Below are 57,671 nucleotides of genomic sequence, written 5' to 3'. Positions count from 1 at the left end.
CGATGATACGGTGAAGGAAGAAAAAGTGATGGAAAAACGTCCAATAGTATTGATTGATACGATTCAAGATATACGTTCTACTAACGTTACAATCGGTTCAGAGGTTGGTAATACCTGTCCTGTCTGCCGTAAAGGAACTGTAGAGGAAATGGGCGGATGCAACACTTGTACCAATTGTAATGCCCAGTTGAAATGTGGACTGTAAATTATAGAGAGCATTTGATATAGATTTGAATTAAGATTGTAAAATTTTAAATAAAATTACACCCCTTTGGATTATTTTATCCAAAGGGGTTTTAATATTTCCAAAAAACCTAAATAATTGGAAACCGGAAGATAGCATATAGAGGGCAGTTCATTGAGTATATTATCCACATCTTAGGCTTTCTTAACCAGCGACACTATATTTCTTATAACTAATCTCCGAGATGTTTTTTTGGACGAGAGCCTTCTACCCGTTTCCTTTTTTTCAATCGATGACGCGCTTTCATGACGTTTAATTTTATGTAACCTCTTTTGAAGAAATGTTCTAGCTATTTGTTTAGTAAAACAAGAAAAGGTACAAACTGTCTTTAAAAGGAGGAGAGCAGAAATGAAAAGCTTATCGGTATTGACCAGTTTGGCTGCGGCTATTGGAATTACTGCGTTACTTAAATTTTTACACTTATTCAGTTTTGTTAAATGGAATCCAGTAGGTTTTTCAAAATCCTTTGAGATGTTTGAAGATACGAATGTATACTTACGCTGGCTGGTTTTATTTTTAGTTATTTGGGTTATTAGTATAGTGATTTATTATATAAGTCTTTTAACTTCCAAAGTACCCGTTGCTATATCTAGCCTTATTTTTGGGATACTTCTCGCATTTGTTGTAGAGTGGTTAATTAGCGATGCTGGAACAATGCTTAAAACGATGAAGAAACTGTCCATACCATTTATTTGTATTGTAGTTATTGGAATGCGTTTTCTAATGGAGTCAGCTATTTTTCATTCAAAGGATCAGCCCATCGCAAAATGAAAATTTACCACCCCTCTTTACTATGATAAAATAGACTATAGTGTTTATTTTGAAAATGGGGAGAGGGAAATTGATGAAATTAGAAAAGCTGCGTTTAGCATTAGAAGAAAGAGGCGTTGACGCATTATTGATAACAAATGATTACAGCCGTCGATATATCACCGGATTCACTGGGACAGCGGGTGTAGCAATAGTTTCTAAAAATGATGCAGTTTTTATTACAGACTTCAGATATACAGAACAAGCTGCTAGTCAAATAAAGGATTTCCGTATAGTTCAACATGCTAAAACGTTGATCGAGGAAATTTCCCACCAAGTAAACGAAATGGGTATTAAATCACTTGGGTTTGAAAAAGATGACGTAACATACGGTGTATATGAATTATATAAGCAAGCTGTTTCAGCAGATTTAGTACCTCTATCAGGTGTAGTAGAAAAAATTCGCTTGATAAAGACGGACGAAGAGATTAGTATAATAAAGGCAGCTTGTCGTATTGCAGATGAGGCATATGAGCATATCGTGACTTACATAAAACCCGGCATGACAGAACTTCAAGTCTCGAACGAACTAGAATTCTTTATGCGTAAACGTGGCGCTACCTCCTCTTCTTTTGATACAATAGTAGCTTCAGGTACGCGTTCTGCATTGCCGCATGGTGTAGCAACAGATAAAGTAATTGAAGTTGGCGATTTTGTAACATTAGATTTCGGAGCACTTTACAACGGGTATATTTCTGATACTACTCGTACACTTGCAGTAGGAGAGCCGAGTGAAAAACTAAAAGAAATTTATCAAGTAGTTTTAGATGCTCAATTATTAGCTCTTGAAAAGGTTCAACCAGGAATGACAGGTAAAGAAGCGGATGCCATTGCACGAGACTATATTGCGTCAAAAGGATATGGTGAGGCATTTGGTCATTCACTTGGTCATGGTATTGGTCTTGAAGTACATGAAGGACCTGGTTTATCTTTCCGATCCGACATTGTTTTAGAGCCAGGAATGGTTATAACAATTGAACCGGGAATTTATCTGCCGAACATCGGTGGGGTGCGTATAGAGGACGATGCACTAGTTACGGAGAATGGATTAGAGAAGTTAACACATTCGACGAAAGAGCTACTTATATTATCGTAATTTGGAGGGAAATAAATGATTTCAGTAAATGATTTTAAAACAGGTTTAACAATTTTAGTAGATGGCGTTCTTTACCGTGTTCTTGATTTTCAACACGTAAAGCCTGGTAAAGGAGCAGCGTTTGTTCGTTCAAAACTTAGAAACTTACGTAACGGCTCTGTAAACGAAAAAACATTCCGTGCTGGTGAAAAAGTAGAAAAAGCACAAATTGATAACAAAAAAATGCAATATCTTTATGCGAGTGGAGATCAACATGTATTTATGGATACAGATTCATACGAGCAATTAGAGCTTAATGAAAACCAAATCGAATATGAGTTGAAATTCCTTCGTGAAAACATGGAATTACAAGTAATTCAATACCAAGGAGAAACACTTGGAGTAGAATTACCTAAATCGGTAGAGCTAGAAGTTATTGAAACGGAGCCAGGGATCAAAGGAGATACTTCTGGTGGTGGATCTAAAACTGCTAAATTAGAAACTGGTTTAGTTGTAACAGTACCTCTATTTATTAATGTTGGTGACAAACTAATTATTAATACAGACGAAGGTTCATACGTTTCAAGAGCTTAAGAGACTTTTTAAAAGACATCAAGAGGGGAAACCTCTTGATGTCTTTTTTTCATGGGCATACAAGGAAAAATCGAAAATGGCACAAGATAGCAGCAAAACTAAATAACTACAGTAATCATTAACCTGCACAAATGTGTTGAAACTCACTAAACACCTCTGTTTAATGATTTAGATCAGTCTAGTGAAAATAGCCGGTCAAGGACTTGTAAATTTCAAACAGTATGTTCATATTCTCCACCTGTCCAACATATAGTACGTAATAGGGAAGGGGGAGGCATTGTGGAACTTCACGATGTACTTCGAGTTGCGGGTATAGGCTTATTGATAGCAATTCTTCACTTATTTTTTGAATCGACTGGAAAAAAAGAGTTTGCATTCTTCTTGTTTTTTGTGGGTTATATTTACATGACTATTGAATTACTACGTTTGCTTAGGCTGTTCTTTTATGAAATTTCCTCATTTTTAGAATGGCTTGTTATGACGAGTTAACAAATGATTGTCTATATTACTATCATTGTTGCATTTTGCTTGTTGCAGTTAGTTAAAGAAACCTACCCCAAATTTCATTCCCTAATTTATACTATTTATATTTTCCTTTTTTTAACTTACCTCTCCACTTCGGTCATTATTCCTTTTATAAACCAGTATATTTCAAACGTACCGGTCGCCATTCTACCTATTGTGAAATTGCTATTATTTTCAGTAATCCTTTTATTTATCTCACAAATAATAGAAGAGCTGCTTGAAGACTATGAATACACTAGTTTAGCCTCACTAATAACAATTACGACCAAGGCAATATTACTTGTTGTATGGATTCAGCATATGGAACCATTTTATCAAAAATTTTTTTCATTTATGGGACTACTCTCTTGAAGGAATGAGCAGTAATGGAAGAATTAATTGCAACAATCTTGCAACCCGCGAAAGAAGTACTGCAAACGTTTGTTTATATTCTCCTGTTCGGTTTTGTATTTATGTGTTTAGAATGGCTTATTCCCAGTAGCAAGCGATTATTTAAGTTATTGTTTATTCTTATTATTTGTTTTTATTGCTTAGAGCCAGCTTTTCGCTCAGTAAAGATGATTCAAGTAGTAACAGGTGAACTCGTTAATGTGTTTATAGGAGTATATCCAGTATTAACTGCTGGAATAGCACTGTCGGGTGGCGCTTTTCTTATTACTTTATGGAATCCAGTTGTAATGCTCTTTGCCTCTTTTACTAGTATTGTGGCAGACAAGATTATGATTCCAGCCTTATTGTCAGCCTTTATATTCGATCTTATGACTAGAATTCAACCTTCTATATCTTTTTCTCGAATGTCTGACCTAATACGAATGACTTTAGTTGGGGCTACCTCGATTATTCTCGTATTATATAGTCTGTTTATAACCGTAAACGGTGTAGTAACCTGGTCAGTAAGTGGTGCTGTAAACGAAACTGTAAAGAGATTAATCTCCAATAATATTCCCTTTGTCGGTTCCTTGCTTACAGAGAGTATTAGTACGATGAAAAGCTACTCATCTACTGCTGCTGCTGTCACTGGGAATTCTGTTTTGATATCAATTCTAGTTCTTATTTCTATTCCAACTATTCAAACGATCCTGATTGCTTTTCTCTATCGATTTCTAAGTGCTATTCTTGAGCCTTTTGTAGATGGACAAATTAGTGGACTATTAGACGATATTGGAAAAACGCTATTTGTACTTTCTATCATTTCCGTATTAATAGCCTTTGCCTTTTTCTTTACAGTGATATTAATCATGCTTTTCGCCAAATTATTGATAGGTGTGAAGGGATAATGTTTAACTTCTCTACATTGCTATATGGGATTTTAATGATTGTCATAATCGGAGAGATTCTATCTATTCTAATTGAGCATTTGGACAAGGAGAAGACGGGCTTTCTTATAAAACTTTCTATAATCTCATGGATTATCTCCTTTTTCTTCATATAAATAGATTGTCCTGCATAAAGTATGTTATCCAATATGAAAAGAAGGGTGAACACTATCTCATTAAAAAAAAAACCCACTTTTCGTTTTGTAGTAATAAGTTTAGCGGTTTTGGTTATTAGTCTCTTATTTTCAGAGATTTTCGGACTGACGGATGATGTAAATAAAAACACTAGCCCACCAGAGGTTCACACAAAAGATGAGCTTTCCGCTATATTGGAAAAAATCCATGGGGTTGGAAAAGTATCTATTTACTTTCATTACGCAGAACGAGCTGAAAATAAAACGGAAAGTGATTTATCATTTTTCCAATGGACAAGTGACAGCAAGATGGAAAAAGAAGAACTGATTGGAATACTGGTAGTTGCGGAAGGAGCGAGCGATAAACGTATAAAAAATAATCTTATTAAAACCCTTTCATCTGTATTGCAAATATCTCCACATCGAATAGTAATAGAAGAAATGGAATTGGAGGATAAATGATATGAACATTAAAAAAAGATCCGTATGGTTTTTAACTTTACTAAGCTTAGTGGCAGTAGTGACGGTGTATTATGCAACAGAAAAGCCATCCCCTTTTGATGGAATAGCCCTATTTTCTAATGACTCAGTTGATGATGTGAAATTGGTAGAAACATCCTCAACGAATGAAGAATCATTTGTTTCTCACAGTAATCAATATGAAGAATTACGTATGGAAGTGCAGGAAAAACGTTCACAGTTACATGAGCAATTAGAATCTAAGGTCGCTTCAAATGATTTCTCTCCAGAAGAAAAAAATGAAGCATACAACGAAATTGAACAATTAGTAAAGATAAACTCTACAGAAGCGATGTTGGAGCTAATTATAAAATCATTAGGATATGACGATGCACTTGTTCGTATTGACCAAAACAAAGTGCTAATCGATGTAGTTTCAAATGAACAATCTTCAAAAAAGGCTGATGCTATTATATACGCAGTTAAGCGAGAATACCCTCAAGCATACAATGTTGAAGTGAAATTTGACGGACTATAACAAAAGTGCCTTTAAAGGGCACTTTTTCTTTTGTTTTCAATTAGTTATAACGCGGAATTGTTGTATGTGAATAGTATTTTTTAATGCAAAGAAATCCTAAATCAGAGAGTAGAATTGATTTCCGCACCAGCCGGACGCTTTCCTCGGGGTGAGCGATAAGCCACCACCCATCGCTTACGCGCGTGGTTGTGATGTCTTATTTGTCTCACTCATCCCGTAGGAGTCGCCGTCTGGCGCTCCAATCAATAAATGGGAACAGCTTTAGGATCGATAAAGCGCTAATCAATTTACTCGCATAAATAAAGCTGAAAAACTGTAACCAACTTAAATTTCATCATCTATTTATGTTCTAAATAGCCACTTGAATATTCTTTTTTTATGTTTACAGTCACAATAAAAAGAATTGTTAGTCAAAATCAACCATTCACTTTAACAAAGCTTATTTTAAAATAAAATAGTAAAAGAATGGTACATTTTACTATCTTAAAGCTACTGTATAAAATACAATTAATGGATGATCTAAGCTTTTTATTCCCTAAAAGTTAAGAACATTTGCACGTTTCTATTTTCAATTACCTTAAAAACGACTAAAATGAATAAGGAAGTATTAAAATGCAACTAAAAGGAGATGGGATAATTGAAAATCCAAGAAATCAGAGAAATTATTAAACTGATCGATCAATCTACACTAGATGAATTTTCATACGAAACAGAGGGTACAAAAATTAAAATTAAAAGAGGGGATAAAAACTCTCATAAATCTACTGTTCAAACGATAGAAAGCTCTTCGGTTGGAGAACTTCCTAAAGTACAAGAAGTTCAGACACCAGCTGTACAGGAATCTCCAAAAGCAGCGGCTGTAGAAAGCTCTGTAACAAACCAAGCTCCAGTTGAAGAGGAAAATAGCTCTTTACATAAAATTACTTCTCCAATGGTTGGGACATTCTATCAATCTTCATCACCAGATTCTCCTGCATACGTTGAGGTCGGCAGCAAGGTTACTGCAGATTCAATTGTTTGTATAGTAGAAGCGATGAAACTATTCAATGAAATTGAAGCAGAAGTAACTGGAGAAATCGTTGAAATTCTAGTTAAAGACGGTCAATTAGTAGAATACGGTCAACCTCTATTCTTAGTTAAAGCTTAAAAATATGAATTAAATAAGGAAAGGGGTAAGCATCATGAAAAAAGTGTTAATTGCCAATCGTGGTGAAATAGCTGTTCGTATTATTAGAGCATGCAAGGAGCTAAATATTGAAACTGTTGCTGTATATTCTGAAGCGGATCGAGAGGCTTTACATGTGCAACTGGCAGATGAAGCTTATTGTATAGGGCCTAGGTTATCGAAAGATTCCTATTTAAACTTTTCAAATATTATCAGCGTTGCCAAGCTAACGGGCTGTGAAGGCATACATCCTGGCTATGGTTTTCTAGCGGAAAATGCTGAATTCGCTGAGCTATGTGAGGAATGTGATATTAAGTTTATCGGTCCTACATCACAGGCGATCAAAAGCATGGGTATAAAGGATGTAGCAAAGGAAACTATGCAAAAAGCTGGAGTTCCTACAGTTCCTGGTTCAAAGGGTATCGTTAAAACGGAAGAGGATGCACTTAAGGTAGCAAATGAAATAGGATATCCGGTTATCATCAAAGCAACTGCTGGCGGTGGTGGTAAAGGTATCCGCGTAGCAAAAGACGAAGCTGATTTAATCAAAGGGATAAAAGTTACCCAAAAAGAAGCTGCTGCAGCATTTGGTAATCCTGGCGTTTATCTCGAAAAATATATTGAAGTATTTCGTCATGTAGAAATTCAAGTATTAGCTGACTCTCATGGTAATGCAGTACATTTGGGTGAAAGAGATTGCTCCATCCAAAGACGTATGCAAAAGCTAGTGGAAGAAGCTCCATCACCAGCTTTATCAGAAGCTATGCGTGCCGAAATGGGCGCCGCGGCAGTAAAGGCAGCATTAGCTGTAGGTTATGAAAGTGCTGGAACAGTAGAGTTTATTTTTGATCATATTAACCAAAAGTTCTACTTTATGGAGATGAATACTCGTATTCAAGTGGAGCATCCAGTGACAGAAATGATTACTGGTATTGACTTAATTAAACAAATGTTGAAAGTCGCAGCCGGAGAAAAATTGCCATTTGAGCAAAAAGATATTAAACTTAATGGATGGGCAATAGAATGTCGTATTAATGCGGAAAACCCAGATAAAAACTTCATGCCTTCTCCGGGACTTGTTGAATTCTATTTACCACCAGGCGGACTAGGAGTTCGAGTAGATTCAGCAGTATATCCTGGTTATACAATTCCTCCATTTTATGATTCTATGGTTGCTAAACTTATTACTTTTGGTGAGACAAGAGAAGAGGCGATTGCTAAGATGAAGCGTGCACTTAGTGAATTCGCCATTGAAGGTGTCGATACCACTATTGGCTTCCATGAAAAACTCATGAATCATGAGGTATTTGTCTCTGGAGATTTCGATACTAAGTTTTTAGAGAGATACGACGTGATGAATTCATAAAAGGAGTGAACCATATGACAGAAACAACCGAACAAAAATTTGTTCAAATGACTCCTGATGGCAAAGAAAACCTAGGGACAATTGAAATTGCCCCAGAGGTTATAACGGTAATTGCTGGAATTGCTACAACTGAAGTAGAAGGTATTGCGGGTACACGTGGTAACTTTGCAGCAGGCGTAGTAGAGCGATTAGGAAAAAAAGTGCATGGTAAGGGCATTAAGACTGAAATCACAAATGACGGTCTGTATATTGATGTATATTGCCTTGTGAAATACGGTATATCCGTTCCTAATGTAGCAAGAGAAGTGCAGTCTCAAATTCGCCAGGCTATTGAAAATATGACTAGCTTAGTTCCAACCGAAGTAAACGTTCATATTACAGGCGTACAATTTGAAACGGTTGAATCATGAGAAAAGAGCTCCATTTGGGGCTCTTTTTCTTATTTTCTACTTTCTAATAAGCACTCTACAAAAAAATATGATATTATGGGTAAGATAGCTACATTTAAAGGAGAACTAATAATGAAACGTAGACAAGCAAGAGAGCTAGCATTACAAGCACTATTTCAGCTAGACAATCATGAGATAACAATACAAGAAGCGATAGGGCATGTTACAGAAGAAAATGACCCTTTTTTAACTGATTTAGTGAAAGGGACAATTGAGCATAAAGATGAAATTGATACCTCTTTGACAGACAAGCTAGAAAACTGGTCTCTTTCCAGATTACCTAAAATCGAAAGAACAGTTCTTCGAATCGCAGTTTATGAACTACTATATGCAAACGAAGCACCAGCAAAAGTAGTTATAAATGAAGCATTGGAAATATGTAAAATCTATGGCGATGAAAAATCTAGCCGATTTGTAAATGGAGTTTTATCTAAATATACAGATCAATAAATTTCGACATTAAGGGGCGTTTATAGTGGCAGATAATCTTATTAATGGGAAAGAAATAGCTGGAAAAGTAACTGAAAAAGTGAAAGAACGTGTGGAACATCTAAAATCAAAAGGTATTACACCAGGATTAGCGGTTGTATTAGTTGGAAGTGATCCAGCTTCTCAAACCTATGTGAATAGTAAAACACGAACGTGCGAAAGACTTGGTATGTATTCTGTTATGATAGAACTAGAAGAAAACATATCCGAAGAAGAACTATTAACTCACGTTAACAAGCTAAACGACGATGATCAGATACACGGTATTCTAGTTCAATTACCACTACCAAAGCAAATAAATGAGGATAGAGTAATTGCAGCTATATCTCCATTAAAAGATGTAGATGGTTTTCATCCAGTAAATGTCGGTAAGATGCTCATTGGGCAACCTACTTTCTTATCCTGTACGCCCTTTGGTGTAATGAAACTTTTAGAATATAGCGATATAGCATTAGAAGGGAAGCACGCTGTAGTTATTGGGAGAAGTAACATCGTTGGCAAACCAATGGGTCAGCTCCTTTTACAAAAGAACGCTACAGTAACCTACTGCCACTCGAAAACAAAAGACTTACATAACTTTACAAAACAAGCAGATATTTTAGTAGTAGCAACTGGTCAGCCGAAAATGATCAATGCTAGTCACTTAAAAGAAGGTGCGGTTGTAATAGATGTTGGGATTCACCGTAATGAAGACAATAAACTATGCGGCGACGTAGACTTTGCTTCTGCTAAAGAAATTGCTTCTAAAATCACCCCTGTTCCTGGTGGTGTAGGTCCAATGACTATTGCAATGTTAATGGAAAATACATGCCTTGCAGCAGAGAATACACTAGATAAATAAGCTGAAAGCTGTTCTACAAGAGAACAGCTTTTACCTTGTCAACAGTCTTGGGAGTTGATTGGATGTCTCAAACATATTTAACTGTAAAAGCCTTAACTAAATACATAAAAAGAAAATTTGATGCGGATACTCATTTGCGAGATGTTTACGTAAAAGGAGAACTTTCAAATGTAAAGGTTCACTCTAGTGGTCACATTTATTTCACTTTAAAAGACGAATCTGCTCGTCTGACCTCAGTTATGTTTGCTATGAACGCTCGTAGCCTTAAATTCAGACCTGAGAGTGGTATGAATGTGCTAGTTCGAGGGGACATTAATGTATTTGAGGCAGCAGGACAATATCAGTTGTATGCCTCTTCTATACAGCCAGATGGTATTGGCGAGCTTTTTTTAGCCTTCGAACAGCTAAAGAAAAAGCTAGAACAAGAAGGACTTTTTCATCCAAATAGGAAAAAACGACTGCCTGCATTTCCTAAAAAAATTGGAGTCGTCACATCGAAGACAGGTGCAGCGATTCGAGATATTTTGACTACGCTCGAAAGACGTTACCCAATTAGTGAGGTTATCGTTTTCCCTAGTATCGTCCAAGGCCCTCAAGCAGCCCCTTCTATCGTAAAATCCATTAAACAAGCTAATACCCTAGGAAGTATTGATGTATTAATCGTTGGTAGAGGTGGAGGATCCATAGAGGACTTATGGGCATTTAACGAGGAAATTGTTGCTCGGGCAATAGCAGAAAGCAGTGTTCCTATCATTAGTGCGGTGGGACATGAAACAGATACAACTATTGCTGACTTTGTATCTGATTTAAGGGCACCAACACCGACAGCAGCTGCAGAAATGGCTGTCCCAAGCAAAGAAAATCTTATGAAGAACATTCTATCTTACCAGTCTGCAAGTCTTCACTTTATTACTAAAAGACTGACGGATGAAAAAAACAGATACGAAAGAGCAATCACCTCACCAGTCATGGCAACTCCTGGAAAATTATATCGTCCCTTTATAGAGAGATATATTCGAACGGAACAGCAACTGCATCGAGAGGTTAATCGATTATTTGGTGACAAAGTGCGCAATTTTTCTCAGTTAGACAATCGGTTCAAACAGCTTTCACCGCAAAGATTGATTACATTACAATCTAAACAATTGGTAACTAGTACAAATCAACTGAACCAAGCAATGATTGCGGCTTTTGAAAAAAATCGTCAACAATTTACTGGGTCGTTAAGAACCTTGGAGGCTCTAAATCCTCTAAAAATCATGGACCGCGGCTATAGCATTACTTATAAGAATGGCCAAGTAATCAAGTCGATAGATGAAGTTCAAAAAGGTGATACAATCGCTGTCACTTTACCTGATGGTCAAATAGATGCCATAGTTCAACAAGCAGTGAGTAAAGAGGGGGTAAAATAACATGGCAAAAAAAGAGATTCCATTTGATGAAGCAATGCTCCAATTAGAACAAATTGTTCGTCAGCTAGAACAAGGGGATGTCCCGCTTGAAAATGCAATCGAGCTCTACCAAAAAGGGATGGAGCTATCAAAACTTTGCAGTGATAAATTACAAAGCGCTGAAAAACAGTTAGTTACCTTTATGGGGGAAAATAAAGAAGAGGTAGGGCAAAATGATGAGTAACTTACAAACATTTATTGAAACCAACCTTCCACATATTGAACTCCAGCTTGAGGCGATTATAAATGATATTACAGCTCCACATGAATTAAAAGAAGCTATGCTTTACTCTCTTAGAGCAGGCGGTAAGAGAATTAGACCGTTATACACTCTTGCTGTATTGCAAGAACTTGGAGTGGAAAATGTAGAAGCTATAAAAGTTGCCAGTACTATAGAGATGATTCATACCTATTCTTTAATACATGATGACTTACCTAGCATGGACAATGATGATTTACGCAGAGGTAAGCCTACTAACCATAAGGTTTTTGGTGAAGCTTTAGCAATTCTTGCAGGGGATGCCTTAGTAACACTAGCATTCGGCATTATAGCTAGACTCAAAGACTTGGAGCCGAGCCAAAAAGTTCGCTTGATTGATCAATTAAGTATGGCATCAGGAGCAGAAGGTATGGTAGGCGGCCAAGTTTTAGATATGCTTGGAGAAGGTAAGAGACTTTCTTTAGAAGAGTTAGAAGAGGTACATCTGAACAAAACTGGAGCATTATTATCTTATAGTATTTTAGCTGGCGGAATAATTGCCAATGCAAACGAAGATATTATGAAAGCTCTCCATCAATATTCCATCCATATTGGACTAGCTTTTCAAATTCAAGATGATATTCTAGACGTTGAAGGTACTTCTGAGCAATTAGGTAAAACTGCTGGAAAAGATATTTTAAGTGAAAAAAATACGTATCCGTCTATTTTAACTTTGGCTGGTGCTAAGGAACAATTACAGAAGCAGTATAATTTGGCCATTGAGGCGTTACATCCTGTAACACTAAACAAGGGACTTTTAGTAGAATTAGCCGACTACATAACAAAAAGATCAAAATAAATAGCGTATAATTTTGTTTTAGAAGCAAATATTGATATGATTATACCTAGCTTTATTAAAGGAAATCTAAAAGAAGGTGAGTGATGGCAATGGATTTAACTTCAATTTCTAGTCCATCCTTTTTAAAACGTTTAGACAATGAACAATTAAAGGACTTAAGTGAAGATATTCGATCGTTTTTAATAGAAAAGTTATCAGTTACAGGTGGACATATTGGACCTAACTTAGGTGTAGTTGAATTAACTGTAGCACTGCATAAAGCGTTTAATAGCCCAGATGATAAATTTCTTTGGGATGTTGGACACCAGGCATATGTTCACAAAATCTTAACAGGCCGTGCAGATCAATTCGATACGCTACGCCAATTTAAAGGACTATGTGGATTTCCTAAAATGATCGAAAGCGAGCACGATGTATGGGAGGCAGGGCATAGCTCTACTTCACTTTCTGCAGCAATGGGAATGGCAAAAGCTCGTGATATTCAAAAGAAGAAAAACTTTGTGATACCTATTATTGGTGATGGGGCTCTCACAGGTGGTATGGCTCTTGAAGCATTGAATCATATCGGTCATGAAAAAACAGACATGATTGTCATTCTAAACGATAATGAGATGTCGATTGCTCCAAACGTAGGGGCATTGCATAATGTATTGGGTAAATTGCGTACTCATGGAACGTATAACAAGGCTAAGGATGAAATTGAATCCTTGCTGAAAAAAATTCCAGCAGTTGGCGGTAAACTAGCAGGTACTGCAGAACGCTTAAAAGATTCGTTAAAGTATCTACTAGTTTCTGGAGCATTTTTTGAAGAACTAGGCTTCACTTACCTTGGACCAATTGATGGGCATAGCTTTGAAGACCTAGAAGAAAACTTGAAAAATGCGAAAAAAATGAAGGGCCCAGTCCTTATTCATGTGATTACGAAAAAAGGAAAAGGCTTCAAACCGGCTGAACAAGATAAAATAGGTACTTGGCATGGTACAGGTCCTTATAAAATGGAGACTGGTGACTTTGTGAAGTCTGCCTCTAAAGCACCTTCTTGGAGTGCACTAGTAGCCGAAACTGCAAGAAAATTAGCTCGTGAAGATAATCGTATTGTAGCAATTACTCCAGCTATGCCGGTTGGTTCTAAATTGGAAGGGTTTGCATCAGAATTCCCAGATCGAATGTTCGATGTAGGGATAGCAGAGCAGCACGCCACTACAATGGCAGCTGGAATGGCAGCTGAAGGGATGAAACCGTTATTAGTCATCTATTCTACATTCCTTCAACGAGCATATGATCAAGTTTTACACGATATTTGCCGTCAAAAGTTAAATGTCGTAATTGGTATTGACCGTTCAGGTCTAGTAGGAGCAGATGGAGAAACGCATCAAGGCGTATTTGACATTTCCTTCCTTCGACATATGCCTAATATGGTCATCATGATGCCAAAAGATGAAAATGAAGGACAACATATGGTAAAAACTGCGTTTGACTATTCTGATGGCCCAATTGCCCTTCGCTACCCTCGTGGTAATGGACTTGGCGTCCCAATGGACGAAGAGCTAACTCCTATTCCAATCGGGTCTTGGGAAGTACTAAAAGAAGGTAGTCAAGCCGTGATTCTAACATTTGGAACTACTATTCCAATGGCATTAAAGGCAGCAGACGAGCTAAGTAAATTAAATATCTCTGTAGAAGTAGTAAATGCTCGTTTTATCAAACCACTTGATGAAGCAATGCTCAAAGATATTCACTCGCGTAATATGCCTATTATTACAGTTGAAGAAAGCGCCTTGCAAGGTGGATTTGGAAGTGCTGTATTGGAATATTATAACGAACAAAATTTACAAGCTAATGTTAAAAGAATTGGTATTCCTGATATGTTTATTGAACACGGAGATGTTAATCAATTGCTCGAAGAAATTAATATTACAAGCGATAGCATAATCGATTTAGTAAAATCTACTTTAAAAGAAAGCCCAAGGTATATCTCCTCATGAGTAAGATACCAAAAGAGAGAGTAGATATACTCTTAGTAGAACAAGGGTTGTTTGAAACGAGAGAAAAAGCTAAACGTGCTATTATGGCTGGGCTTATCTACAAGAATGAAGAAAGAATAGATAAGCCGGGAGAAAAAATAGAGGTCTCTTCTGTATTAACGGTAAAGGGACAGGTTTTAAAATATGTAAGCCGTGGTGGTTTAAAGCTAGAAAAAGCAATCGAACAGTTTGATCTAGAGATTAAGGATAAAATTATGTTAGATATTGGTTCTTCTACTGGTGGATTCACAGACTGTGGACTTCAAAATGGAGTGACACATGCTTACGCATTAGATGTAGGTAGTAATCAATTGGCTTGGAAAATCAGGCAGGACCCACGAGTATCGGTAATGGAAAAAACAAATTTCCGTTATTCTACGCCTGCTGATTTCCAAGAGGGCTTACCGTCGTTTGCTTCTATCGATGTTTCTTTTATATCCCTTAAGCTTATCTTCCCAACTTTAAAGACAATCATCGTTCCAAACGGAGATGTGATTGCTTTAGTTAAGCCACAGTTTGAAGCTGGAAAAGAGCGAGTTGGTAAAAAGGGTGTAGTGAGAGATAAGGCAGTGCATATAGATGTACTCAACGATATAGCAAATTTTGCCGAAAGCCAAGGCTTCCAATTGAAAAATGTTTCTTATTCACCTATTACTGGTGGTGAAGGTAATATAGAATTTCTATTCCATTTAGTTAGTGTAAATCCTGAAGAAGTTCTCCCTCATACATTCGACTTTGAAAAGCTTGTCAATGAGGCACATAATTTATTAAAATAATTCGCGACTCCCCAAGAGTCGCGTTTTTTCTTGTTACTTTTGCAATGTAATGCTAAGGTATAATTAAAACAGTATATTTATACAGCAAGGAGCTCATTATGAATAAAGGACAACGGCATATTCGTATTAGGGATATAATAGCGAATTATGAAATTGAAACACAGGATGATTTAGTCGATCATTTAAAAAATGCTGGGGTTAACGTTACTCAGGCTACGGTATCCAGAGATATAAAGGAACTACATTTAGTAAAGGTGCCCTTACCAAATGGTAACTATAAGTACAGTTTGCCTGCAGACCAACGATTTAATCCTATGCAAAAGCTGCATAGAGCATTAACAGATGCCTTTGTTAGTATCGATGGAGCAAGTCATTTTTTAGTTATGAAAACTTTACCAGGTAATGCTCATGCGATTGGCTCGCTAATCGATTATTTGGATTGGGAAGAGATATTGGGGACTATTTGTGGTGACGACACGTGCTTAATCATTTGTAGAACAGAAGAAGATAGTCAAACTTTAAAAAATCGTTTACTGGAAATGCTGTAATATCCAATGGCTTCATGTGTAATGCTGGAATTCCGGTTGTTTTGTCAAAAATGAACAGCTATCAAAAGTGTAATCATTGATCAGCACGGCCGCTTTCCGTGGCGTAAGAGGTCTTAAGAGCGTAGGTGTGATGTCTTACTAGTCATGGATTCGAGGTCTGCGTGCTACCATCTTAAACGGTGTTAAATCTAAATGTGTATACAAATGAAATGAAATACCTAAAACGATACAGATTTTTTAAACAGAGGTGATATTTTGTTAAAAGAACTTTCCATTAAAAACTTTGCTATTATAGACGAGCTATCAGTTGGTTTCGACGAAGGACTAACTGTATTAACTGGTGAGACTGGTGCTGGTAAATCCATTATTATAGATGCGGTTCATTTACTCTGTGGAGGTAGAGGCTCACAGGAATTTATTCGACATGGAGCACGAAAAGCTGAACTGGAAGGGTTATTCATCATAACAGATCCACAACATAGTGTTTTTAAGAAAATGTTTGACGTTGGTATAGATGTCGACGACGAAACTATTATTCTCCGAAGAGATTTAAACGATTCTGGAAAAAGTGTCTGTAGAGTTAATGGGAAATTAGTTACTATAGGCATTTTAAGAGAGATCGGTGCTAGTTTAATAGATATTCATGGCCAACATGAAAGCCAAGAACTTATGGATGACAAAGCACATATTCATTTACTAGACCAGTTTGCTGGAGAAGACTTAAAGGTAGTAAAAGAAAATTATAAAGAATTGTTCCATAAATATAAAAAATGGAAAAAAGAACTTGCGACACTGACGGAAAACGAACAACAAATAGCGCACAAAATAGATTTGTACACTTTTCAAGTAGAGGAAATAGCGGAAGCACAGTTGAAAAGTGGAGAAGAAGAATTGCTCCAAAATGAAAAAAAGAAATTATTAAACTTTCATAAGGTATTCGACAAGATGAGTAATTCCTATGAAGCTATTTTAGGAGAATCTAAAGGATTAGATTATATAGGAACTGCAATGTCTGATTTAATGGATATATCCGATGTTGATGATAATATGAAGGAGTTAAGCGAAAGCGTATCTTCTGCTTTTTATATATTACAGGATGCCGCCCACCAGCTTAAAAATGAGCTGGATGAGATGGAATATGATAGCAATCAGCTGCTTGAGGTGGAAGAGAGACTTGCAACTATTCAAACGTTAAAGAGAAAATATGGCTCATCCATTGAAGAAATTTTAGAATACAAAGATCAAATTCAGCATAGCCTAAGCCAATTAGTCAATCGAGATGAACAGATTCAAAAAATGGGTGAAAAAATCAAGCAAATTGAAATTGATCTCCAGCTAGAAGCAAATGAACTGACCGTAAAACGTAAAATTGCTGCTGAAAAGTTAAGTAAAGCAATTATGGAGCAGCTTAAAGAGTTATATATGGAAAAAGCTACTTTTTCAGTTATGTTTCACGAGCAGTCTAACCAAACGTATAATGAAGATGGCTTAGATGACTTGTCATTTTACATTTCTACAAATGTGGGAGAGCCATTAAAAGCATTAACGAAAATAGCGTCCGGAGGAGAACTTTCTCGTATGATGTTGGCCCTAAAAAGCATTTTTTCAAAACATCAAGGGATTACTTCCATCATTTTCGATGAAGTAGATACAGGAGTTAGCGGACGTGTTGCTCAGGCCATAGCGGAGAAAATAGCTGGCATTGCTACGAATTCTCAGGTTTTGTGCATTTCTCATCTTTCTCAGGTTGCAGCAATGGCAGATCAGCATTTGTTAATCCGAAAAGAAGTGACTGGAAACAGAACATATACATTATTGGAGGAAATAACAGACAATAAACGAGCTGAGGAATTGAGCCGAATGATGTCAGGTACCGAAATAACTACGACCACATTAAAACACTCCAAAGAATTATTAAAAATTGCAAATGAACGTAAAAAAATATTAAGAAACTCCTGAAGACCTGTAACTTTTGGGTCTTCTTTTTTTATCAATTATTTACCTCACATAGAGTTCACAGCAAAGGACATAGTAAGATGTATGGGAGGTGAAATATGAAAAAAAGCTATCGAATTTGGTCGCTTTTGCCAATACTTTTCTTTACTTTGTTCTTTCTAAGCACCACTGCATTCGCTTCAAAAATAACAGTTGTTCCACTTGGGCAATCTATTCAGATCGACCTCCAGTATGGATCTGTGTTTCTTAATCACGATGTGTTGTTAGAAGATGACTATTGGCTAAAATCTGGTGATGCAATTCATCAAATAAATGACCAAACGGTATCTAACATTGATGATTTAAAAAGGCAATTAAAAAATAAGAAACAAATTATTATCCAGTATGAGCGAGATAAAAAAATGTATACGAAAGATATTACGCCAGATCAAATGATGAAATTATTCCCTTTCTTGCGAGATGCAACTGAAGGAATAGGAACGCTCACTTATTATGACCCAGAAACAAATGAATTTGGTGCACTTGGGCATCAAATAGTAGACCATTCTTCTGGCGTTACTCCAAAATTCTCAGAAGGCTCTATTTATTTGTCTTCCATTCAACAAATCAAAAAAAGTATTCCAGGAAAACCTGGGTATAAGATTACTTCGCATGAAAACAACACTCCACCTATAGGGGGAGTAAATGAAAATAATGTTTATGGGGTTTTTGGCAAGCTAGAAAACAAAGCATTAGCAAATATACCGATGCAACAAATGTCAGTTGCAGAAAAAGAAGAAATAACGACAGGTAAAGCAATTATGCGAACATCAATCGATGGTGAGAAAGTGCAGGACTTTACAATAAATATCTCATCTGTGGAAGGACATCTATTTCAGTTTACGGTAACTGATTCCCAGCTCATTAAAAGGACTGGTGGTATTCTTCAAGGCATGAGTGGAAGCCCAATTCTTCAAGCTGACAAAATAATTGGGGTTGTTACTCATATGTACGTGGATAAACCAAAAAACGGGGCTGCTTTAGCTATAACAGAGATGATGAAGAAAAATCCATGATTTTATGAAGGCTACATCCATTTGGGTGTAGCCTTTTGTAATTGCTTAGCAAATTATAAAATAAATTCTGAAAACCTATGGATAAAAAAACATAGGCGGCTTGCGCTTTTCTATTTTGTCTAGCGCAAGCAGCCTTGCCCCTCGGGGTCAAATGGATAAAAGGTGCTCCTGCGCAAGCTTGTCGCAAACAAGAGCGTTTGTGGTGGCTGAGGGACTGCCTCCTCGCTTTTTCTCATTTGCCTGTCGGGGCAGAAATAGGCGCTTGCGCTTTTCTTGTATAAAAGCTTAAAATGTAAATAACTATAATTCGACAAATGAGAAGAAAAGATTTACAATTTGTCATAATACCTCGGAATCGTAATAGGAAAGAATCATTTTGAAAATTAATAAAGGAAGTAGGGAAAAATTAGCGAATAGTAATTATGTAAAAACTTACAAAAGGTGGATGAATTTTAATGGAGAAAATAAAAGTAGCAATAGTCGATGATAACAAAGATCTAATACGGACAATGGACTCATATTTTGAACAACACCCTGAAATTGAAGTTATTGGTACCGCTTATAATGGGAAATTATGTTTGGAAATGTTAGAAAATATTAAACCAGATGTTTTATTGTTAGATATAATCATGCCACATCTTGATGGAATTGCTGTATTAGACTCACTCCAAAAAAATGATAAGCTAAAGGGATTACAGGTTATTATGTTAACTGCTTTTGGCCAGGAAGATGTGATGAAACAAGCAGTGGACTTAGGTGCCTCTTATTTTATGCTAAAGCCTTTTGAATTTGACCGTCTTGTAACACAGATTATTCAAGTCGCTGGAAGACAGGGATCCATGCAGGAAGCGCCAGTTAAGTCAAACCCGGAAAAAGAAGCTTTACAAAACAAGCGAATGATTGATAATACCATTACAAATGTTATTAAAGAAATGGGTGTTCCCGCGCATATTAAAGGATATTCCTATCTCCGAGAAGCAATTCAAATGGTGTATTCAGATATTGAGCTGCTTGGATCAATTACGAAAGTTTTATATCCTGAGATAGCAAAGAAATTCCAAACAACACCTTCACGTGTAGAACGCGCTATTCGTCATGCCATTGAAGTAGCATGGAACAGAGGTAACTATGAAACTATTTCTAAAATGTTTGGATATACTGTCCATCACTTAAAATCTAAACCTACTAATAGTGAATTCATCGCGATGATCGCAGATAAAATTCGCATGGAGAACATGGCTAGCTGAAAGGGTTAGGAATCACGGTTTGACGGGATGTACAAACCAACCAACTTCTGAAATATTAACTTGATCTGTACTTCAAATCCTATAAACTAATATCAACAAAGCCAACGAATTATTTGATTCGCTGGTTTTTTTGTATTTTTAAAAAAAGGACGAAAAATATGAAAATCACAGAATTAGAATTTTATTTGGAAGATTTTCTGACGTAGTAAAGAACTAATCTATTTGAAGGATGAGTTTTTATTTGATTCTCCCTAAAAGGTGAAGTTTAAAAATCATACCTCTGATAATACCTTCCATTTTTAAAAAAACACCACAAAGGTAAGACCTTTGCAGTGTCAATTTATCATTTCCAATAGAATGGTGGAAATCCACACTCTTTATATATTTCATTGTAATCAGCAAAACAATATTCACCAAATTCATCTAGATCTTTATATTCATCTAGGACTTTTCTAAGTTCTACAAAAAGTTCCTTATCAACTTCAACAAATGAATCTTCAAATCGTTTTTGAATATCCAACTTTATTAAAAACCTTATCAAGTCCTCATATAGTAACGGATAATCTTTTTTTATACTTTCTTTATTTTCTAAGAATGATTTAATGTAATCTTCGAAAAGATAAATTTTATTTGAATCAGCATATCCATATTCTTCTCTTTCTTTAAGTGGTGCGAAGACAGTACCCGTTCCCTGCCACGTTTTTCCAATACCAGACCAAAAGATAATAAGAGAACACTTACGTAATTCGGGATCAGGATGATTAAAATATTTAAAGTAATCGTCATAATATTCGTGTCTCCATTGTCCGTGCATATCAAATAAATAATTACCTTCTTCAATACCTCGTAATACCTTTTTAGCTTTTTCAATTGGAGTTAGTGACATTGGGATTCTTCCTCTCGTCTTCAATATTTAGGTAAATTAAGGGAATATTATTATAACATAATCATACTTGGTGTCACCTTATTGGGCTGACTTCTTATATATAACCTGTAATTTTTTTGCCATCTATAGTTGAGAAGGCAGTTTTACTTCTGCATAACTCATGTGATCAAAAATATGACAATATCATAGGAGTCCAAGTGTACATATCTAAACCTACTAATAATGAATTCATCGCGATGATCGTTGATAGTATTATGGATATTTCCGTAGAAATAGATACTTTTTTTGGCTAAAATGAAAATAATTCATAATTGAAAATTATTGTGATAAAATGAGATTAACTAACTAATTTCCAGAAAATTCATGGTATTATCCGACTTAATCATATATATTAAATAAGTATAATGATTTGTTTTTCGAATAGTCATTAAGACTCAGGTGATTTTAAAAGTAAGTGTCTTTCATCTGAATTTAAATCTCAAATTTAAGGGAGTCATTTCAAAATACATGAAGTAAGTAGTTAAGATAATATGGAATGGGTGAGAAACTTGATAATAGAAGATAATGATCATATAACCTTGTCTGTAAAGGATGGTAAGGTTTTTCTTTTTACAAAAAGAGAAGGCTACAGTTTGAAAAAATTTGAAGAATATCCTCGAAAAAATCCTCGGTTTAAAGTTACAAGCTTTATGACATTAAAAAAAGCACTCTCGGCTAAGTCTACGGAACCAATAGAAATCGGAAATTGGATTGATTTGGTTGAGTTAGATGTTAGCTTAGACTATATGCAGGCACTTATAACCGTTAATGAATCAAAAAGCTATATTGAAGAAAATATAATAGAAGTACAATCTCAAATACATATTGCATTAGAAAAAAATAATATTACATATGGCAAAAAAAACATAGATATATTGTCTTTAAAACCCGGAAAACCGTTCATTATTGCTCAAGGTACACCATCTCAGAAAGGTTTAGATGCACAAGTAAGCTATTTAGCGCAGGCTGAAAAAAAACCGGTTATTAATGAAGATGGTAAAGCAGATTATTTTGATATGAATTTTTTAAAAGAAATCCATGAGGGCTCATGGTTAGGAGAGAAAATACCCGCTAAAGAAGGGGTGGATGGGACGAATGTATATGGGGAAACTGTTAAAGCAGCTCCTGGAGACGATATCACCCTTAAATATGATCCCAAGACAGCCTACGAAATAGAGGAGGGAGGAAAAATTGTACTTCGCTCGAAAACAAAAGGTGTAATAGGAGAAGTAAATGGGGTTCTCTCTGTATTAAAGCATTTGGTAGTTGACGGAGATGTCGGTATAGAAACAGGAAATTTGAAATTCGATGGATCAATTCAAGTGAAAGGCACTGTAATGGCTGGCTATTCAGTAATTGCTTCTGGAGATGTGTCTATTGAAGGGAAAGATGGCGTTAATTCAGCTGAACTGATCAAGTCTGCTGAAGGAGATGTCTTTATAAAAGGAGGCATTTTCGGACGGGGAGTAACAAAGGTGGAAGCTCATAATAATATATATCTTAAACATGCAAATGAATGTACATTAGACGCAAAGGAAAATATACATATCGGTTTCTATGCCCTTGGTGTTTCTATGTTTGCCAATGAAATTATATTGGACGAACGTAAGGGGAAGATTATTGGTGGAAAAGCTGTGGCAGTTCATTCGATTACTACTGCATATAGTAGTAATAGTATGGAAAGGAAGACAGAGTTAATTGTACAGGGGATCGATCGAAAAATTTTAACTGAAAATGCAAAGATGCTAGCAGAAAAAATAGTACAGCATCAAGAAGAATCGACTAAATTAAACTATCAAATCAGTCAGCTAGGTCAGTTCAAAGGCAAAATGACAACGCAACAAAATGGAATGTATGAACAGGTTAAACAAAAATATAATCTGCTACAGCAAGAAATGAAAGAAGCTGATAAGGAAATCCAACGAATTTTAAGGATGTTAAGAAGTAAAGCGGAATACTATGTGAATGTTACAAAAGAAGCTAATCCGGGTACCTATATACAAATAGGTAATAAATCTACCTTCGTAGCAAGTACTACAAAAGGAAAATTTAAGTTAGAAAATGGGGAGTTAAATGTCTAATATACCTGTATACGCTCATAGAGGTGGAGCGACAAAGTATGTAGAGAATTCTTTAAAGTCTTTTGAAGCTGCAAGTAAAATAGGTGTAGATGGTATTGAAATGGACCTACAGCTTTCAGCAGATGGAATTGCTTTCGTGACCCATGATATAGACTTTTTTAGACTAGCTGGTATCAATAAAAGAATCACTGATATGGCAGCGGAGGAAATTCTTAAGCTAAAGCTCGGGAAAACAATTGTGCGCAGATTTTTATATTCACGAGTGTTGAGCTTAGAGGATTTTCTTACATTTTTTAAGCAAACAAATATGAAGTTAAACGTGGAATTCAAGGAATCCTTTCTTGGCAAAACCGAAAAAATTGAAGAGGTTGTCTATAAGACCGAGGCTATTAAGGATGTGCATTATTCTTCCTTTGAAGAAAGCATTCTAGAAGTTATTCAAAGAATGCCTATAAAAACAAAAACAGCTTTCATTGGTAAAAAGAGTTCTAGTTGGGATCAGATATTGTCTAACCGGAACTATGAGGCAATACATCTTAACAAAAAGTTTTACGGGACTGACCTGATGAACAAGATTTGGGATGCCGGATTTCCCATGCGTTTTTATAACATTAAGGGTACCGAGAAATATTTGATAAATCCTCATGAGGCGGTTATTGGCTGGATCACGGATTATCCAAGGAAAGTAATCGAACAGCAAAATCGGACCAAAAGATAAATAACTTTGCAAAAATGAGTATTGAACTCGTTATACTATGTCGAATAAGGGTGAATGCCCCAAATATGAGCTCTTTAAGCAAAAAAAGACACTCTCTGTTCATTTTGGACAGAGAGTGTCTTTTTTTTAACGTTATTTTTTTATTTGATACTTCATCAATAGATAAAGACTAGCTGTGGACACTGATCAGGCTATTTGAGTGCGTTAATTATAAGTCATTGTCCTTTTTCTTTTGAAATCGTGGAGCAACTTTTCCATTTTTTCTATCTCTATTGAGTAGAAATCCTGCGAAAAATCCTAAACCTAAAACTGTAAATAGAAAACCACAAATAAACTGTACCGCTAATCCACCAAGTGGAAGTATTTGTAGACCAAAAAATGTATCTCTCATCAGTTTGATTCCAAATGCTGCTAAAATTCCAGGTATTAATAATACGATTAAAGCCAATAAACGAGCCACTTTTTTCACTCCTGTTCTCTACTATTTTAATTTTACATCCAAGTTTAGGATTGTCAATGTCAGAAAGTTACGGTATGATATAGAAGAAATGCAATAAGTTGCAGAAAAAAAGTGGGGGTGTGCATATTTTTGCAAAACATACTCATTGTAGGTGCTGGTAACGGTGGATATGCACTTCTCAAATTAATAGAGCAGGCAGATTACCTTCAGGTTACTGCTATTGTTGATATTAATGATGAGGCTCCTGGAATGATCTACGCTAAACAACAAAATATACCAACCTATTCAGAATGGAAAAGCTTGTTAAGCAATGATATTCAAATCATTATTGATGTGACTGGTCGAAAGGAAGTTTTCTATGAATTACTTCAAAATAGGCCGGCTACAGCTGTACTGATTCCTGGCGAGATAGCCAACTTAATCGTTACATTAATAGAAGAGAAAAACAAATATATTCAAATTATTGATCAGAAAAAAGCATTACAGGAACTCATTTTTAATTCTATTGAAGAAGGAATGATTGGCATTAATAGCCAAGGTATTGTTAACTTTTTCAATAAGAGTGCCGAAAGAATGACCTCAATTCTTGTTGAGGATGCTCTAGGTAAGCATGTAGCAGATGTAATCTCTTTAAGTGAATTACCGAGAATATTTGAAACTGGCAAGATTGAGCTTCACAAAGAACTTACTCTTGAAAGCGGTACCAAAATAGTCACTTCTCGATACCCGATGGTAAACGAAGAAGGAAAAAGAATTGGTGCTTTTGCGGTTTTTAAGGATATCTCTGAGGTCGTTCGTCTTGCAGAGGAAGTTACTAACCTTACGGAAATTCAAAAAATGCTCGAGGCTATCATTTACTCAAGTGATGATGCAATTTCGGTAGTGGATGAAGAAGGAAAAGGTATATTGATAAATCCCGCATACACTCGTATCACTGGATTTAGTGAAGAAGAGGTAATAGGAAAGCCGGCTACTGCCGACATTTCGGAGGGCGAAAGTATACATTTAAAGGTCCTTCAATCTAAAAAACCTATTAGAGGTGTCAATCTTCGAGTTGGAAAACAAGAAAAGGACGTTATTGTTAATGTAGCTCCAATTATTGTGAATAACCAGTTAAAGGGTAGTGTCGGTGTTATTCACGATATGACTGAAATGCGAGGTTTAATGAAGGAATTAGATCGCGCAAGAACTATTATCAGAACACTAGAATCAACTTATTCATTTGAAGACATAGTCGGGACTTCAGATGAGATTAATTTAGCAATAGAACAAGCTAAACTAGCAGCTAACGTTCCAATTACCGTCCTTTTAAGGGGAGAGGTCGGTGCAGGAAAGGATTTGTTTGCTCATGCCATTCATGGAGAAAGTGGGCGTTCAAGCTATCCTTTTATCCGAGTTAATTGCAGTTCTTTAGAGGAACATCTTTTAGAACGTGAATTATTTGGATATGAGGAAGATGGCATCAAATATCCTGGTAAATTAGAAGAAGCATATAAAGGCACGGTTTTCTTAGATGAAGTTGGTGAGTTGACTAAGAAAACTCAAGCTAAGCTCCTACAGGTTTTGCGAGATAATATTATCATACCTATCGGGGCCACAACCCCGAAGCAGGTTGATGTTCGTATCATTGCTGCAAGTAGTCTTAACTTGGAAAAGGCAATGAGAGATGGCACCTTTAGGGAGGATTTCTATTTTCAGTTAAATAGAATGCCGATTTATATACCTTCTTTACGACAAAGAAAAAAGGATATTCCGCTTCTTGCAGAACGATTGCTCGTTAAACTTAACCAAGAGTTTGGGAGAAACATTGAAGGATTTTCAGAGGAAGCTCTCGAAACCTTATGTCTTTACGATTGGCCAGGTAATGTCAGAGAGTTAGAGAATATTATTAGCCGCTCCATGATTTTTCTTCAATCGAATGAACGATTAGTAGATGAACAGCATTTACCAAAATCGATGCTCCAGTTGTCACAAGGGGAGGATGAAGATTCGATTGCTCCACTTGCGGACCAAATGGATGAAATGGAGAAAAGAGTACTCGCCCAAGCGCTTAAAATTTGCGATGGCAATAAGTCACAAGCAGCTAAAAAGTTAAGTATTTCTCTTCGCTCATTATATTACAAGCTAGAAAAACACAATCTGGTGTAAAAGGAAAGTGTTCACGTAAATAGGGGTATTTACTATAAATCATTTATACAAGCACCAATTTAACTACTAGGAGGAACTACAAATGGAAATCTTTAAATATATGGAAACTTATGATTATGAACAATTAGTATTTTGCCAAGACAAAACTTCAGGACTTAAAGCGATTATTGCTATTCATGACACTACATTAGGACCGGCTCTTGGTGGTACTCGTATGTGGAATTATGCTTCGGAAGAAGAAGCAATTGAGGATGCTCTTCGTCTTGCTAAAGGTATGACTTATAAAAATGCGGCAGCAGGACTTAATCTTGGTGGAGGAAAAACTGTAATTATTGGTGATCCATTAAAAGATAAAAATGAAGAAATGTTCCGTGCATTTGGACGTTTCATCCAAGGGTTAAATGGTCGTTATATTACAGCTGAAGATGTAGGTACTACAGTTGCAGATATGGACCTTATCCATGAAGAAACTAACTACGTAACTGGTATATCAGAGGCGTTTGGTTCTTCAGGTAACCCATCTCCAGTAACAGCTTATGGTGTTTACGTTGGGATGAAGGCTGCAGCTAAAGAAGCATTTGGTTCTGATTCATTAGAAGGAAAAACAATTGCCGTACAAGGTGTTGGGAATGTGGCTTATACGCTATGTGAATACCTACATGAAGAAGGCGCAAAGTTAATCGTTGCTGATATTAACCAAAAATCAGTGGATCGTGCAGTAGAAGCTTTCGGTGCAGTACAAGTCGGTACAGATGAAATTTACTCACAGGACGTAGATATCTTTGCTCCTTGTGCACTTGGAGCAATTATTAACGACGCTACGATTCCACAGTTGAAAGCTAAAGTAATTGCTGGTTCAGCTAACAACCAATTGAAAGATACAACACATGGCGACATGATTCATGAAATGGGTATCGTTTATGCACCAGATTATGTTATTAACTCTGGTGGAGTGATCAATGTAGCAGATGAATTATATGGTTACAACCATGACCGTGCGATGAAACGCGTGGCAGGTATCTATGACAAAATTGAACGTATTTTTGAAATTTCAAAACGTGACGGGATTCCAACTTATGTTGCTGCTGACCGTTTAGCTGAAGAGCGTATCGCGCGTGTAAGCAAATCTCGTAGTCAATTTCTACAAAACGGAAAACATATTTTAAATGGCCGTTAATCAATAATTATATCCTAGCAGCAAATTGGCCGACTTTATAGATTCCTTGTAAAGCCGGCCTTCTTATTTGGAAGGAGACGATTCATTTGGCAAAAGAATACGAAGTAGTAATTATTGGTGGAGGAACTGGTGGGTATGTAGCTGCCATTCGCTCAGCTCAACTAGGTTTAAAAACAGCAATTGTTGAAAAAGGCAAACTAGGTGGTACATGTTTACATAAAGGCTGTATCCCAAGTAAAGCATTACTTCGAAGTGCCGAGGTTTTTTCTACTACTAAAAATCATGCAGCCGACTTTGGTGTAAATACAAGTGAAGTAACATTAGATTTTAGTAGAGTGCAAGCCCGAAAGGAATCCATTGTGGACCAATTATTCCAAGGAGTTCAGGGGTTGATGAAAAAAGGCAAGATTGATGTGTATGAAGGAACAGGCAGAATGCTCGGGCCATCTATTTTCTCTCCGTCTCCTGGGGGGACCGTCTCGGTTGAGATGAACAATGGTGAAGAAAATGAAATGCTTATCCCGAAAAATGTAGTCATTGCCACTGGTTCACGCCCTCGCTCTTTGCCAGGTTTGTCAATAGATGGATCTCTAGTGATGACTTCGGATGAAGCGTTAGTAATGACAGAGCTACCTAAGTCTATTCTCATAGTTGGTGGAGGAGTAATCGGTATAGAATGGGCTTCCATGCTAAACGACTTTGGAGTAGAAGTAACAGTAATCGAATACGCTGATCGAATTATTCCTACGGAAGACAAAGATATTTCTAAAGAAATGCAAAAGCTTCTAGGGAAAAAGGGGATCACATTTGCAACAAATGCAAAAGTACTTCCAGATACTTTAGATACAGCAGACAACGTAGTTACAATATCTGCTGAAGTTAATGGGGAAACTCAATCATTTACTGCTGAGAAAATGCTTGTATCTGTTGGTAGACAAGCAAACACAGAAGGTATTGGTATAGAAAATACAGATATCGTGATTGAAAATGGATTTATTCAGGTTTCTGACACATTTCAAACAAAAGAATCTCATATATATGCAATTGGCGATGTAATTGGTGGACTTCAATTGGCACATGTAGCAAGCCATGAGGGGATTACAGCGATAGAGCATATTGCTGGAGAAGACATAATTCCAATGGATTACAATCTTGTATCTCGCTGTATTTATGCAAGTCCTGAAAGCTCAAGTGTTGGAATTACAGAGCAACAGGCAAAAGAAAAGGGATTTGATGTAAAAGTAGGCAAGTTCTCTTTTAAAGCAATTGGTAAGGCTCTTGTATACGGTGAATCGGATGGCTTTGTTAAAATTGTGGCAGATAAGGCAACCAATGATATTTTAGGAGTTCATATGATTGGACCTCACGTCACAGATATGATTTCAGAAGCTGGTTTGGCTATGGTTCTAGATGCTACTCCTTGGGAAATGGCACATACAATTCATCCACATCCAACCTTAAGTGAAATAATGGGAGAAGCAGCGTTAGCTGTTGATGGTAAAGCGATTCATATGTAAAAAAAGGGGGATCTCTATATGACAAACAATCGTCATAAGGAATTAGGGTTATCAAATGAAGATGTATTAAAAATGTTCGAGACGATGTTAATGGCGCGCCGTATTGATGAGCGTATGTGGCTGTTAAACCGTGCAGGTAAAATTCCATTCGTTATCTCTTGTCAGGGACAAGAGGCAGCTCAGGTAGGGGCGGCATTTGCTTTAGATAATACAAAGGATTATATCGCTCCTTACTATCGAGATATGGGGGTAGTTTTACATTTCGGTATGACTCCAAAAGATTTAATGCTATCAGCATTTGCTAAAGCAGAGGATCCAAACTCTGGCGGTCGTCAAATGCCAGGACATTTTGGGCAAAAGAAAAATCGTATTTTAACAGGCTCATCACCAGTTACAACGCAGCTACCTCATGCTGTTGGTGTTGCTTTAGCTGCCAAGATTGAAAAGAAAGACTTCATTACCTTTGTTACATTAGGAGAAGGTTCATCTAACCAAGGAGATTTCCATGAAGGCTTAAATTTTGCAGGAGTACATCAATTACCTTGTATAACAATGGTGGAAAACAATAAATATGCGATATCAGTTCCTTTTGAGCGTCAGGTTGCTAGTAAAAATGTTGCAGACCGTGCGAGTAGCTACGGAATGCCAGGCGTAACGGTGGATGGTAAAGATCCAATCGAGGTATACAGAGTAGTAAAAGAAGCTGCTGACCGCGCAAGAAACGGAGAAGGACCAAGTCTTATAGAAGCCGTTACTTACCGTTTGACAGCTCATTCATCAGATGACGATGATAGACAATACCGTACGGCAGAAGACATTGCAGAAGGAAAAGCTTTAGATCCTATTATTACATTTGCAAAGTATTTAAGAGATTTAGATATTCTTTCTACCGATTTAGAAAAAGAGATCAATGACCGCATTATGAAGGAAGTAAATGAGGCAACTGATTATGCAGAGGCTGCACCATATGCTGCTCCAGAAGATGCATTAAAACATGTTTATGCTGAAAAAGACGGGGGGAACGCATAATGGCAATCATGTCTTATATTGATGCAATAACACTTGCAATGAAGGAAGAAATGACCCGCGATGAGCGCGTTTTCGTTCTTGGGGAAGATGTTGGTCGTAAGGGTGGCGTGTTCAAAGCAACAAACGGACTTTACGATGAATTCGGTGAATATAGAGTGTTAGATACACCACTTGCAGAATCAGCTATTGCGGGTGTAGGAATCGGAGCTGCCATGTATGGTCTTCGTCCAATCGCAGAAATGCAATTTGCAGATTTTATCATGCCTGCAGTTAACCAAATTATCTCGGAGGCATCTCGTATTCGCTACCGCTCTAACAATGACTGGACTTGTCCAATCGTATTTCGTGCTCCTTTTGGTGGGGGTATTCATGGTGCTCTCTATCACTCTCAATCTGTAGAGGCTATCTTTGCTAACCAGCCAGGTCTAAAAATAGTTATTCCTTCTACTCCGTATGATGCGAAAGGATTGTTAAAAGCAGCTATTCGTGATGAGGACCCGGTTATGTTTTTTGAACACAAGCGTGCTTATCGCCTTATTAAAGGAGAAGTTCCGGACGACGATTATACGATTGAAATTGGTAAGGCAGACGTAAAGCGTGAAGGGGAAGATATTACGGTTATTACTTATGGATTAGCTGTCCATTTCGCACTTCAAGCTGCAGAACGCTTAGAAAAAGACGGTATTTCAGCTCATATTTTAGATTTACGTACAATTTACCCGTTAGACAAAGACTCAATTATAGAAGCTGCTTCTAAAACAGGTAAAGTATTACTTGTAACGGAGGATAACAAAGAAGGTAGTATTATTAGTGAGGTAGCAGCGATTATTGCAGAAAATTGCTTGTTTGACTTAGATGCTCCGATTATGCGCCTTGCAGGTCCTGATGTTCCAGCTATGCCATATGCGCCTACCATGGAAAAATTCTTTATGATTAATCCAGACAAAGTCGAAAAAGCAATGCGTGAGCTGGCGGAATATTAAGCTAATGGAAAAACGCCTAAGCAAATTTGATCTATAAAGGAGGAACCCATATGGCACTAGAACAAATTAAAATGCCTCAGCTTGGGGAAAGTGTAACCGAGGGGACAATCGAAAAATGGTTAGTAAAACCAGGCGATCATGTCAATAAGTATGACGCACTTGCTGAGGTTAATACAGATAAAGTTACTGCAGAAGTACCTTCTTCCTTCACGGGAGTTATTAAAGAACTAATTGCCAATGAAGGAGATACACTTGCAGTAGGAGAAATCGTTTGTACGATTGAAACAGAAGGAGGCTCTTCTGAAGAAATCGTAGAGGTAAAGGAAGCTGCGCCTGAAGAACCAACTGCTGAAACGGTTAAACCTGCTGAGGTGAATAAGCATGCACAGTCAGCGCCAGCAGACCGTGCAAAAGGAGCAAAAGCTCGTTACTCACCTGCAGTTCTTAAACTTTCACAGGAGCATGATATCGACCTTTCTTTAGTCACAGGTACTGGTAATGAAGGTAGAATTACTCGTAAAGATTTACTTAAAATAATAGAAAGTGGAGACATTCCACAAGCAGCTCCAGCTAGCGAGGCTAAGGTGGAGGAAAAAGCGGCTATAGCTTCTGCTCCTACTAACACTCAAACAAAGCCAGCTGCTATTAATGTCCCAGTCGGAGCAGGTGACATCGAAATTCCAGTAACTGGTGTCCGTAAAGCAATTGCTGCAAATATGCTTCGTAGTAAGCATGAGGCACCTCACGCTTGGACGATGATTGAAGTAGATGTGACGAACCTAGTACAGTACCGTGATTCGATTAAAAATGAATTTAAACAAAAAGAAGGCTTTAATGTTACTTATTTTGCATTCTTTGTGAAAGCAGTTGCACAAGCATTAAAAGAATTTCCAATGATGAATTCTATGTGGGCTGGCGACAAAATTATCCAAAAGAAAGACATCAATATTTCAATTGCAGTTGCAACAGATGATGCCTTATTTGTTCCGGTAATTAAGCATGCAGACGAAAAGACGATTAAAGGCATTGCTCGAGAAGTAATGGAGCTAGCTGGAAAAGTCCGCTCTGGTAAGCTAAAATCTGATGAAATGCAAGGCGGTACCTTCACTGTAAACAATACAGGTTCATTTGGCTCTGTTCAGTCGATGGGGATCATTAACTATCCACAAGCAGCAATTCTTCAGGTAGAATCTATTGTAAAACGACCAGTAATTATGGAGGGCGGCATGATTGCAGCTAGAGATATGGTGAATCTATGCTTATCTCTTGATCATCGTGTATTAGATGGCCTAGTTTGTGGTCGTTTCTTGGCTCGTGTAAAAGAAATATTAGAAAACATTTCGAAAGAAAATACTTCAGTATACTAAAATACACCTAGAGCTAGCAATAGGTGTCCAAAAATTAGATATAAATTGAGGGATGGTCTCGAGTGAGTGTTGACCGACCGATTTTTCGGGGTGACCGACCGATTATTCAGGGTGACCGACCGATTATCGGCTCGAACCAACCGATTATGTGTAAAAACCGACCGATTCCAATAAAAAAGTCCGCCAAGGTGGGCTTTTTTATCTGTTTAGGTGACACTTTCTTACCTGTAGGTGCGTGTCCGCTCTTTAGGTGTGGGGAGTCTCTTTTAAAGAGGCTCCCCTTATTATCTATTTAGGAAATTCCAAGACCCTTTCGTTTACTTTTTCTTACTATTTCTATAGCATTTAAATAGAAAGTAGAGAATGTATTGCAAACGAAGGAGCGAATATATATATGAAATTAAGTGTCTTAGATCAAGCACCGATCACTAAAGGAAATAATGCAATAGATGCATTGAAAAAAGCAGAAGAACTAGCAATTTTAGCTGATGAGCTCGGCTATCACCGAATGTGGATGGCGGAGCATCACGGAACAAGTGCTTTTGCAAGCTCAGCTCCAGAAATTATTGCTGCTCAACTTGCTGCGAAAACGACTAATCTTCGAATTGGAACGGGTGGAGTAATGATGATGCATTACTCAGCGCTGAAGCTGGCGGAGGTATTTAAAACATTAAGTGCTTTTTCTCCAGGAAGAATTGACTTTGGAGTAGGACGTGCCCCGGGCGGGGACAACTATGCGATGTACGCTCTTTCAGAAGGACGTCCGCCTATGGTGAATAATTTATACGAAAAGTTAGGGACAGCACTGGAGCTTTTAAATGATGAGATACCTGAGGACAGTGTCTATAATAGAACTATTGCATCACCATCGAACGTCGTACTTCCTGAAGCATGGCTACTTGGATCTACTGGGAACAGTGCGATTAAGGCTGGACAAATGGGACTAGGTTATTCATTTGCTCAATTCTTCCAGGGTGGGATGACTCCAACAATTTTAGATGCTTATCGTTCGAATTTTAAACCTTCAGCCTTTATGGAAAAGCCAGAAATCAATGTAACCTATTTAGTAACTGTTGCAGAAACTAAGGAAGAGGCGGAATTTGAGGCGCTACCTCAAGATATTTCTAGACTTTCACTTATGAAAGGACAGATTAGCCAGCTTATGACACCGGAAGAGGCACAAAATTATCCTTTAACCGAAATGGATCGGATGATGATTCAAGAAAACCGCAAAATCCACTTAGTAGGATCTGCAAAAGAAGTAGCTAACACTCTTCAAGAGGAGCAGGCACATTATGGCTTTGATGAAGTGATGATTTGTAGTATTCCACACTCTCAACAAAAGCGACTAGATGTTTACCGATTGCTAGCAAAAGAATTAATGTAGTGTATTTATTCGAGGCTCTGCTATATGCAGGGCCTTTTTTAATTTACTCCCTTTTGAATTGCTATATTAAAATGCGCCAATCAATTAAAAGAAAAGAAATAGCTTTCCAGTATATAAGTTCCAGGTTGAATGAATAGCCGTGGAGGGTATGACAGACTTAGTTTTTATAGTAATACAAGCTAATAAAATCCCTGCAATAAGTGAAAGGAATAGGTAGGCAGGATGGAAAAGAGAAAAAAGTATTGAAGTTAAAACTACAGCCCATACAGGCTTCACCACTTTCAATAGAGCAAATAGTAGTACCCCTCTAAAAAGAAGCTCCTCCCAAATTGGAGCTAAGATGACAGCATCTATTAAGGAAAGTTGGTTGGGACCCTCAAGCCAACCATTTTTATAATTAACGATAAGACTTCGGTCCATTAGAATTTCATAATGAACGCTTAACTTTAATATTAGGTAGGGGATCATAATTCCTACTAACATATATAGATATGTCCAAGAACTTTTAAATGGCTTGAAGTTTATTAAAGGTACAATTAAATTTCTAACCGAACTAAAACTAATGGATAATAAAATGAAAATAGTAAACCAAATAAATGTACCAAATCCGTTAAAAAGTTGATTATTAAAATAACTCACTCCATATCCTGTTAGCATAAGTAAAATGCATACACAAAATTATTTAATGTATTACTATTTTTGTTAGTTGCAATCATCTTGATCTCCCTCTCTGTAATATAGAACCTACTATAAATTTAACATAAATATCCATTTTAAAAAACATTAATAATAATATTGCTGGCAATAATGGCGACTTTTTATTAAGCAATTACTTTCTTAAGGATAACTATTATGTAAAGGGTTTTCATGCCTAGGTATAAATTGGCGGTTGTATTAAGAACGTGTGTTCTGTATAATAGTCAAAAAAGAAAGGTGATGGAGATGACTAATTTCGAGGAGTTTGATTTATCTAAAATACGTGATAGAGGCTCAAAAAAATGGGTGGCCATGATGTTGCCAGAACATGTAACAATGCTGAGAGACTATCATGAGGAGATAAAAAAAGTTCCACGCCCAGATCTAAACGAATTCGACTACGAGGCAATTCAGGAACAAATAGAAATTGCTATGAAAAGAAATGTAGATATAAAAGTTAAACGTTGGAAGGATGGAGAATTTTTATATCATCGTGGAACGATTCAATGGATTGATTTAAATAGGCGTGTTCTTGAGTTAGACGATCCCTATCGTTTTTATGAAATAAAGATTGATGAAATAGTTGATGTCACTATTCTAGAGTAATTGTAGATAAAAGATGCTGATGTAGGTAATCAATAAAACAAAAACGTAAAAAACAGCAACTTTTTTACGTTTTTGTTTTGATTTGAAAGTGAAAGTATGAAGAAAGTTCCTGCTCATACATATGCTTATTTTACCCAAAATAATATTTGGAAATTTGGGATATAAACTCTTCTTCGAGCACCCCCTTCTTTTTAACAATTATAAATGTAGAAACTGTAGGCAGTTCAAACAAATCAAAATGTGGTTGCATCATCTTTCCCTCGATTAATTCTCGTCTCACAATAGAGTGAGGAAGAAAGGATATACCGAGTCCTTCTTGTATAAAGCGTTTAGTTATGTGTGCCTGCGTAACCTTCATCGTTCTTAATCCAACTACATGCTTATTCAGCTTTAATAACAGTTCATCCCAAAACACAGGATGATGGTGTGTAAAAAGATAATTTTTTTGAAGAATATCCTTAATATCTATTGGGGGTCCATTTTCTTCATCAAAACCATCGTATGGCATTAAAAATAGAATAGGATCCTCATAAATAGAAATAGATTCTATATTTTTTTTCTGAGAATCAATTGCTGATATTCCTATATTTACTTCACCTGTATCTACTAAATCCTCAATTAGATTGGATTCCTCTACCCGAATATTTATCTCTAAGTCTGGATGACGCTTTAAGAAAGTCTTTAAAAAGTAAGGGAGGATTGTCTCTGCCATAAGCGGAGAAATGGCAATAGTCCATTTTCGTCGATACCCTTGTGCGAATGCACGTACATTGTTGACGCTATGATCTGTTTGTTGGACAAGCCGCATAGCTTCTGGAAGAAAAAATTTACCAGCGTCTGAAAGAGAAACACGATTGTTTACTCGATCGAAAAGAGGGGTACCTAAATATTCTTCAAGCAATTTAATATGGACAGTTACACTAGGCTGAGAAACCATTAATTTTTCAGAGGCTTTTCGAAAGTTTAATGTTTCTGCTGCTACACAAAATGTTTTTAACCAATGGTATTCCATATATACACCCACTCAATTAATTTTTTTAATTAATATAATTATATATATTTAATTTTTATTATCAATGTTTTGAAATATAATAAAGAAAAAGGAGGCGTTTCGTATGTTTCAAAAGGGACTAAAGGATGTAGTTGCCGTTCATACAAAAATTGCATCAGTTGACGGGGAGAAGGGTGAGCTTAGATACCGAGGTGTGAAGGTAGATGAGCTTATAAATGAAGGGACATTTGAAGATATCGCAAGCTTTTTATGGTCAGGGGAAAGAGCAAATACAAGTTTGGCATCATTAAAAGAATATAGAGTGTTACCAAATCATATAATCGCCATTATTGATGCTCTTCCAAGCGATGTTTCTTTAATGGATGCCATGAGAACAGCAATATCTGCCTTTGCACATACAGAATTTAAGGAAAAAACGCTAGAGGAGCAGGCAGTAATTTTAACGGCTGCATTGCCAGTTATTATTGCAAGGCATTACCGAAATCAAAAAGGATTACCGATAGTTGAACCTAAACAAGAGCTTAACCATACAGCAAACTATTTATGGATGTTAAATGGGGCAGTGCCAACAGATGTGCAAGTTGAAGCACTTGAAACTTATTTAAAGCTGACGATGGAGCATGGTTTGAATGCATCGACATTTGCTGCTCGAGTAACTATTTCAACCGAGTCAGACTTAACTGCAGCAGTAACATCAGCATTAGGAACAATGAAGGGACCATTGCATGGTGGTGCGCCTTCTGGAGTAATTTCACTACTCAATGAGTTTAAAAATCCTACAATGATTAGAGATATTGTAAGAGACAAGATTACGAGCGGTGAAAAAATTATGGGCTTTGGTCACCGCATCTATAAAACTGAAGACCCTCGATCTATTTTACTGAGAGATAAATGCCTTAATCTACAAGGGAAAGATCCTTGGCTAGACATAGCGACTATAGCTGAAAAGGAGATTATTGAGTTACTAGCAGAACATAAGCCGGGGCGCAAATTATACACAAATGTAGAATACTATGCTGCAGCGATTATGCGTTCTATTGACATGCCAGCGGAACTATTTACACCAACATTTAGTGCAGCAAGAATGGTTGGATGGACAGCACACGCAATTGAGCAAATTAGAGACAATACTATTTTCCGCCCACAATCAATTTATGTAGGGGAACTAAAATAAGTAAGAAACGTGGAGGTTCTTGACAGCTGTCAGGAACCTTTTTTATTTTGCATAAGAATAAATTAGTAAGTTCTTACAGTAAATAGTATAAAATGCATATTAATTTTGACTATTCTGATATAAAATGATAGGAGACATTTTATAAGAGGGAGGTTATAAATTTGTGAACCTCTTATTTTATTTATAAGTAACTATCTATTTGCTTTATATTCACAAGGGGGATGCAGATGATTAAAAAAATAGCAATAGTAACAGGAGCAAGTAATCATAGAGACATTGGGACTGCTATCTGTCGAAAATTAGCCTCTAAAGGAATGGATATATTCTTTACCTATTGGAAAGCGGAAAGTGAATGGATCCAACAATTTAAACAAGAAATAAACAACTTAGGTGTCCGTTGTGTAGGTATGGATATTGATTTATCTGCAACCGAGGCTTACGCACTTGTCCTTGATGCAGTAGAGAAACAACTAGGTACACCTTCTATCCTAGTTAACAATGCGGCTCATTCCACAAACGATGGATACTTGAATTTGGATAGCAAGACGATAGATGATCATTATGCAGTTAACATGAGAACAGTATTTCTGTTAAGTGTAGAATTTGCCAAGCGCTTCGAAAACAGTGAATTAAGAAGCGGAAGAATTATAAATATGACATCAGGTCAAGAGCTAGGCCCGATGCCCGGCGAGCTTGCCTACGCAGCAACCAAAGCTGCTATAACAGCTTTTACAAAATCATTATCGACTGAAGTTGCACCATTAGGAATAACAGTAAATGCTGTTAATCCAGGACCGACTGATTCTACCTGGATGACGGATGAAATAAGAGAACATCTATTACCGAAATTTCCAATGGGGCGAATCGGTCAACCAAAAGATGTTGCAGAGAGTGTAGCCTTCCTGGCAAGTGATGAAGCGGCTTGGATTACTGGCCAAATTATTCATTCTGAGGGTGGATTTGTACGTGGCTAGTCGTCAAGAAGAATCCAATGTATAGCGTTTAATGGATGGCCCGATAAAATTGTGTTAAAGATCTATTTCATTTTCATCAACTTTACTGGGGGAAATTAATGATTAACTATTGGAGAATGTTTATATTTGTAGTTATCTCTCTTCTTTTGTTTGGATGTAACGAAGATTTGGAAAAACCAGAAATATTGCTGGATGAAAATCCTGTGATTTTAGAGCACAACGGTCAGCAATTTGAATTATACAAATTTTATGATGAATACGAGAACTTTATCGAGAAGGCAGAAAAAGAACCAGATAATATAAAAGTATTATTTCAGCAAGAAGTCATGAAAGCCTTCGGTGAAAGCACAAACCATACAGTTTCTTTATATGAAGAAATATCAGAACCCACAAAGATAGATGAAGTTAGGGAATATCTTACGCAATTGAGAGAACAAGAAGATGATATAGACAGATGGATTAAAGAAGCTCTAGAGGATTCGGGAGACAAGCTCCCAGGAGAAGACAAGAAAGTTTATATATTTCCTTCCTTTAGTGAGGAAGTTTCTTTAAAAGAATTAGAATATGTGAGTGGATTAGCGATAGATAAAGAAGGTTTTATTTTAATGATAAATCCTCTTTTTACAGAGCGCTCTCTAAAGTATACCGTGGCACATGAATATCATCATACGGTTGCAATGGAAAGTGGCCGTGCTAAGACCTTGCTAGAGCGAAGTGTGTTGGAGGGAAAGGCAGATACGTTTGCAAAAATCATTTATCCAGAAATGGAACCAGCTTGGCTACAGCCTCTTTCCGGTTATTATAAGGAGCATGGGTGGGAGGTTTTCATGGAAAACTTGAACTCCGAGGAATCAGAAATATGGAATTTCCTTTTCATTGGTAATCATTTTAAAGGGATAGCTAAATGGACTAATTACAAGATTGGTTATGAGATTATGCAAAACTTTTTGAAAGAAAACCGTGACGTTTCAATAGGGGAATGGACCAAAATGTCAGCACAAGACATACTAGCTAAGAGTCAATATACGGACTAAAGAGAGCGTAGGAGATTACCATGAATTTACTTTCTCAACTTACAAATCCGAGAACTTTTTAAAAACGTGAATTTGAATTTCTTATGGAAGGAGAACGAAAATGAGATATGCACAATCATTAGTGTTAGACGGTGTGTCCTTTCAGTTAAAAGAACATCATGATTTTAAATGGCTGAACGATTTTGGAGAGGTTTTTTGTGTCTTTGATCGGCAAGATTCAGGTAATATCTCATTTGGTGTACAGAAGGGGAATGTGAAAAGGTTTATAAAATATGCTGGTGCTCAAACTATAAACTATGCGGGAGATCCTAAAGAAGCCATTAAAAAACTCAAAAATGCAAAGGATGTGTATAAAGAGTTAGAACATCCTTACCTAGTTAAACTAGTGGATCATTTAGAGCTCCGGGAAGGGTTTGTACTAGTATTCGAATGGTTTGATGGATTAAATATACAAAAAAATGTTGAACTAAATTCTGCTTGTCAGAGATTTAAAAAACTTCCACTTGAATTACGCTTACAATCTCTTTCAACTATTTTTGAATTTCACGTTCATGTAGAAAAAAATAATTATGTAGCGATAGACTTTTACGATGGAAGCATCTTATATGACTTTAAACAAAATATAACTAAAATATGTGACGTGGATCTATACCAAGTAAAACCGTTTTATAACCAAGTAGGAAGGCTTTGGGGCTCTTCCAGGTTTATGTCACCAGAAGAGTTTACCATTGCATCCGAAATTGATGGTCAATCCAATGTTTTCAATATGGGAGCCATGGCATTCGCTTTAGTTGGTGGAGCTCTTGACCGTTCCTATGATACGTGGGAAGCAGGGAGAGAATTATATCAGGTCGCTAAGAAAGCAGTGGAAAAGAATAGAAATAATCGTTATGCATCAGTAATAGATTTCTATACGGAATGGAAGTTTTACGTAGAGGAATATGGTACTGATCCTCCCCAAAAAGTGTAATAGCTGTAACCTGGATTTAAAAGTATAGAGCGTGCCTCTTGCATAGTTACTGCAAGAGGCATTTTTGTTTACACTTTTTCCGTATGATAGAAATGAATCAGTTTCTAGAAAATTATATTTTTGTATCTAAAAGGAATAAGAACTAGCTAGATAGAATAATAAAAGTAGCTTATGCTCATCCAATTAACTTTCTAGGTTAGTTAATGCATAACTTCTAAAAAAGAATATTTGATTAGCAAACTATTTAATGAAATTAATGAGATTATAAACAAAAAAGAGTCTTTGTAACTGAAGCAAACACCGTGTTTGAAAAAGAGAGAAATCGGGGAAATAGAAAGATGAGACCTTTTGAAACATAAGAAAAAATCAAAGATAATTATCACAACTATTTTATATCTTACCTATACCTGGGAGAAAAGGACAGAGCGCCATGGAGAATGCAGTATTATTATTAAAAAATGTTAATGTAGTAGATGTAATTACTGGGAAAATTACTTATTCACATCTTCTTATCCAAAATGGCTATATTACTAGAATTTTTTCTGCCCACAAGCAGATTGGTAATATTCATAAAAAAGCGGTTATTTATGATTTGAAAAGAAAGTATGTAATACCAGGTTTAATTGATATGCACGTACATATGAAAAAGGATTATGCTCCTATTTTTACTGCAGCGGGCGTTACAACCGTTCGTAATACGGGCGGAAATGTTGGTGAATTAGAAAACCTAATACATGCGAATGACGGTGCACCAACACCAAGAGTTATTTCCTCAGATAGAATTATCGATGGACCACCTGGGTTGTGGGGTGAAAATAGTCCATGGAACATAAATGTAAATGATGCACAGAGTGCTAGAGCAGAGGTTAGAAGGCAGGTTGAAGCTGGTGCTGATTTCATTAAGGTGTATGGGTGGTTATCGAAAGAAATAATGGAAGTAGTCGTCGATGAAGCAAAAAAACATCAGAGAGAAGTCAGTTGTGATTTAATACATTCCGTAGATGTAACTGCAACGGATGCTGCTAAAATGGGTATTAAATGGAACGAGCATGCTTCAGGTATTTTAAAAGATCTTTTCCCAGAATGGACCATGCAAGCAAATGAAGACGTATGGAAGGATATTGACTGGGAGAATCCTGATGAGAAAAAGATTAGAGATGTTTGTAAAGTATTGGTGGAATATAATGTTGTGCTTTGTCCGACAATGGTTTTGTATGACCAAGCCAATTTAATGCGGAATTACTGGTATTCTGAAGAAAAGATAATGGACAAAATTAAAGAGAATTCGGTGTTAATGCAGCATTGGAGACGCTTTATTGAAAATACAAGTTCATTGAGTATATTAGGAATGCAACATACCTTTAACAAAGCTATTACCAAAGCTTATTTTGACTTAGGGGGCCTAGTGGTAGCTGGTACTGATACTCCTGCTGGTATTTTCACATTTCCTGGTATGGCGCTTCACAGAGAGCTAGAGCTATTCGTTAAAAATGGTCTATCTGAAATAGATGCGATAAGGACAGCTACAATAAATGCAGCAGATGCTCTTAATAGACAAGATATAGGAGTCATTCAAGAAGGAACAATTGCGGATATGGTAGTACTAGAAAAAAATCCTTTAAAAGACATACGTTGCACAAAAGAAATTCATAGTATTATTAAGGGAGGGACTGTATATACGCAAGATGAATTACTTGAAAAAGTTCCTGTGGAGGAGAATATTAAAAAATCTGTAGAGGAATTTATGAATAGTTTTCTAGATACCAATTACAAATCAGGCTAATCAAAAATAATAAGATAGAATCTTTGACAGGAGCGGCAATTACTAAAGCCTCTCCTGTTTTTATATGCATTAAAATCTCGTAAACTCGCATCATAATTGAAATCTATAATTTTTTGTGTACTAATCTCTTAAATTCACACATATATTCATATCTAAGTGATTTATTGGTATGTAATTATTTTAACTAATGAGTTTGGGGGAATCTAATGAATATCACAGCATACTACCAAAAATCAGTTCAAGAAGTGATGAAAGAGTTTGACGTTACTCAACAAGGGTTATCAGATTATGAAGTACGACAAAGACATAAAGAGAATGGCTTCAATGAATTAGAGGAAGGTAAAAGGAAAAATGCCATACAAGTATTTTTAGAGCAGTTTAATGATTTTCTAGTCATCATTTTAATAGTTGCTGCTGCTATTTCTGCTTTTTTAGGAGAATTAGAAAGTTCAATAGTTATTGTAATAGTAATTGTATTAAATGCAGTTTTAGGGACGGTACAACATATTAAAGCGGAAAAATCATTAGATAGCTTAAAAGAAATGGCCGCTCCTATAGCTAAGGTGCTGAGGAATGGAGAAGTTATAAAAATTCCATCCCGAGAGGTAGTGGTGGGAGACGTTCTCTATTTAGAAGTGGGAGATTATATTTGTGCAGATGGAAGAATGATGGAAAGCTATAGATTACAAGTAAATGAGAGTTCATTGACAGGTGAATCCGAAGCAATAGACAAAATTGAAGCTTTAATTGATAAAGAGGAGCTAGCAATTGGTGATAAGCGTAATATGGTCTTTTCAGGAAGTTTTGTTACGAATGGTAGAGGACGAGCTATAGTAACGTCCATTGGTATGGCGACTGAAATAGGCAAAATAGCTAATCTGTTACAAAATGCAAAAGAAAAGAAAACCCCCTTACAAATGAATTTGGATCACTTTGGAAAGAGATTGGCTATTGGCATTATCATTATATGCCTAATTATTTTGGGACTAGACATTCTTAGAGGCCGAGAGCTAGTAGATTCTTTCATGTTTGCGGTATCCTTAGCGGTAGCTGCTATTCCGGAAGCACTAAGTTCAATCGTCACCATAGTACTTGCATTTGGTACACAGAAAATGGCAAAAGAAAATGCTATTATTCGAAAATTACGAGCAGCTGAAAGTTTAGGGAGTATCTCTGTCATTTGCACTGACAAAACTGGAACGCTTACACAAAATAAAATGACAGTCCAGCATATGTACGTAAATGAGCAAACTCTAAAAGCTGACAGAGCTAATATCAACAACGCACTCCATAAAAATTTAATGAGCATGGCGTTGCTTTGTAATGATTCGATAAGTACTGAAGAAAAAGAAATTGGAGATCCAACAGAAATTGCCCTTTTGAATTGGAGTAAACTGTATAATTTTGATGAAGGGAACGTACGCCAACAATATTTCCGTGTAGGAGAAATGCCATTTGATTCTAATCGCAAGCTAATGAGTACGATTCATCGAATAAATAATCGATATATGATGATTACAAAAGGAGCAGTGGATGAGCTATTATCCCGAATAGTAAGAATGGAAACATCTACAGGCATTTCACCTATTAACATTGGGCAAATCGAAAGGATAAAACAAGCAAACCACCATTTTTCAAGCCAAGGTCTAAGAATCCTTGCGTTTGCTTATAAAGAAGTAGATTCCCCGATAGTAAACATGGAAATGGAGCAGGATCTCACGTTCATTGGATTAGTAGCTATGGTGGATCCCTTAAGACCAGAAACTAAACAAGCGGTAGAAGATTGTATTGCTGCAGGTATTAAGCCTGTTATGATTACTGGAGATCATAAGACTACCGCCACTGCTATAGCGAAAGAAATAGGGATAGTAGAAGGTCCTGATGAAGTGATGGAAGGGAAGGAAATAGAAAAATTATCGGATATAGAATTACAAGACATAGTCGAGAATGTCTCTGTATATGCACGAGTATCGCCTGAGCATAAAATTCGTATAGTAGAAGCTTGGCAAGAAAAAGGTCACGTTGTAGCGATGACTGGTGACGGTGTAAATGATGGTCCAGCATTGAAGCAAGCGGACATAGGGGTTGCAATGGGCATTACAGGTACAGAAGTTGCAAAGGATGCCTCTGCTATGATCTTGACTGATGATAATTTTTCAACCATAGTCAAAGCAGTTTCCAATGGGCGAAGTATTTACACGAACATTACCAATTCCATTATGTTTTTGCTATCTGGTAACACTGGGGCTATCCTAGTTGTACTTTATGCAACCATTCTTGCTTTACCTGCTCCCTTTTTACCGGTTCATCTATTATTTATAAACTTGCTGACGGATAGTTTACCTGCCATTGCAATTGGTTTAGAGCCACACAATAAAAAAGTAATGAAAGAAAAGCCAAGGGACATTAAGGAACCGCTTCTTAATAAGAAGTTTGCTATACAGGTTGGATTGGAAGGCTTCCTCATCGCAGCAGTAACAATTATCGCCTTTCAAATAGGTTTGGCGACTGGCGATACAATGGTCGCGACTACTATGGCGTTTGCAACCTTATGCTTGTCACGATTATTTCATGGCTTCAATTGCCGATCAAAAGAGTCCATATTTAAAATTGGATTGTTTTCGAATATAACTGTTTGGATAGCTTTTCTAATTGGTGTCATTCTTTTGAACCTAGTTTTGATATTCGAGCTGTTTGATGTTGCCGCAATTAGTCGCTCTCAACTAGCGATGATCTATGGATTGGCTTTCGTACCATTTATAGTTATTCAAATAGATAGATTTTTCCTTGCTAAAAAATAAATATTGATTTATGAGTGGAACATTTTGTATAATTCTAATAATATAAAAAGGCGTTGAAGAGGAAAAGTAGAGTGATGATGTTATATAGAGAGCTTCTGGTGGTGGAAATGAGGCAAGCTAGTCATTCGAACATGATCTCGGAGCTTCGTACTGAACGTTAAACAACTAGTAGGATACGACAAGAGTTGGCACTTGTTACCCATGTCAAAGTATAAAGGCTTTTTGCTATGTACTTATGGAGTCAAATGGTGTGAACCATTTGAGTATTAAGGTGGTACCACGAGATAACCTCGTCCTTATCGAAATTTCGATATGGATGAGGTTTTTTATTTTGGCTGAAGATATTTAAAACTTATTGGCTAAAAAACTTAATGAAGAAAAGGGGAGAATTAAAATGAACATTTTTATCGGAGGGGCATGGCCATATGCTAATGGATCCTTACATTTGGGTCACATTGCTGCCTTATTACCTGGCGACATTTTGGCGAGATATTATAGACAAAAGGGAGAGGAAGTATTGTATGTCTCTGGTAGCGACTGTAACGGTACTCCCATATCCATACGTGCTAATTCTGAAGGCGTTACAACGAAAGAAATAGCGGATAGATATCATAACGAGTTTAAAGAAACCTTTAATCGTCTGGGCTTTAGTTATGATATGTATACACGAACTGATAGTGATCATCATCATAAAGTGGTTAGGCAAATCTTTTTAGAGCTATGGAAGAATGGTTATATTTACGAAAAGGAAATTGAGCAAATCTATTGTGAGTCAGATAATCAGTTTTTACCTGACAGGTATGTGGAGGGGAGTTGCCCAAATTGCGGAAGCCGCGCAAGAGGGGACCAGTGTGATGCCTGCTCATTGATTTTAGACCCTATGGACTTAACGAATAGAAGCTGCAAGCTATGTGGAAATGAGCCGACAGTTAAAGCTACAAAGCATTTATATTTTCAACTAAGCAGCTTTCAGGAGCAGCTAGAGAATTATCTTACGTCTGCAAAAGCAAATCATGCGTGGCGAGAAAATGCAGTTCACCTGACCGAGCGATATTTAAATGAAGGCCTTCGAGATCGAGCGGCTTCAAGGGATCTGCCAAATGGGGTAAGTATACCTATCGAAGGATACGAGGAAAAGAAAGTGTATGTATGGATAGAGGCTGTTTCCGGTTATTACTCAGCGAGTAAGGAATGGGCGACTCTTAACCAAACGGATGAAAAAGAATTTTGGAATGAACAAACCATTTCCTATTATGTACATGGTAAAGATAACATCCCATTCCATACTGTTATATGGCCAGCGATACTTAAAGGTATTCGTCAAGAAACACTTCCAACTCATATCATTTCCAACGAGTATTTAACGTTGGAAAAGAGAAAATTTTCGACTAGTCAAAAATGGGCAGTATGGGCTCCTTATTTTGTAGAGAAATATCATCCTGACTCCTTAAGATACTTTCTAACAAGCAATGCCCCCGAAAATAGAGACTCTGATTTTTCGTGGAGAGAATTTATTCACAGCCATAATGGGGAGCTACTCGGAGCATATGGAAACTTTATCAATCGCACATTAAAATTCATTGAAAAGTCCTTTGAAGGAACAATTCCTGATCGAGCAATAAATACAGAAATAGAAGAATCCACTTTAAACTTATACAGTGTGGTTGGTCAATTAATCGAAGGGGGTCATTTTAAATTAGCAATAGATTCTATCTTTTCATATATTCGTGAAGCGAATAGATTTTTTGACGTGCAAAAGCCGTGGATACAAGTAAAGGAAGATAGGGAAAGCTGCCTGGATACACTGGCAAGTTGCGTTTATATCATTGGAAATGTTGCTCAACTATTATCACCGTTCCTTCCTTTCTCAAGTGAGGAAGTACGAAAAATATTAAAATTAGAAGAATTTCATTGGAAGCCAATAAAAGTAAAAGTAGATAACATAAGCAATATACAACCACTATTTGCAAGAATAGATCCTAGTACAATTCAAGAGGAAATTGATTATCTGGAAAAACAGTTAAAAAATGTATATGATAAAGGGTTGGGTTAATTTATGTGCAAAGAAATCTTAAATCAGAGAGTAGAATTGATTTCCGCGCCAGCCGGACGCTTTCCTCGGGGTGAGCGATAAGCCATCACCCATCGCTTACGCGCGTGGTTGTGATGTCTTATCTGTCTCACTCATCCCGTAGGAGTCGCCGTCTGGCGCTCCAATCAATAAATGGAGAACGGCTTTAATTTATTTAGTTCTATTTATAAATCACTCGTATAAACAAAGCCGTAAAAATGATTCAACACACTTCAAAAACTATTTATGAATAGTCATTTAAATTGTACAGTCGGAATAAAAGAAATGTTGAGTTAAAATCAACCAATAACTTTAACAAAGCTTTTAAAAAAATAAAAAAGACGTCGATTAACACTCGACGTCTTTAGGCATAATTACAGAAATAGCAGGCTTATGAGAGAATATTTCTTTTGTAAGGTCCATTACGGACTCCAAAGTAACTTCATCAATTGAATCGCTTACTTCATCTAATGAGCGATGCTTGCCATATAATAATTCATTTTTACCGTTTCTGTTCATTCTAGAGTTTGAGCTTTCCAGTCCTAACAAAAGGTTTCCTTTAAGCTGTTCTTTAGCGTTTGAAACTTCTGTCTCCGTAAAGCCGTGCTCCAAGACAGTTTGAATCGTTTCATTAATAGAGCTCTTTAATTCTTCTAATTGATTGCAAGAGGTTCCGCCATAAATGGCAACAACTCCCGTATCTTCATATGACGAATGATATGAGTAAATAGAATAGGCTAGCCCTTTTTCTTCTCGAATTTCTTGGAAAAGTCTTGAGGACATGCTTCCACCAAGTATATTATTCAACACTACAAGACTGTATATATTGTCCGCCTTCACACTAAGCCCAGGATAAGCTAAACATAAGTGGGCTTGCTCTGTATCTTTATGGCTTTCCGTATACACAGGTTTAATAACAGGTGTGCTAAATTGTGCCACCTCTAAGATTGGTTGCTTAAAATCACCAAACAATGACTCTATATAGCCTAATAGATCCTCAGAAATGTTTCCTGCTACTGAAATTACAATATTTTTCGGTGTGTAGTGTTTTTCCATATAAGATATGATGGATTCCCTTGTAAATGTATTTAATGTATCTTCGGTTCCTAATATAGGAGCACCTAAAGGATCATTTGGGAACATAGCCTGCCATAGATACTCATGTACGATATCATCAGGGGTATCTTCTACCATTTTGATTTCCTCTAATACTACTTGTCGTTCTTTATCTAATTCGATTGGATCGAATGTGGAGTTAAAAAACATATCTGAAAGTATTTCAACAGCATATTTTGCATGGTGATCGAGAACCTTTGCATAGTAGCAAGTATTTTCTTTTGAAGTAAAGGCGTTAATATTTCCACCAATTCGATCGAACTCTTCAGCGATTTGTCTTGCTGTTCTAGTATTAGTGCCTTTAAATAACATATGCTCAATAAAATGAGTTAACCCATTTTCCTCTGGCAATTCATACCTTGAACCAGCCTGAACCCATATGCCTACTGCAACAGATCGCACATGTGGAATATGCTCATGCACTATACGCAACCCATTCTTACACGTTTTCTTCTTTATCAATATAGCACCTCTATCTAATCTATTCATTTATTTTTTATTTGTAGCCCAAGCAGCCTTGCCCCTCGGGGTCAAATGGTTAAAAGCTCCGGTGGCTGAGGAACTGCCTCCTCGCTTTTTTCCATTTGCCTGTCGGGGCAGAGACAGGCGGTTGCGCTTTTCTTTAGTTATTTAAAAAAGTTGCCGTAGATTGGATCTACGGACAACCTTTTGTTTACGTATATTTTAATTATTAGTTATCTTGTTGTTCTGCGCGTTCTTTTTCTTCTTTAATTACTACTTTACGAGATAAGTTAACGCGGCCTTGGTTGTCGATTTCAATAACTTTTACTAAAAGCTCGTCGCCAAGTTTCAGAACGTCTTCTACGTTTTTCGTACGTTCTTCTTGAATTTCAGAGATATGAAGCAAGCCATCTTTACCGTTGAAGATTTCAACAAATGCACCGAATTTTTCAATACGTTTCACTTTTCCTAAGTAGTATTCTCCTACTTTAGCTACACGCACGATGTCTTCAATAATTTGTTTTGCACGAGCAATCATTTCTTCATCTGCTGAAGCGATATAAATTGTACCATCTTGCTCTGTATCAATTTTTACGCCAGTTTCATCAATGATTTTGTTAATTTGTTTACCACCCGGTCCGATAACATCACGGATTTTATCTGGATTAATTTTAATAACTGTAATTTTTGGTGCATATTTAGATAAGCTTTGGCGTGGCTCACCAATAGTAGCAAGCATACTTTCTAAAATTTGCATACGTCCAATTTTAGCTTGCTCAAGAGCTTCCTCTAAAATCGTTTTAGATAATCCGTCTATTTTGATATCCATTTGAAGTGCTGTAATCCCTTTAGAAGTACCTGCTACTTTAAAGTCCATATCCCCAAGGTGATCTTCCATTCCTTGAATATCAGTTAGGATTGTGTAATGCTCTCCTTTTTTAACAAGTCCCATTGCTATACCAGCAACTGGAGCTTTAAGTGGAACACCTGCATCCATCATAGCAAGGGTAGAAGCACAAATACTCGCTTGTGAAGTAGAACCATTTGATTCTAACACCTCAGCAACTAAGCGAAGTGTATACGGGAAATCATTTTCGTCTGGAATAACTGCTTCTAATGCACGTTCACCTAAGGCACCATGACCAATTTCACGACGGCCAGGAGCACGGATTGGACCAGTTTCACCCACACTGAATTGTGGGAAATTATAATGGTGCATAAAGCGTTTAGATTCCTCTAAGCCAATACCATCAATAATTTGCACATCACCAAGCGGTCCTAATGTACAAATACTCAAAGCTTGAGTTTGTCCACGTGTGAATAGACCAGAACCATGCGTACGAGGTAAAACGCCTACTTCAGAAGATAATGGACGAATTTCAGCTACACCACGACCATCTGGACGTACTTTTTCTTCTGTGATCAAGCGACGCACTTCTTCTTTAACCATAGCATCCAGAATTTCACGCACTTGTTTCAACGTTTCATCTGTTGCTTCTTTTTCTTTATATTGCTCTAACACTTCATTTTTCACTTCGGATATTGCATCTTCACGAGCATGCTTTTCTTGTACTTGGATAGCTTGTACTAGCTTAGCTTCGCATAGTTCTTTAATTTCACCAAAAAGTTCTTTATCTAGTTCAAATAAAGGTATGTCTTTTTTCTCTTTACCGATTTCTGCAACAATTTTTTCTTGGAATTCAATCAATTTTACGATTTCACTATGTCCAAACATAATTGCTTCTAAAACGACTTCCTCAGAAACTTCTTTAGCTCCTGCTTCTACCATGTTAATCGCATCTTTTGTTCCAGCTACAGTTAAATCTAAAATACTCTTTTCCATTTGGTCTACCGTTGGGTTAATGATGAACTCATCCCCAATTAGGCCTACCTGAACACCTGCAATCGGTCCATCAAACGGAATGTCGGATACACTTAGTGCTAAAGAAGAACCTAGCATTGCAGCCATCTCTGAAGAACAGTTTTGGTCTACTGACATAACAATAGAGATTACCTGAACTTCATTACGGAAGCCATCCGGGAATAATGGGCGAATTGGACGGTCGATTAAACGGCTTGTTAAAATCGCTCTTTCAGAAGGACGACCTTCACGCTTAATAAACCCACCAGGAATTTTACCAACGGCATATAATTTCTCTTCATAGTTCACTGTTAATGGAAAGAAATCTAAATTCTTTGGTTGTTTAGATGCAGTCGCTACGGATAATACGCTAGTATCACCATATCTTACTAGAACTGCCCCATTCGCTTGTTTTGCAAGTTGTCCAATTTCTACTTGCAATGGACGGCCTGCCCATTCGTGTGTAAATACTTTCTTTTCACTCATTAATCTGGACTCCTCTCAACTTCAAAAAACTTCTTTTTAATTAGCTATAATAAATTTTTCGACAATCCTAAGAAAGATTCCTTCTCATTAGAAGTGCACACTTTCATAAATCATCTACTATTTCTATACAACTTGAAATATAACGCAGTCTAATGTTTAGCGCGCTATAGTGGTTATATGTATCATAAGTAGTGTATCAAAAATATCGGAACTATGCGAAATATTTTACTAAAAAAACAGAAATTACTTGCTAATACTAATATATAATATTTTCCCTAATATATTAAAATTTATACCAATAGAAAAAGCGGGATAAATCCCGCTTTCCTAGGTGTATCTTATCGACGTAAACCAAGTTTTGCGATTAGTTCACGGTAACGTTGTACTTCGTTTTCACGTAAGTATTTTAATAAGTTACGACGACGTCCAACCATTTTGAATAGACCACGACGTGAGTGATGATCTTTCTTATGTGTACGTAAATGTTCGTTTAAAGAGTTAATCTCTTCTGTAAGGATTGCGATTTGAATATCTGCAGATCCTGTATCGCTTTCGTGAGTTCTGTACTCAGCGATTAGTTCGTTTTTGCGTTCTTGTGTAATTGCCATGTAGGTTTCCTCCTAATATTCTTAATATCCCCTGTTCCTGAGCAATCGTTGGAGAATCGAAAAAGCCAAGGAAAGGTTAAGTACATTTTGTACTTATAAAGAATAGCATAATCTGTTACGTGAAGCAACTTTTATAGACGCTTCTTCTCCAAATATAGTAGCAGTTTGTCTGAAGCAATTGGTTCAAAAATTATAATTTGAAGTAATCAATAGCAACTTGCTTATCCTTGCCGATTTGTTCTTTAAGCTCTACAATTCCACTGAATTTTTGCTCAGCACGTATGCGCTTGTACCAATGGACTGCCACTTCTTCACCATAAATAGATTGGTCAAAGTTAATGATATGTACTTCAATAGACAATTTTTTTTCATCCGGATTATTGAATGTAGGCTTATATCCTACATTACACACTCCCTCATACCATTGCTCCTGCACACGTATCTTCACTGCGTAAACACCTATAGCCGGTATAAACTGACCTTCTTTTGGTTGAATATTAGCAGTAGGGAAATCAATCGTTCTTCCGCGCTTATCACCATGTACCACTACGCCTGTAAGCATAAATGGGCGACCTAAAAGTTCTTTTGCGTCTTCCACATTACCTTCTTTAAGTGCTCCACGTATTCTGGTAGAACTAATTTTATCGCCTTCCATTTCTTGTTTACCTACTACAGAAACAGAGTACTCTCCAGCAGAAAGATCCGCCATATCCTTCATTGTCCCTTTACCAAAAGCACCAAAAGAAAAATCAAAGCCAGCTGTAACATGCTTTACATTAGCTCGTTTAATGAAAGATTCTATAAATTCAACTGGGGTTAGCTTTGCAAAGTCAGATGTAAATCTCACTACAAACAGTGTATCTACGTTCATTTGTTCCAGAATATCAATTTTCTGCTCCAAGGGAGTTATATAAAATACCTGTTCCTTCCTTCCACCTAAAACAAGAGAAGGATGTGGATCAAATGTCATTACAGCTGTTTTTAGATTCATTTCATTCCCTTTGTCCAAGGCTTCTTGAATGACAGCTCGATGACCTAAATGAACACCATCAAAAAAGCCGATTGCTAGGGAAAATTCTTCATTGTTCTTCATGTTATATAAATGGTTTGGATAAGATAAATGATAAACGTTCATATTATACTCCTTTTTCTGATGAAAACATTTTTTCTGGTTTCATCATACCATTTTTTGTTGGATGTTTAATATAAACTGCAACTGGTTGCCCTTCCTCTGTAAAAACAACTTTGTCATTGGTATTGAGGAGAGGATGTAATTCTAAGACGGCTCCATTCGCAATCCATTTCTTTAACGACTCATCCATTTCTTGAGATGGCCATTTCGCGAGTGCATGCTTAATAGGTAATATATTGTTATCCAATACATCCTCTTCCAAAGCTTCTTGTACCTCTTGAAGGGTTAAACAATGTGACTTAGTAAAGTTCCCTGATGCTGTACGAACAAGTGAAGACATATGTGCAGGATAACCTAAAAGTTCACCTATTTGTACTGCAAGTGTACGTATATATGTACCTTTACTGCAACCAATTTCTATTTGAAAGGAAATTTCTTGACCTGAAAAAAGATCATCTTCATCTAAAAGATTTAAATAATGTATAGTCACCTGTCTACTAGGTCGCTCTACCTCTTTACCTTCGCGGGCATATTCATATAACTTTTTACCATTCACTTTAACCGCAGAATACATTGGAGGAGTTTGAGTAATCTGTCCAGTCAGCTGTTGAAGGACACTTTTTATTTGATCAATAGAGAATTGTTTTTCACTTGAATCTACCTTTACTACGTCACCATCTGCATCCTCAGTAGTTGTAGATGATCCTATCGTTACAGTAGCTACATAGGTTTTTCCTTCATTCATTATATACTCGGATACTTTAGTAGCTTGACCAAGACAAATTGGCAATACACCTTCTACACTTGGATCTAATGTTCCTGTATGGCCAATCCGTTTCATCTTCAATATTTTGCGTAATTTAAAAACGCAGTCATGTGAGGTCATTCCTTTTTCTTTCCATAAAGGCAATATTCCTTCATACATCATGCTCACCCCATTTTTCAAAAATACACGAAAGAAGTCTGCTCAATTTAAGCAGACTTCTTTGTATTATGTGTTATTCCTCATTTGAAGATTGGTTAATCTGTCTTAATAGATTATCGATACGATTTCCATATGCTGCAGATTCATCAAACTCAAATAATAATTCTGGCGTTACACGTAATCTAATACGCTGTCCTATTTCCGAACGTATGAAGCCTTTAGCTTTTTCTAAAGCTCTTAAGGTATCGTTACGGTCTCCATCTAGTACGGTAATATAAATAGTCGCTTGTTGTAGGTCTCCTGTAACTGCTACATCTGTAACTGTTACAAATCCTATACGAGGATCCTTTAATTTACGTCCTATGATTTCACCTAACTCTTTTTTCATTTGTTCGGCAACTCGGTTCGCACGCATTGACATAATTGCTACACCTCATTTTCATCATAAATATTCTTTGTTGATTTCAATACATTCCCATTCAGGGTTAGATTCTAAAAACCTAATGGCCATCACTAGCTCGCGTTCGACCGCACGCTTGTCAGAAGCAATGGCAACTATTCCAACTTTGGTACGTTGCCACACATCCTGGTGATCTAACTCTGAAACAGAAACATTAAATTTTTGTTTGGTTCTAGTGAGCATACGTTGTAAAACTGCTCTTTTTTCTTTCAATGAATGTGCAGTAGGAATAAGAAATTCACACTCTGCATAGACAATCATTAGCGTTTAATTTCTTCCATAATGTAAGCTTCGATAATATCGTTTTCTTTTACATCATTAAAGTTTTTAATCGTTATCCCACACTCGTAGCCTTTTGCAACTTCTTTTGCATCGTCTTTAAAGCGTTTTAACGTATCTAATTCACCTTCAAAAATAACGATACCATCACGAATTACTCGCACTCCGCTATCACGTGTAATTTTACCTTCTGTTACATAGGATCCTGCGATAGTTCCTACTTTAGAAACTTTAAAGGTTTCACGAATCTCTGCTTGACCAATGATTTTCTCTTGGAATTCTGGATCCAATAGGCCTGTCATTGCAGCTTCGATTTCTTCAATTACTTTGTAGATAATACGGTGAAGACGAATATCAACACCCTCTTGTTCTGCTGCACGTTTAGCATTTGTATCTGGACGAACGTTAAATCCAATTACAATTGCATTGGAAGCAGCTGCAAGACTAATGTCTGATTCAGTAATTGCTCCTGCACCCGTGTGGATAATACGTACATTTACACCCTCAACTTCGATTTTCATAAGTGAAGCTGCCATCGCTTCCACAGTACCTTGAACGTCTGCTTTAACAATTAGGTTAAGTTCTTTCATTTCACCTTGTTTCATTTGATCAAACAAGTTATCTAATGTTACTCGTGATTTTTCAGAGCGTTGGCTCACTTGAGCATGAGAAGCACGCGTTTCCCCTACTTGACGAGCAGTTTTTTCATCTTCAAATACAACGAAACGGTCTCCTGCTTGTGGTACTTCGTTTAATCCTGTAATTTCCACAGGAGTAGAAGGACCTGCCTCTTTCACACGACGACCTAAATCATTGACCATTGCACGAACACGCCCAAAAGCATGCCCTACTACAATTGGATCTCCAACTTTTAATGTACCATCTTGAACTAATAACGTTGCAACAGAACCTCTACCTTTGTCTAATTGAGCTTCAATTACTGTTCCTAAAGCAAGACGTTTTGGGTTAGCTTTAAGCTCAGCAACCTCAGAAACAAGTAGAACCATTTCAAGTAGGTTGTCGATACCATCACCTTTTAAAGCAGAAATTGGTACGAAGATTGTGTCTCCACCCCATGCTTCTGGTACTAAACCGTGCTCTGTAAGCTCTTGCATTACGCGATCAGGATTAGCAGATGGTTTATCCATTTTGTTAACTGCTACGATAATTGGAACTTCAGCTGCTTTTGCATGGTTAATAGCTTCTACTGTTTGAGGCATTACACCATCATCAGCTGCTACTACTAAAATGGTCAAATCAGTTATTTTCGCTCCACGTGCGCGCATCGTTGTAAATGCAGCATGTCCTGGAGTATCTAAGAAAGTAATCTTTTTGCCATTGTCTACCACTTGGTATGCACCGATATGCTGAGTGATACCGCCGGCTTCTCCAGCAGTTACTTTTGTGTGTCTAATTGAATCTAGAAGAGTTGTTTTACCATGGTCAACGTGTCCCATGATTGTAACTACTGGTGGGCGTTCACCCATGTTAGCAGCATCTTCTTCAACAGGAGCTTCGAAATGAACTTCTAAATCGGTAATATCGATTTTAATTTCTTCTTCCACTTCTACACCGTAGTCTGCACAAATAAGTTCAATAGCATCCTTATCAAGTTCCTGGTTAATTGTTGCCATTACACCAAGTAAGAACAATTTTTTAATGATTTCTGCAGGCTCACGACCTAATTTTTTCGCTAGCTCTGTAACTGTAAGAGATTCCGTAAAGGTAATTCTTTCTGGAAGTTCTCTTTCTTTTCTAGGAACTGGTGGTTGAACAGGTGTAGTTGGTCCTTTTCTACGCTTGTTGAATCGGCCACCTGGTCTGTTTTGTCCACCTGGTCTGTTTTGGTTTTGGCCACCTGGACGATTTTGTCCACCTGGCTTGTTATTATTAGTAAAGGTTTTCTTTGGTTGATTGTTTGAACCTTGAGTATTAGAACCTTGAGTATTTGACTGACTTCCTGGTCTTTGCTGAGATTGACCAGCATTTGATGGACGTGATTGCCCTTGTGATGATGGTCTAGATTGATTTTGGTTATTTGGTCTTTGTTGACCTTGGGAAGCTGGTCTAGATTGGTTCTGATTACTTGGTCTTTGCTGTCCTTGTTGACCTTGTGAAGACGGTCTAGACTGGTTTTGGTTATTTGGTCTTTGCTGTCCTTGTGAAGCTGGTCTAGACTGGTTCTGATTACTTGGTCTTTGTCCTTGGTTAGCAGGTTTAGACTGTTGTGAATTAGAGTTGTTTCCAGCTCCACCTTTTTTATAAATGCCGTCTAATTTACTAACAGCATCTCCTTCAAGCGTAGACATATGATTCGTTACTGTTATATTCAACTTTCCTAGTTGCTCTATAACTTCTTTACTCGATTTATTAATTTGTTTCGCGTATTCATGAACTCTGATTTTAGTCATTAGCTCACCCCCGGTTATATTCGTTGAGAAGGCCGGACAGTTTTTTAGCGAAACCGTCATCCATAATGGCTATTGCCACTCTGGCCTCTTTTCCCGTCGCATGTCCGAGATCGTGCCGGTCTCCAAAGACATGCAGCTCAACGTTAAAAGATGCACATTTATCATTCAATTTTTTAGCAGTATTATGTGAAGCATCGTTAGCTAATATAACTAGCTTTGCTTTCTTACTTCTAATTTCTTTTACGACTAACTCTTCACCAGAAATCGTTTTTCTAGCTCTAGTGGCGAGTCCTAATAGTTGCGTAATTTGTTGTTCTATATTCATTTCAATTTTTCTCTTTCAATCATGACGATTAACTCGTCATATATTTCATTTGGAATGCTTGCTTCTAAATGATTACCTAAAGAATTCTTTTTCTTCGCTTGGTTAACAGCTTCTACGGTTTTAGAGACGTACGCACCACGACCAGATTTTTTTCCTGTCGGGTCCACGCTAACCTCGCCTTCCTTAGAACGAACTACTCGAATCATTTCTTTTTTAGGAAACATTTCTCCAGTAGCAACACATTTTCGTAATGGGATTTTTTTTTGAGTGGCCATACTAAATCAGCCTCCTATTCTTACTCTTCGTCTTTGTAAAAATCAAAATCATCCATATCATTTTCTAATTCTTCTACAATTAGCTGCGGAGAATTCTCGTTAGGATAAATTCCTAGCTCTCTAGCATCAGTTTCACTTTTAATATCAATTTTCCAGCCAGTTAGCTTAGCTGCAAGTCTTGCATTTTGGCCTCTTTTACCAATAGCTAGGGATAATTGATAATCTGGTACTACTACAGTAGTGGATTTTTCTTCTTCATTTACTTGAACATCTAAAACTTTCGAAGGACTAAGTGCAT

Annotated in this window: 53 protein-coding genes, 1 pseudogene and 1 other annotated feature (1 of these 55 running past the window's edge); of the genes and pseudogenes, 39 read left to right on the top strand and 15 right to left on the bottom strand. The window is 36.9% G+C overall.

Annotation, left to right across the window (positions count from 1 at the left end; translation table 11 throughout):
- The 22 genes from Q0371_RS15695 to spo0A form a co-directional block, all read left to right on the top strand.
- Positions 1 to 205: the end of a vitamin B12-dependent ribonucleotide reductase gene (locus tag Q0371_RS15695; RefSeq protein ID WP_298472699.1), read on the top strand. 2,363 nt of this gene lie to the left of the window's left edge; 205 of the gene's 2,568 nt are visible here — the last part of the coding sequence; its start codon lies beyond the left edge, outside the window; it ends in the stop codon at positions 203 to 205.
- A 387-nt stretch (positions 206 to 592) separates the two neighbouring features.
- Positions 593 to 1,015, top strand: a complete 423-nt coding sequence (locus Q0371_RS15690) for a DNA helicase (protein WP_169358129.1) — start codon at positions 593 to 595, stop codon at positions 1,013 to 1,015.
- Between the two features lie 70 nt (positions 1,016 to 1,085).
- Positions 1,086 to 2,150, top strand: a complete 1,065-nt coding sequence (locus Q0371_RS15685) for an aminopeptidase P family protein (RefSeq protein WP_277347060.1) — start codon at positions 1,086 to 1,088, stop codon at positions 2,148 to 2,150.
- A 15-nt stretch (positions 2,151 to 2,165) separates the two neighbouring features.
- Positions 2,166 to 2,723, top strand: coding sequence for an elongation factor P (efp, locus tag Q0371_RS15680; protein WP_169358130.1), 558 nt, complete (start codon positions 2,166 to 2,168; stop codon positions 2,721 to 2,723).
- A gap of 279 nt (positions 2,724 to 3,002) precedes the next feature.
- Complete coding sequence (locus Q0371_RS15675) at positions 3,003 to 3,212, top strand: SpoIIIAC/SpoIIIAD family protein (protein WP_144536004.1); 210 nt, start codon at positions 3,003 to 3,005, stop codon at positions 3,210 to 3,212.
- 401 nt (positions 3,213 to 3,613) lie between these two features.
- Positions 3,614 to 4,525: a stage III sporulation protein AE gene (locus Q0371_RS15670; protein WP_169358131.1), complete on the top strand. Its 912-nt coding sequence runs from the start codon at positions 3,614 to 3,616 to the stop codon at positions 4,523 to 4,525.
- A 200-nt stretch (positions 4,526 to 4,725) separates the two neighbouring features.
- Positions 4,726 to 5,160: a hypothetical protein gene (locus Q0371_RS15665; RefSeq protein WP_169358132.1), complete on the top strand. Its 435-nt coding sequence runs from the start codon at positions 4,726 to 4,728 to the stop codon at positions 5,158 to 5,160.
- A 1-nt stretch (position 5,161) separates the two neighbouring features.
- Entirely contained in the window at positions 5,162 to 5,695 is a 534-nt protein-coding gene (locus Q0371_RS15660) for a SpoIIIAH-like family protein (protein WP_169358133.1), read from the top strand.
- A 637-nt stretch (positions 5,696 to 6,332) separates the two neighbouring features.
- The gene (gene accB, locus Q0371_RS15655; RefSeq protein ID WP_298472688.1) at positions 6,333 to 6,842 is read left to right on the top strand and encodes an acetyl-CoA carboxylase biotin carboxyl carrier protein; all 510 of its coding nucleotides are present in this window, start codon (positions 6,333 to 6,335) and stop codon (positions 6,840 to 6,842) included.
- A gap of 31 nt (positions 6,843 to 6,873) precedes the next feature.
- The gene (accC, locus tag Q0371_RS15650; protein WP_169358315.1) at positions 6,874 to 8,226 is read left to right on the top strand and encodes an acetyl-CoA carboxylase biotin carboxylase subunit; all 1,353 of its coding nucleotides are present in this window, start codon (positions 6,874 to 6,876) and stop codon (positions 8,224 to 8,226) included.
- 14 nt (positions 8,227 to 8,240) lie between these two features.
- Positions 8,241 to 8,636 (top strand): Asp23/Gls24 family envelope stress response protein, encoded by a 396-nt coding sequence (locus Q0371_RS15645; RefSeq protein WP_169358135.1) that lies wholly within the window; start codon positions 8,241 to 8,243, stop codon positions 8,634 to 8,636.
- A 111-nt stretch (positions 8,637 to 8,747) separates the two neighbouring features.
- On the top strand, positions 8,748 to 9,125 hold the full coding sequence (gene nusB / locus Q0371_RS15640; RefSeq protein WP_169358136.1) for a transcription antitermination factor NusB: 378 nt from the start codon (positions 8,748 to 8,750) through the stop codon (positions 9,123 to 9,125).
- Between the two features lie 25 nt (positions 9,126 to 9,150).
- Positions 9,151 to 10,005 carry a bifunctional methylenetetrahydrofolate dehydrogenase/methenyltetrahydrofolate cyclohydrolase FolD gene (gene folD / locus Q0371_RS15635; protein WP_298472683.1) on the top strand — a complete coding sequence of 285 codons (855 nt, stop codon included), beginning with the start codon at positions 9,151 to 9,153 and terminating at the stop codon, positions 10,003 to 10,005.
- Positions 10,006 to 10,067: 62 nt separating this feature from the next.
- Positions 10,068 to 11,417, top strand: a complete 1,350-nt coding sequence (xseA, locus tag Q0371_RS15630) for an exodeoxyribonuclease VII large subunit (protein WP_298472680.1) — start codon at positions 10,068 to 10,070, stop codon at positions 11,415 to 11,417.
- A 1-nt stretch (position 11,418) separates the two neighbouring features.
- The gene (gene xseB / locus Q0371_RS15625) at positions 11,419 to 11,640 is read left to right on the top strand and encodes an exodeoxyribonuclease VII small subunit (RefSeq protein ID WP_298472677.1); all 222 of its coding nucleotides are present in this window, start codon (positions 11,419 to 11,421) and stop codon (positions 11,638 to 11,640) included.
- Positions 11,630 to 12,514: a polyprenyl synthetase family protein gene (locus Q0371_RS15620; protein ID WP_298472674.1), complete on the top strand. Its 885-nt coding sequence runs from the start codon at positions 11,630 to 11,632 to the stop codon at positions 12,512 to 12,514. The genes xseB and Q0371_RS15620 overlap by 11 nt, the downstream gene beginning before the upstream one ends.
- Positions 12,515 to 12,603: 89 nt before the next feature.
- On the top strand, positions 12,604 to 14,499 hold the full coding sequence (gene dxs, locus Q0371_RS15615) for a 1-deoxy-D-xylulose-5-phosphate synthase (protein ID WP_251556901.1): 1,896 nt from the start codon (positions 12,604 to 12,606) through the stop codon (positions 14,497 to 14,499).
- Positions 14,496 to 15,314 carry a TlyA family RNA methyltransferase gene (locus Q0371_RS15610; protein ID WP_169358141.1) on the top strand — a complete coding sequence of 273 codons (819 nt, stop codon included), beginning with the start codon at positions 14,496 to 14,498 and terminating at the stop codon, positions 15,312 to 15,314. Before dxs ends, Q0371_RS15610 begins: the two co-directional genes overlap by 4 nt.
- 98 nt (positions 15,315 to 15,412) lie before the next feature.
- Complete coding sequence (argR, locus tag Q0371_RS15605; RefSeq protein WP_169358142.1) at positions 15,413 to 15,862, top strand: transcriptional regulator ArgR; 450 nt, start codon at positions 15,413 to 15,415, stop codon at positions 15,860 to 15,862.
- Between the two features lie 255 nt (positions 15,863 to 16,117).
- On the top strand, positions 16,118 to 17,821 hold the full coding sequence (gene recN / locus Q0371_RS15600) for a DNA repair protein RecN (RefSeq protein ID WP_298472669.1): 1,704 nt from the start codon (positions 16,118 to 16,120) through the stop codon (positions 17,819 to 17,821).
- A gap of 95 nt (positions 17,822 to 17,916) precedes the next feature.
- Positions 17,917 to 18,873, top strand: coding sequence for a SpoIVB peptidase S55 domain-containing protein (locus Q0371_RS15595; protein WP_169358144.1), 957 nt, complete (start codon positions 17,917 to 17,919; stop codon positions 18,871 to 18,873).
- A gap of 455 nt (positions 18,874 to 19,328) precedes the next feature.
- Positions 19,329 to 20,120, top strand: a complete 792-nt coding sequence (gene spo0A / locus Q0371_RS15590) for a sporulation transcription factor Spo0A (RefSeq protein ID WP_169358145.1) — start codon at positions 19,329 to 19,331, stop codon at positions 20,118 to 20,120.
- A 343-nt stretch (positions 20,121 to 20,463) separates the two neighbouring features.
- Here spo0A and Q0371_RS15585 read toward each other — a convergent pair whose 3' ends face one another.
- Positions 20,464 to 21,006: a hypothetical protein gene (locus tag Q0371_RS15585; RefSeq protein ID WP_298472667.1), complete on the bottom strand. Its 543-nt coding sequence runs from the start codon at positions 21,004 to 21,006 to the stop codon at positions 20,464 to 20,466.
- A 632-nt stretch (positions 21,007 to 21,638) separates the two neighbouring features.
- On the opposite strand from Q0371_RS15585, the gene Q0371_RS15580 reads away from it, so the two are divergent.
- A complete protein-coding gene (locus tag Q0371_RS15580) occupies positions 21,639 to 23,126 on the top strand; it encodes a FapA family protein (RefSeq protein WP_298472665.1) in 1,488 nt (495 codons plus the stop codon).
- On the top strand, positions 23,119 to 23,844 hold the full coding sequence (locus Q0371_RS15575) for a glycerophosphodiester phosphodiesterase family protein (protein WP_251556909.1): 726 nt from the start codon (positions 23,119 to 23,121) through the stop codon (positions 23,842 to 23,844). The genes Q0371_RS15580 and Q0371_RS15575 overlap by 8 nt, the downstream gene beginning before the upstream one ends.
- 208 nt (positions 23,845 to 24,052) lie before the next feature.
- On the opposite strand, the gene Q0371_RS15570 is transcribed toward Q0371_RS15575, so the two are convergent.
- Positions 24,053 to 24,304, bottom strand: coding sequence for a DUF2627 domain-containing protein (locus Q0371_RS15570; RefSeq protein WP_298472661.1), 252 nt, complete (start codon positions 24,302 to 24,304; stop codon positions 24,053 to 24,055).
- Between the two features lie 129 nt (positions 24,305 to 24,433).
- Here Q0371_RS15570 and Q0371_RS15565 point away from each other — a divergent pair, with 129 nt between their 5' ends.
- The 7 genes from Q0371_RS15565 to Q0371_RS15535 all read left to right on the top strand — a co-directional run bounded on the left by Q0371_RS15565 (position 24,434) and on the right by Q0371_RS15535 (position 33,912).
- Positions 24,434 to 26,452, top strand: a complete 2,019-nt coding sequence (locus tag Q0371_RS15565; protein ID WP_169358150.1) for a sigma 54-interacting transcriptional regulator — start codon at positions 24,434 to 24,436, stop codon at positions 26,450 to 26,452.
- 82 nt (positions 26,453 to 26,534) lie between these two features.
- Entirely contained in the window at positions 26,535 to 27,629 is a 1,095-nt protein-coding gene (gene bcd, locus Q0371_RS15560) for a branched-chain amino acid dehydrogenase (protein WP_169358151.1), read from the top strand.
- Positions 27,630 to 27,715: 86 nt separating this feature from the next.
- Positions 27,716 to 29,146, top strand: a complete 1,431-nt coding sequence (lpdA, locus tag Q0371_RS15555; RefSeq protein ID WP_298472654.1) for a dihydrolipoyl dehydrogenase — start codon at positions 27,716 to 27,718, stop codon at positions 29,144 to 29,146.
- 18 nt (positions 29,147 to 29,164) lie between these two features.
- On the top strand, positions 29,165 to 30,175 hold the full coding sequence (locus Q0371_RS15550; protein ID WP_169358153.1) for a thiamine pyrophosphate-dependent dehydrogenase E1 component subunit alpha: 1,011 nt from the start codon (positions 29,165 to 29,167) through the stop codon (positions 30,173 to 30,175).
- Positions 30,175 to 31,158, top strand: a complete 984-nt coding sequence (locus Q0371_RS15545; RefSeq protein ID WP_169358154.1) for an alpha-ketoacid dehydrogenase subunit beta — start codon at positions 30,175 to 30,177, stop codon at positions 31,156 to 31,158. Before Q0371_RS15550 ends, Q0371_RS15545 begins: the two co-directional genes overlap by 1 nt.
- Positions 31,159 to 31,208: 50 nt before the next feature.
- Positions 31,209 to 32,525, top strand: a complete 1,317-nt coding sequence (locus Q0371_RS15540; protein ID WP_298472647.1) for a dihydrolipoamide acetyltransferase family protein — start codon at positions 31,209 to 31,211, stop codon at positions 32,523 to 32,525.
- A 394-nt stretch (positions 32,526 to 32,919) separates the two neighbouring features.
- Positions 32,920 to 33,912 (top strand): LLM class flavin-dependent oxidoreductase, encoded by a 993-nt coding sequence (locus tag Q0371_RS15535; RefSeq protein ID WP_298472644.1) that lies wholly within the window; start codon positions 32,920 to 32,922, stop codon positions 33,910 to 33,912.
- Between the two features lie 84 nt (positions 33,913 to 33,996).
- On the opposite strand, the gene Q0371_RS15530 is transcribed toward Q0371_RS15535, so the two are convergent.
- Complete coding sequence (locus Q0371_RS15530) at positions 33,997 to 34,395, bottom strand: CPBP family intramembrane glutamic endopeptidase (RefSeq protein ID WP_298472641.1); 399 nt, start codon at positions 34,393 to 34,395, stop codon at positions 33,997 to 33,999.
- 459 nt (positions 34,396 to 34,854) lie between these two features.
- On the opposite strand from Q0371_RS15530, the gene Q0371_RS15525 reads away from it, so the two are divergent.
- On the top strand, positions 34,855 to 35,214 hold the full coding sequence (locus Q0371_RS15525; protein WP_298472639.1) for a YolD-like family protein: 360 nt from the start codon (positions 34,855 to 34,857) through the stop codon (positions 35,212 to 35,214).
- A gap of 130 nt (positions 35,215 to 35,344) precedes the next feature.
- Here Q0371_RS15525 and Q0371_RS15520 read toward each other — a convergent pair whose 3' ends face one another.
- Positions 35,345 to 36,226 (bottom strand): LysR family transcriptional regulator, encoded by an 882-nt coding sequence (locus Q0371_RS15520; protein WP_251556920.1) that lies wholly within the window; start codon positions 36,224 to 36,226, stop codon positions 35,345 to 35,347.
- A gap of 103 nt (positions 36,227 to 36,329) precedes the next feature.
- On the opposite strand from Q0371_RS15520, the gene Q0371_RS15515 reads away from it, so the two are divergent.
- From Q0371_RS15515 to metG, 7 genes are all read left to right on the top strand, one after another.
- On the top strand, positions 36,330 to 37,400 hold the full coding sequence (locus Q0371_RS15515; protein WP_298472635.1) for a citrate/2-methylcitrate synthase: 1,071 nt from the start codon (positions 36,330 to 36,332) through the stop codon (positions 37,398 to 37,400).
- Between the two features lie 221 nt (positions 37,401 to 37,621).
- A complete protein-coding gene (locus tag Q0371_RS15510; RefSeq protein ID WP_298472633.1) occupies positions 37,622 to 38,374 on the top strand; it encodes an SDR family oxidoreductase in 753 nt (250 codons plus the stop codon).
- A 98-nt stretch (positions 38,375 to 38,472) separates the two neighbouring features.
- Positions 38,473 to 39,408, top strand: coding sequence for a DUF2268 domain-containing putative Zn-dependent protease (locus tag Q0371_RS15505; RefSeq protein ID WP_298472630.1), 936 nt, complete (start codon positions 38,473 to 38,475; stop codon positions 39,406 to 39,408).
- Between the two features lie 100 nt (positions 39,409 to 39,508).
- Complete coding sequence (locus Q0371_RS15500) at positions 39,509 to 40,378, top strand: serine/threonine protein kinase (RefSeq protein ID WP_298472627.1); 870 nt, start codon at positions 39,509 to 39,511, stop codon at positions 40,376 to 40,378.
- Between the two features lie 430 nt (positions 40,379 to 40,808).
- The gene (locus tag Q0371_RS15495) at positions 40,809 to 42,161 is read left to right on the top strand and encodes an amidohydrolase family protein (protein WP_169358164.1); all 1,353 of its coding nucleotides are present in this window, start codon (positions 40,809 to 40,811) and stop codon (positions 42,159 to 42,161) included.
- A 206-nt stretch (positions 42,162 to 42,367) separates the two neighbouring features.
- Positions 42,368 to 44,962, top strand: coding sequence for a cation-translocating P-type ATPase (locus tag Q0371_RS15490; RefSeq protein ID WP_298472623.1), 2,595 nt, complete (start codon positions 42,368 to 42,370; stop codon positions 44,960 to 44,962).
- A 44-nt stretch (positions 44,963 to 45,006) separates the two neighbouring features.
- Positions 45,007 to 45,263, top strand: a binding site (T-box leader).
- A 54-nt stretch (positions 45,264 to 45,317) separates the two neighbouring features.
- Complete coding sequence (gene metG / locus Q0371_RS15485) at positions 45,318 to 47,015, top strand: methionine--tRNA ligase (RefSeq protein WP_298472620.1); 1,698 nt, start codon at positions 45,318 to 45,320, stop codon at positions 47,013 to 47,015.
- Positions 47,016 to 47,381: 366 nt separating this feature from the next.
- Here metG and Q0371_RS15480 read toward each other — a convergent pair whose 3' ends face one another.
- The 11 genes and pseudogenes from Q0371_RS15480 to nusA form a co-directional block, all read right to left on the bottom strand.
- Complete coding sequence (locus Q0371_RS15480; RefSeq protein ID WP_169358637.1) at positions 47,382 to 48,611, bottom strand: pitrilysin family protein; 1,230 nt, start codon at positions 48,609 to 48,611, stop codon at positions 47,382 to 47,384.
- A 229-nt stretch (positions 48,612 to 48,840) separates the two neighbouring features.
- On the bottom strand, positions 48,841 to 50,958 hold the full coding sequence (pnp, locus tag Q0371_RS15475; RefSeq protein WP_169358636.1) for a polyribonucleotide nucleotidyltransferase: 2,118 nt from the start codon (positions 50,956 to 50,958) through the stop codon (positions 48,841 to 48,843).
- Positions 50,959 to 51,296: 338 nt separating this feature from the next.
- A complete protein-coding gene (gene rpsO, locus Q0371_RS15470; protein ID WP_169358635.1) occupies positions 51,297 to 51,566 on the bottom strand; it encodes a 30S ribosomal protein S15 in 270 nt (89 codons plus the stop codon).
- Positions 51,567 to 51,756: 190 nt separating this feature from the next.
- Positions 51,757 to 52,701 carry a riboflavin biosynthesis protein RibF gene (gene ribF / locus Q0371_RS15465; protein ID WP_298472617.1) on the bottom strand — a complete coding sequence of 315 codons (945 nt, stop codon included), beginning with the start codon at positions 52,699 to 52,701 and terminating at the stop codon, positions 51,757 to 51,759.
- Between the two features lies 1 nt (position 52,702).
- A complete protein-coding gene (gene truB, locus Q0371_RS15460; RefSeq protein ID WP_298472911.1) occupies positions 52,703 to 53,623 on the bottom strand; it encodes a tRNA pseudouridine(55) synthase TruB in 921 nt (306 codons plus the stop codon).
- A gap of 73 nt (positions 53,624 to 53,696) precedes the next feature.
- The gene (gene rbfA / locus Q0371_RS15455) at positions 53,697 to 54,044 is read right to left on the bottom strand and encodes a 30S ribosome-binding factor RbfA (RefSeq protein ID WP_298472615.1); all 348 of its coding nucleotides are present in this window, start codon (positions 54,042 to 54,044) and stop codon (positions 53,697 to 53,699) included.
- 21 nt (positions 54,045 to 54,065) lie between these two features.
- Positions 54,066 to 54,344 carry a DUF503 family protein gene (locus Q0371_RS15450; protein ID WP_251552888.1) on the bottom strand — a complete coding sequence of 93 codons (279 nt, stop codon included), beginning with the start codon at positions 54,342 to 54,344 and terminating at the stop codon, positions 54,066 to 54,068.
- The gene (gene infB, locus Q0371_RS15445) at positions 54,344 to 56,773 is read right to left on the bottom strand and encodes a translation initiation factor IF-2 (RefSeq protein WP_169358631.1); all 2,430 of its coding nucleotides are present in this window, start codon (positions 56,771 to 56,773) and stop codon (positions 54,344 to 54,346) included. The genes Q0371_RS15450 and infB overlap by 1 nt, the downstream gene beginning before the upstream one ends.
- Before the next feature lie 4 nt (positions 56,774 to 56,777).
- Positions 56,778 to 57,098, bottom strand: coding sequence for a YlxQ family RNA-binding protein (locus Q0371_RS15440; protein ID WP_169358630.1), 321 nt, complete (start codon positions 57,096 to 57,098; stop codon positions 56,778 to 56,780).
- Positions 57,095 to 57,373, bottom strand: a complete 279-nt coding sequence (locus Q0371_RS15435) for a YlxR family protein (protein WP_251552889.1) — start codon at positions 57,371 to 57,373, stop codon at positions 57,095 to 57,097. Before Q0371_RS15435 ends, Q0371_RS15440 begins: the two co-directional genes overlap by 4 nt.
- A gap of 20 nt (positions 57,374 to 57,393) precedes the next feature.
- Positions 57,394 to 57,671, bottom strand: a pseudogene (nusA, locus tag Q0371_RS15430) (transcription termination/antitermination protein NusA); the annotation flags it as partial.

Origin of the sequence: uncultured Psychrobacillus sp. (genome assembly GCF_938022135.1) — a bacterium.
Classification (GTDB): Bacteria; Bacillota; Bacilli; order Bacillales_A; family Planococcaceae; genus Psychrobacillus.
The sequence above is the reverse complement of the archived record's forward strand: the minus strand, read 5'-3'. Positions and strand labels throughout refer to the sequence as shown.

Excerpts from the sequence above, each read along its gene's own strand:
- Q0371_RS15500 (WP_298472627.1), top strand. The coding sequence starts at position 39,509 with ATGAGATATGCACAATCATTAGTGTTAGACGGTGTGTCCTTTCAGTTA.
- Q0371_RS15505 (WP_298472630.1), top strand. The coding sequence starts at position 38,473 with ATGATTAACTATTGGAGAATGTTTATATTTGTAGTTATCTCTCTTCTT.
- Q0371_RS15520 (WP_251556920.1), bottom strand. The coding sequence starts at position 36,226 with ATGGAATACCATTGGTTAAAAACATTTTGTGTAGCAGCAGAAACATTA.
- Q0371_RS15620 (WP_298472674.1), top strand. The coding sequence starts at position 11,630 with ATGATGAGTAACTTACAAACATTTATTGAAACCAACCTTCCACATATT.
- Q0371_RS15540 (WP_298472647.1), top strand. The coding sequence starts at position 31,209 with ATGGCACTAGAACAAATTAAAATGCCTCAGCTTGGGGAAAGTGTAACC.
- Q0371_RS15525 (WP_298472639.1), top strand. The coding sequence starts at position 34,855 with ATGACTAATTTCGAGGAGTTTGATTTATCTAAAATACGTGATAGAGGC.
- bcd (WP_169358151.1), top strand. The coding sequence starts at position 26,535 with ATGGAAATCTTTAAATATATGGAAACTTATGATTATGAACAATTAGTA.
- Q0371_RS15690 (WP_169358129.1), top strand. The coding sequence starts at position 593 with ATGAAAAGCTTATCGGTATTGACCAGTTTGGCTGCGGCTATTGGAATT.
- Q0371_RS15495 (WP_169358164.1), top strand. The coding sequence starts at position 40,809 with ATGGAGAATGCAGTATTATTATTAAAAAATGTTAATGTAGTAGATGTA.
- Q0371_RS15440 (WP_169358630.1), bottom strand. The coding sequence starts at position 57,098 with ATGAATATAGAACAACAAATTACGCAACTATTAGGACTCGCCACTAGA.
- Q0371_RS15550 (WP_169358153.1), top strand. The coding sequence starts at position 29,165 with ATGACAAACAATCGTCATAAGGAATTAGGGTTATCAAATGAAGATGTA.
- argR (WP_169358142.1), top strand. The coding sequence starts at position 15,413 with ATGAATAAAGGACAACGGCATATTCGTATTAGGGATATAATAGCGAAT.
- xseA (WP_298472680.1), top strand. The coding sequence starts at position 10,068 with ATGTCTCAAACATATTTAACTGTAAAAGCCTTAACTAAATACATAAAA.
- rpsO (WP_169358635.1), bottom strand. The coding sequence starts at position 51,566 with ATGGCAATTACACAAGAACGCAAAAACGAACTAATCGCTGAGTACAGA.
- Q0371_RS15575 (WP_251556909.1), top strand. The coding sequence starts at position 23,119 with ATGTCTAATATACCTGTATACGCTCATAGAGGTGGAGCGACAAAGTAT.
- truB (WP_298472911.1), bottom strand. The coding sequence starts at position 53,623 with ATGTATGAAGGAATATTGCCTTTATGGAAAGAAAAAGGAATGACCTCA.
- Q0371_RS15510 (WP_298472633.1), top strand. The coding sequence starts at position 37,622 with ATGCAGATGATTAAAAAAATAGCAATAGTAACAGGAGCAAGTAATCAT.
- infB (WP_169358631.1), bottom strand. The coding sequence starts at position 56,773 with ATGACTAAAATCAGAGTTCATGAATACGCGAAACAAATTAATAAATCG.
- spo0A (WP_169358145.1), top strand. The coding sequence starts at position 19,329 with ATGGAGAAAATAAAAGTAGCAATAGTCGATGATAACAAAGATCTAATA.
- efp (WP_169358130.1), top strand. The coding sequence starts at position 2,166 with ATGATTTCAGTAAATGATTTTAAAACAGGTTTAACAATTTTAGTAGAT.
- rbfA (WP_298472615.1), bottom strand. The coding sequence starts at position 54,044 with ATGTCAATGCGTGCGAACCGAGTTGCCGAACAAATGAAAAAAGAGTTA.
- ribF (WP_298472617.1), bottom strand. The coding sequence starts at position 52,701 with ATGAACGTTTATCATTTATCTTATCCAAACCATTTATATAACATGAAG.
- Q0371_RS15490 (WP_298472623.1), top strand. The coding sequence starts at position 42,368 with ATGAATATCACAGCATACTACCAAAAATCAGTTCAAGAAGTGATGAAA.
- Q0371_RS15435 (WP_251552889.1), bottom strand. The coding sequence starts at position 57,373 with ATGGCCACTCAAAAAAAAATCCCATTACGAAAATGTGTTGCTACTGGA.
- Q0371_RS15645 (WP_169358135.1), top strand. The coding sequence starts at position 8,241 with ATGACAGAAACAACCGAACAAAAATTTGTTCAAATGACTCCTGATGGC.
- Q0371_RS15670 (WP_169358131.1), top strand. The coding sequence starts at position 3,614 with ATGGAAGAATTAATTGCAACAATCTTGCAACCCGCGAAAGAAGTACTG.
- Q0371_RS15515 (WP_298472635.1), top strand. The coding sequence starts at position 36,330 with ATGTTTCAAAAGGGACTAAAGGATGTAGTTGCCGTTCATACAAAAATT.
- Q0371_RS15530 (WP_298472641.1), bottom strand. The coding sequence starts at position 34,395 with ATGTTAGTAGGAATTATGATCCCCTACCTAATATTAAAGTTAAGCGTT.
- nusB (WP_169358136.1), top strand. The coding sequence starts at position 8,748 with ATGAAACGTAGACAAGCAAGAGAGCTAGCATTACAAGCACTATTTCAG.
- Q0371_RS15535 (WP_298472644.1), top strand. The coding sequence starts at position 32,920 with ATGAAATTAAGTGTCTTAGATCAAGCACCGATCACTAAAGGAAATAAT.
- Q0371_RS15450 (WP_251552888.1), bottom strand. The coding sequence starts at position 54,344 with ATGATTGTCTATGCAGAGTGTGAATTTCTTATTCCTACTGCACATTCA.
- Q0371_RS15660 (WP_169358133.1), top strand. The coding sequence starts at position 5,162 with ATGAACATTAAAAAAAGATCCGTATGGTTTTTAACTTTACTAAGCTTA.
- xseB (WP_298472677.1), top strand. The coding sequence starts at position 11,419 with ATGGCAAAAAAAGAGATTCCATTTGATGAAGCAATGCTCCAATTAGAA.
- dxs (WP_251556901.1), top strand. The coding sequence starts at position 12,604 with ATGGATTTAACTTCAATTTCTAGTCCATCCTTTTTAAAACGTTTAGAC.
- Q0371_RS15595 (WP_169358144.1), top strand. The coding sequence starts at position 17,917 with ATGAAAAAAAGCTATCGAATTTGGTCGCTTTTGCCAATACTTTTCTTT.
- pnp (WP_169358636.1), bottom strand. The coding sequence starts at position 50,958 with ATGAGTGAAAAGAAAGTATTTACACACGAATGGGCAGGCCGTCCATTG.
- Q0371_RS15585 (WP_298472667.1), bottom strand. The coding sequence starts at position 21,006 with ATGTCACTAACTCCAATTGAAAAAGCTAAAAAGGTATTACGAGGTATT.
- Q0371_RS15545 (WP_169358154.1), top strand. The coding sequence starts at position 30,175 with ATGGCAATCATGTCTTATATTGATGCAATAACACTTGCAATGAAGGAA.
- Q0371_RS15610 (WP_169358141.1), top strand. The coding sequence starts at position 14,496 with ATGAGTAAGATACCAAAAGAGAGAGTAGATATACTCTTAGTAGAACAA.